54 protein-coding genes and 1 riboswitch (2 of these 55 running past the window's edge) are annotated in these 55,430 nt (G+C 69.7%); of the genes, 30 read left to right on the top strand and 24 right to left on the bottom strand.

All coding sequences use genetic code 11. The features are described from left to right. Positions 1-1,009: the 3' portion of a cation:proton antiporter domain-containing protein gene (locus CDO81_RS20965; protein WP_088485188.1), read on the top strand. Its footprint begins 677 nt before the window's first position; the window shows 1,009 of its 1,686 coding nt (coding positions 678-1,686); the start codon falls outside the window, past its left edge; its stop codon occupies positions 1,007-1,009. Between the two features lie 6 nt (positions 1,010-1,015). On the opposite strand, the gene CDO81_RS20970 is transcribed toward CDO81_RS20965, so the two are convergent. Next, positions 1,016-1,975: a LysR substrate-binding domain-containing protein gene (locus CDO81_RS20970; protein WP_088485189.1), complete on the bottom strand. Its 960-nt coding sequence runs from the start codon at positions 1,973-1,975 to the stop codon at positions 1,016-1,018. 90 nt (positions 1,976-2,065) lie between these two features. On the opposite strand from CDO81_RS20970, the gene CDO81_RS20975 reads away from it, so the two are divergent. Further along, a complete protein-coding gene (locus CDO81_RS20975) occupies positions 2,066-2,362 on the top strand; it encodes a DUF2917 domain-containing protein (RefSeq protein ID WP_088485190.1) in 297 nt (98 codons plus the stop codon). Here the strand turns inward: CDO81_RS20975 and CDO81_RS20980 are convergent. Continuing rightward, positions 2,312-2,755, bottom strand: a complete 444-nt coding sequence (locus CDO81_RS20980; protein WP_088485191.1) for a TfoX/Sxy family protein — start codon at positions 2,753-2,755, stop codon at positions 2,312-2,314. The two genes, CDO81_RS20975 and CDO81_RS20980, sit on opposite strands and share 51 nt — an antisense overlap. Before the next feature lie 25 nt (positions 2,756-2,780). Here CDO81_RS20980 and CDO81_RS20985 point away from each other — a divergent pair, with 25 nt between their 5' ends. Next, entirely contained in the window at positions 2,781-3,350 is a 570-nt protein-coding gene (locus CDO81_RS20985) for a 5-formyltetrahydrofolate cyclo-ligase (RefSeq protein ID WP_088485289.1), read from the top strand. Between the two features lie 64 nt (positions 3,351-3,414). On the opposite strand, the gene CDO81_RS20990 is transcribed toward CDO81_RS20985, so the two are convergent. Together CDO81_RS20990 and bla are read right to left on the bottom strand one after the other, a co-directional pair. Continuing rightward, on the bottom strand, positions 3,415-4,476 hold the full coding sequence (locus tag CDO81_RS20990) for a hypothetical protein (RefSeq protein WP_144397340.1): 1,062 nt from the start codon (positions 4,474-4,476) through the stop codon (positions 3,415-3,417). A 58-nt stretch (positions 4,477-4,534) separates the two neighbouring features. After that, positions 4,535-5,428, bottom strand: a complete 894-nt coding sequence (gene bla / locus CDO81_RS20995) for a class A beta-lactamase (protein ID WP_088485193.1) — start codon at positions 5,426-5,428, stop codon at positions 4,535-4,537. 105 nt (positions 5,429-5,533) lie between these two features. Here bla and CDO81_RS21000 point away from each other — a divergent pair, with 105 nt between their 5' ends. From CDO81_RS21000 to CDO81_RS21015, 4 genes are all read left to right on the top strand, one after another. After that, complete coding sequence (locus CDO81_RS21000) at positions 5,534-6,415, top strand: LysR substrate-binding domain-containing protein (RefSeq protein ID WP_088485290.1); 882 nt, start codon at positions 5,534-5,536, stop codon at positions 6,413-6,415. Between the two features lie 82 nt (positions 6,416-6,497). Beyond that, positions 6,498-6,728 carry a DUF1161 domain-containing protein gene (locus CDO81_RS21005; RefSeq protein WP_088485194.1) on the top strand — a complete coding sequence of 77 codons (231 nt, stop codon included), beginning with the start codon at positions 6,498-6,500 and terminating at the stop codon, positions 6,726-6,728. Between the two features lie 10 nt (positions 6,729-6,738). Further along, positions 6,739-8,055, top strand: a complete 1,317-nt coding sequence (gene pepQ, locus CDO81_RS21010) for a Xaa-Pro dipeptidase (RefSeq protein ID WP_088485195.1) — start codon at positions 6,739-6,741, stop codon at positions 8,053-8,055. A gap of 8 nt (positions 8,056-8,063) precedes the next feature. Continuing rightward, complete coding sequence (locus CDO81_RS21015; protein WP_144397341.1) at positions 8,064-9,092, top strand: hypothetical protein; 1,029 nt, start codon at positions 8,064-8,066, stop codon at positions 9,090-9,092. Here the strand turns inward: CDO81_RS21015 and CDO81_RS21020 are convergent. Beyond that, the gene (locus CDO81_RS21020; RefSeq protein WP_206602140.1) at positions 9,079-11,358 is read right to left on the bottom strand and encodes a WD40/YVTN/BNR-like repeat-containing protein; all 2,280 of its coding nucleotides are present in this window, start codon (positions 11,356-11,358) and stop codon (positions 9,079-9,081) included. The genes CDO81_RS21015 and CDO81_RS21020 overlap by 14 nt on opposite strands. A gap of 123 nt (positions 11,359-11,481) precedes the next feature. On the opposite strand from CDO81_RS21020, the gene CDO81_RS21025 reads away from it, so the two are divergent. The 3 genes from CDO81_RS21025 (at position 11,482) to CDO81_RS21035 (ending at position 12,477) form a co-directional block, all read left to right on the top strand. Next, entirely contained in the window at positions 11,482-11,712 is a 231-nt protein-coding gene (locus CDO81_RS21025) for an addiction module protein (protein ID WP_088485197.1), read from the top strand. Further along, positions 11,709-12,002 (top strand): type II toxin-antitoxin system RelE/ParE family toxin, encoded by a 294-nt coding sequence (locus tag CDO81_RS21030; RefSeq protein ID WP_088485198.1) that lies wholly within the window; start codon positions 11,709-11,711, stop codon positions 12,000-12,002. Before CDO81_RS21025 ends, CDO81_RS21030 begins: the two co-directional genes overlap by 4 nt. A 106-nt stretch (positions 12,003-12,108) precedes the next feature. Beyond that, positions 12,109-12,477, top strand: a complete 369-nt coding sequence (locus CDO81_RS21035) for a DUF1428 domain-containing protein (protein WP_088485199.1) — start codon at positions 12,109-12,111, stop codon at positions 12,475-12,477. Between the two features lie 33 nt (positions 12,478-12,510). Here the strand turns inward: CDO81_RS21035 and CDO81_RS21040 are convergent, their stop codons facing one another. The 8 genes from CDO81_RS21040 to CDO81_RS21075 all read right to left on the bottom strand — a co-directional run bounded on the left by CDO81_RS21040 (position 12,511) and on the right by CDO81_RS21075 (position 21,078). Beyond that, positions 12,511-12,981: a low molecular weight protein-tyrosine-phosphatase gene (locus CDO81_RS21040; RefSeq protein ID WP_241517084.1), complete on the bottom strand. Its 471-nt coding sequence runs from the start codon at positions 12,979-12,981 to the stop codon at positions 12,511-12,513. 143 nt (positions 12,982-13,124) lie between these two features. Then, positions 13,125-15,425, bottom strand: coding sequence for a TonB-dependent receptor plug domain-containing protein (locus CDO81_RS21045; protein ID WP_088485200.1), 2,301 nt, complete (start codon positions 15,423-15,425; stop codon positions 13,125-13,127). A gap of 238 nt (positions 15,426-15,663) precedes the next feature. Beyond that, positions 15,664-16,278: an OmpW/AlkL family protein gene (locus CDO81_RS21050; RefSeq protein ID WP_088485201.1), complete on the bottom strand. Its 615-nt coding sequence runs from the start codon at positions 16,276-16,278 to the stop codon at positions 15,664-15,666. Between the two features lie 130 nt (positions 16,279-16,408). Beyond that, positions 16,409-17,248 (bottom strand): methylenetetrahydrofolate reductase [NAD(P)H], encoded by an 840-nt coding sequence (metF, locus tag CDO81_RS21055; protein WP_088485202.1) that lies wholly within the window; start codon positions 17,246-17,248, stop codon positions 16,409-16,411. After that, positions 17,245-17,991, bottom strand: a complete 747-nt coding sequence (locus tag CDO81_RS21060; protein ID WP_088485203.1) for a TlyA family RNA methyltransferase — start codon at positions 17,989-17,991, stop codon at positions 17,245-17,247. Before CDO81_RS21060 ends, metF begins: the two co-directional genes overlap by 4 nt. A gap of 7 nt (positions 17,992-17,998) precedes the next feature. Continuing rightward, positions 17,999-19,420, bottom strand: a complete 1,422-nt coding sequence (ahcY, locus tag CDO81_RS21065; RefSeq protein ID WP_088485204.1) for an adenosylhomocysteinase — start codon at positions 19,418-19,420, stop codon at positions 17,999-18,001. A gap of 72 nt (positions 19,421-19,492) precedes the next feature. Then, positions 19,493-19,572, bottom strand: a riboswitch (S-adenosyl-L-homocysteine riboswitch). Between the two features lie 46 nt (positions 19,573-19,618). Next, complete coding sequence (gene ppk2, locus CDO81_RS21070; protein WP_420893056.1) at positions 19,619-20,797, bottom strand: polyphosphate kinase 2; 1,179 nt, start codon at positions 20,795-20,797, stop codon at positions 19,619-19,621. Between the two features lie 65 nt (positions 20,798-20,862). Next, positions 20,863-21,078 carry a DUF3563 family protein gene (locus tag CDO81_RS21075; protein WP_158218373.1) on the bottom strand — a complete coding sequence of 72 codons (216 nt, stop codon included), beginning with the start codon at positions 21,076-21,078 and terminating at the stop codon, positions 20,863-20,865. Positions 21,079-21,273: 195 nt separating this feature from the next. On the opposite strand from CDO81_RS21075, the gene CDO81_RS21080 reads away from it, so the two are divergent. Further along, entirely contained in the window at positions 21,274-22,275 is a 1,002-nt protein-coding gene (locus CDO81_RS21080; RefSeq protein WP_241517086.1) for an aldo/keto reductase, read from the top strand. Here the strand turns inward: CDO81_RS21080 and CDO81_RS21085 are convergent. Genes CDO81_RS21085 through CDO81_RS21095 form a run of 3 tightly spaced genes read right to left on the bottom strand, consistent with a single transcriptional unit; the run spans position 22,265 to position 25,623 of the window. Beyond that, complete coding sequence (locus tag CDO81_RS21085; RefSeq protein ID WP_088485207.1) at positions 22,265-23,362, bottom strand: DNA glycosylase AlkZ-like family protein; 1,098 nt, start codon at positions 23,360-23,362, stop codon at positions 22,265-22,267. The two genes, CDO81_RS21080 and CDO81_RS21085, sit on opposite strands and share 11 nt — an antisense overlap. Beyond that, a complete protein-coding gene (locus CDO81_RS21090) occupies positions 23,346-25,118 on the bottom strand; it encodes a diguanylate cyclase domain-containing protein (RefSeq protein ID WP_088485208.1) in 1,773 nt (590 codons plus the stop codon). Before CDO81_RS21090 ends, CDO81_RS21085 begins: the two co-directional genes overlap by 17 nt. 10 nt (positions 25,119-25,128) lie before the next feature. Further along, positions 25,129-25,623, bottom strand: coding sequence for a hypothetical protein (locus CDO81_RS21095; RefSeq protein WP_088485209.1), 495 nt, complete (start codon positions 25,621-25,623; stop codon positions 25,129-25,131). A gap of 114 nt (positions 25,624-25,737) precedes the next feature. Between CDO81_RS21095 and yajC the strand changes: the two genes are divergently transcribed. From yajC to CDO81_RS21115, 4 genes are all read left to right on the top strand, one after another. After that, positions 25,738-26,058 (top strand): preprotein translocase subunit YajC, encoded by a 321-nt coding sequence (gene yajC, locus CDO81_RS21100; protein WP_088485210.1) that lies wholly within the window; start codon positions 25,738-25,740, stop codon positions 26,056-26,058. A 90-nt stretch (positions 26,059-26,148) separates the two neighbouring features. Beyond that, positions 26,149-28,032 carry a protein translocase subunit SecD gene (gene secD / locus CDO81_RS21105; protein ID WP_088485211.1) on the top strand — a complete coding sequence of 628 codons (1,884 nt, stop codon included), beginning with the start codon at positions 26,149-26,151 and terminating at the stop codon, positions 28,030-28,032. Positions 28,033-28,041: 9 nt separating this feature from the next. Continuing rightward, positions 28,042-29,076: a protein translocase subunit SecF gene (gene secF, locus CDO81_RS21110; protein ID WP_088485212.1), complete on the top strand. Its 1,035-nt coding sequence runs from the start codon at positions 28,042-28,044 to the stop codon at positions 29,074-29,076. Positions 29,077-29,120: 44 nt separating this feature from the next. Continuing rightward, positions 29,121-31,592 carry a DUF1631 family protein gene (locus tag CDO81_RS21115; protein WP_088485213.1) on the top strand — a complete coding sequence of 824 codons (2,472 nt, stop codon included), beginning with the start codon at positions 29,121-29,123 and terminating at the stop codon, positions 31,590-31,592. A 44-nt stretch (positions 31,593-31,636) separates the two neighbouring features. On the opposite strand, the gene CDO81_RS21120 is transcribed toward CDO81_RS21115, so the two are convergent. From CDO81_RS21120 to CDO81_RS21130, 3 genes are all read right to left on the bottom strand, one after another. Beyond that, positions 31,637-32,089: a Smg family protein gene (locus CDO81_RS21120; protein ID WP_088485214.1), complete on the bottom strand. Its 453-nt coding sequence runs from the start codon at positions 32,087-32,089 to the stop codon at positions 31,637-31,639. An 86-nt stretch (positions 32,090-32,175) separates the two neighbouring features. Next, the gene (gene dprA / locus CDO81_RS21125) at positions 32,176-33,279 is read right to left on the bottom strand and encodes a DNA-processing protein DprA (protein WP_241517087.1); all 1,104 of its coding nucleotides are present in this window, start codon (positions 33,277-33,279) and stop codon (positions 32,176-32,178) included. Further along, on the bottom strand, positions 33,276-34,439 hold the full coding sequence (locus CDO81_RS21130) for a LysM peptidoglycan-binding domain-containing protein (RefSeq protein ID WP_088485215.1): 1,164 nt from the start codon (positions 34,437-34,439) through the stop codon (positions 33,276-33,278). The genes dprA and CDO81_RS21130 overlap by 4 nt, the downstream gene beginning before the upstream one ends. Positions 34,440-34,566: 127 nt before the next feature. Between CDO81_RS21130 and def the strand changes: the two genes are divergently transcribed. The 10 genes from def to CDO81_RS21180 all read left to right on the top strand — a co-directional run bounded on the left by def (position 34,567) and on the right by CDO81_RS21180 (position 44,591). Beyond that, positions 34,567-35,103 carry a peptide deformylase gene (gene def, locus CDO81_RS21135; protein WP_088485216.1) on the top strand — a complete coding sequence of 179 codons (537 nt, stop codon included), beginning with the start codon at positions 34,567-34,569 and terminating at the stop codon, positions 35,101-35,103. A 17-nt stretch (positions 35,104-35,120) separates the two neighbouring features. After that, positions 35,121-36,053, top strand: coding sequence for a methionyl-tRNA formyltransferase (gene fmt, locus CDO81_RS21140; RefSeq protein ID WP_088485217.1), 933 nt, complete (start codon positions 35,121-35,123; stop codon positions 36,051-36,053). A gap of 58 nt (positions 36,054-36,111) precedes the next feature. After that, the gene (gene htpX / locus CDO81_RS21145) at positions 36,112-36,957 is read left to right on the top strand and encodes a zinc metalloprotease HtpX (protein ID WP_088485218.1); all 846 of its coding nucleotides are present in this window, start codon (positions 36,112-36,114) and stop codon (positions 36,955-36,957) included. A 36-nt stretch (positions 36,958-36,993) separates the two neighbouring features. Beyond that, a complete protein-coding gene (locus CDO81_RS21150; protein ID WP_193466525.1) occupies positions 36,994-37,401 on the top strand; it encodes a hypothetical protein in 408 nt (135 codons plus the stop codon). Between the two features lie 115 nt (positions 37,402-37,516). Continuing rightward, positions 37,517-38,269, top strand: a complete 753-nt coding sequence (locus CDO81_RS21155) for a head GIN domain-containing protein (protein ID WP_158218374.1) — start codon at positions 37,517-37,519, stop codon at positions 38,267-38,269. 27 nt (positions 38,270-38,296) lie between these two features. Then, positions 38,297-39,031: an AzlC family ABC transporter permease gene (locus tag CDO81_RS21160; protein ID WP_088485220.1), complete on the top strand. Its 735-nt coding sequence runs from the start codon at positions 38,297-38,299 to the stop codon at positions 39,029-39,031. Further along, entirely contained in the window at positions 39,028-39,357 is a 330-nt protein-coding gene (locus CDO81_RS21165; protein WP_088485221.1) for an AzlD domain-containing protein, read from the top strand. The genes CDO81_RS21160 and CDO81_RS21165 overlap by 4 nt, the downstream gene beginning before the upstream one ends. Positions 39,358-39,425: 68 nt before the next feature. Further along, the gene (locus tag CDO81_RS21170; protein ID WP_088485222.1) at positions 39,426-40,619 is read left to right on the top strand and encodes a phosphoglycerate kinase; all 1,194 of its coding nucleotides are present in this window, start codon (positions 39,426-39,428) and stop codon (positions 40,617-40,619) included. Positions 40,620-40,782: 163 nt separating this feature from the next. Next, positions 40,783-43,101, top strand: a complete 2,319-nt coding sequence (locus tag CDO81_RS21175; RefSeq protein WP_088485223.1) for an NADP-dependent malic enzyme — start codon at positions 40,783-40,785, stop codon at positions 43,099-43,101. A gap of 89 nt (positions 43,102-43,190) precedes the next feature. After that, positions 43,191-44,591, top strand: a complete 1,401-nt coding sequence (locus CDO81_RS21180; RefSeq protein WP_088485224.1) for a M20/M25/M40 family metallo-hydrolase — start codon at positions 43,191-43,193, stop codon at positions 44,589-44,591. On the opposite strand, the gene CDO81_RS21185 is transcribed toward CDO81_RS21180, so the two are convergent. Continuing rightward, the gene (locus tag CDO81_RS21185; RefSeq protein WP_088485225.1) at positions 44,569-45,507 is read right to left on the bottom strand and encodes a DMT family transporter; all 939 of its coding nucleotides are present in this window, start codon (positions 45,505-45,507) and stop codon (positions 44,569-44,571) included. The genes CDO81_RS21180 and CDO81_RS21185 overlap by 23 nt on opposite strands. A 98-nt stretch (positions 45,508-45,605) precedes the next feature. Between CDO81_RS21185 and CDO81_RS21190 the strand changes: the two genes are divergently transcribed. The 4 genes from CDO81_RS21190 (at position 45,606) to CDO81_RS21205 (ending at position 49,431) form a co-directional block, all read left to right on the top strand. Further along, the gene (locus tag CDO81_RS21190; protein ID WP_088485226.1) at positions 45,606-46,088 is read left to right on the top strand and encodes a GNAT family N-acetyltransferase; all 483 of its coding nucleotides are present in this window, start codon (positions 45,606-45,608) and stop codon (positions 46,086-46,088) included. 67 nt (positions 46,089-46,155) lie between these two features. Further along, on the top strand, positions 46,156-47,586 hold the full coding sequence (gene pyk, locus CDO81_RS21195; RefSeq protein ID WP_088485227.1) for a pyruvate kinase: 1,431 nt from the start codon (positions 46,156-46,158) through the stop codon (positions 47,584-47,586). 100 nt (positions 47,587-47,686) lie between these two features. Next, positions 47,687-48,643, top strand: coding sequence for a glycosyltransferase family 2 protein (locus CDO81_RS21200; protein WP_088485228.1), 957 nt, complete (start codon positions 47,687-47,689; stop codon positions 48,641-48,643). Beyond that, positions 48,640-49,431: a ChbG/HpnK family deacetylase gene (locus CDO81_RS21205; RefSeq protein ID WP_088485229.1), complete on the top strand. Its 792-nt coding sequence runs from the start codon at positions 48,640-48,642 to the stop codon at positions 49,429-49,431. Before CDO81_RS21200 ends, CDO81_RS21205 begins: the two co-directional genes overlap by 4 nt. A 13-nt stretch (positions 49,432-49,444) precedes the next feature. Here the strand turns inward: CDO81_RS21205 and CDO81_RS21210 are convergent, their stop codons facing one another. From CDO81_RS21210 to CDO81_RS21220, 3 genes are all read right to left on the bottom strand, one after another. Next, positions 49,445-50,890, bottom strand: coding sequence for an ArnT family glycosyltransferase (locus CDO81_RS21210; protein ID WP_088485230.1), 1,446 nt, complete (start codon positions 50,888-50,890; stop codon positions 49,445-49,447). 68 nt (positions 50,891-50,958) lie between these two features. Then, entirely contained in the window at positions 50,959-51,990 is a 1,032-nt protein-coding gene (locus CDO81_RS21215) for an MBL fold metallo-hydrolase (RefSeq protein WP_088485231.1), read from the bottom strand. After that, positions 51,987-52,472 carry a group I truncated hemoglobin gene (locus CDO81_RS21220; protein WP_241517088.1) on the bottom strand — a complete coding sequence of 162 codons (486 nt, stop codon included), beginning with the start codon at positions 52,470-52,472 and terminating at the stop codon, positions 51,987-51,989. Before CDO81_RS21220 ends, CDO81_RS21215 begins: the two co-directional genes overlap by 4 nt. A gap of 167 nt (positions 52,473-52,639) precedes the next feature. On the opposite strand from CDO81_RS21220, the gene CDO81_RS21225 reads away from it, so the two are divergent. Beyond that, on the top strand, positions 52,640-53,401 hold the full coding sequence (locus CDO81_RS21225; protein WP_088485233.1) for a substrate-binding periplasmic protein: 762 nt from the start codon (positions 52,640-52,642) through the stop codon (positions 53,399-53,401). Between the two features lie 33 nt (positions 53,402-53,434). Here CDO81_RS21225 and cphA read toward each other — a convergent pair whose 3' ends face one another. Beyond that, a protein-coding gene (cphA, locus tag CDO81_RS21230; RefSeq protein ID WP_088485234.1) for a cyanophycin synthetase crosses the window boundary here: on the bottom strand, positions 53,435-55,430 show its 3' portion. It continues 566 nt past the right edge of the window; the window shows 1,996 of its 2,562 coding nt (coding positions 567-2,562); its start codon lies beyond the right edge, outside the window; its stop codon occupies positions 53,435-53,437.

Raw genomic sequence — 55,430 nt, forward strand, 5'->3', positions numbered from 1 at the left:
GCTGGCGACGGTCGCGGCAGCGGTGGGCCTGGCGGTGGGCGCGGCGGCGCTGTTTGGCGTCAGCGTGGCGCTGGGCGCCTTCTTCGCGGGGCTGGTGCTGCGTGAGTCGGCCTTCAGCGAGCGCGCCGCGCATGAGAGCCTGCCGCTGCGGGACGCCTTTGCGGTGCTGTTCTTCGTGGCTGTGGGCATGCTGTTCGACCCCATGGTGCTGGTGCGTGAGCCGCTGGCGGTGCTGGCCACCGTGGCCGTCATCCTGGTGGGCAAGACGGTGGCGGCCGGCGCCCTGGTGCTGCTGCTGCGCTACCCGCTGTCCACTGCGCTGACGGTCGCGGTGAGCCTCGCGCAGATCGGTGAATTCAGCTTCATCCTGCTGGGCCTGGGGCAGAGCCTGGGCCTGGTGCCGCCCGAGGCCACCAGCCTGGTGGTGGCCGGGGCCATCGTGTCGATTGCACTGAATCCGCTGCTCTTCTCGGGCGTGGAGCCGCTGCGGCGCTGGGTGCTGGCTCGCTCGGCCTGGGCGCGCCGGCTGGAGGCGCGCGACGACCCGCTGGCCGAGCTGCCGGCCGACACGCCCAGCAGCTCGCTCGCCGGCCAGATCGTGCTGGTGGGCTACGGCACGCTGGGCACCGCGCTGCATGAGCAACTCGGCGCGCGCCCGGTGGTCGTCATCGACCGGGACCGCGATGTGGTGGAAGCCCTGCGCAGCCACGGCCAGGCGGCCGTGCTGGGCGATGCGGCTGAGGCCATGACGCTTGTGCAGGCCCACATTGCCCAGGCCGCGTGGCTGGTGGTCGCCCTGGCCGATGTGCGCGGCGTGCCGGCGCTGCTGGACCTGGCGCGCCAGCTCAACCCCGCGCTGCGCTGCGCGGTGCTGGCGCATACCGACGAAGAAGAGCAATGGCTGGCCGAGTCCGGCGTGAGTCATGTGCTGCGCTCGCAGCGGGCGCTGGCCGAGGCGCTGGCGCGCGTGGTGGCTGAGCCCCGGCCGCAGGCGGCGCCGGCGCACTGACCCGCGTCAGACGCTGGCCAGCTGCTCTCGCGTGCGCGCAGCCTGCTCGCGCACCCAGTCGGCAAAGGCCTGCACCTCCGGCCGGGCTGACGCGGCCGGGGCCGGGATGAGCCAGTAGGCATAGGGGCTGGTCAGGCGGCCGGCGGGGCCGAAGGGCTCCAGCAGTTCGGCCCGCTGCAGATGCTCATGCACCAGCGGCAGCCGCGCCAGCGCCACGCCCTGGCCGGCGAGGGCGGCCTGGATCTGCTGGTAGGTGAAGTTGAAGTACATCCAGCGCAGCGGCTGCAGGTCGGGCTCGCGCTGCCGCGTCAGCCAGTGCCGCCATGACAGGAACTCGGCACTCGGGCGCGGGTCGTCTTCCTCGGTCAGCGCGTGGGCGGCCAGGTCGGCCGGGCGGCGCAGCTCGGGCAGGCGGCCATTGCGCGCGGACTCGGCATACCAGGGGCTGACCACGGGCGACACCGTCTCCTCGAACATCAGCTCGGCCGGCGAGGACAGGCCCGTGCCGGAGATGTAGCGCAGCGCCAGGTCGTGCTCGCCGTCTTCCAGGTCGACCAGGCCGTCCTGGGCCGACACGCGGATGTCGATGTCGGGATGGTGCTTCTGGAAATCGCACAGCCGCGGGATGAGCCACAGCGAAGCGAACGAGGCGAAGGTGGTCACGTTCACCACGCGCCGGCCGCGGGTGCGGCGGATCTGGCGCACGGTCTGGTCGAGCTTGGACAGCACCGCGACCGCTGTCGGCAACAGCACCGCGCCGTCCACCGACAACTCCACCTTGCGGGTGCCGCGCAGGAACAGGGTGCAGCCGATCTCCTCCTCCAGCGACTGGATCTGCCGGCTGATGGCCGACTGGGTGAGGCTCAGCTCCTCGGCCGCGGCGCGGAAGGACAGCAGCCGCGCGACCGCCTCGAAGGCGCGCAGCGGGCCGATGGACAAGGGGCGCTGGCGGATCGGCTGATTCATGCGCGGATGGTATCAATCAGCGCCGCGGAGTCATTGGACCGCCGTGGGGCCACTCAGCAGAATCCCTGACATCAACGCAGGAGCAAGATCATGAGCGATGCGCAATCCACATGGCATCTGGACGGGGGCCGGGCCCTGACCCTGGCGGCAGGTGCTGAGGCGCGCCGGCTGGCGGTGGCGCGCGGCCGGGTCTGGCTGACGCTGTCGGGCACCCCCGAGCAACCCGCCGAGGACTGCTGGCTGGAAGCTGGTCAGGCCGTGGCGCTGGCCCCGGGGCAGACCGCGGTGCTGGAAGGCTGGCCAGCAGCCGACTTTGAAGTGCTGGTGCCGCCGACCTCAGCCCCGGCGCGTGGTGGGCTTCTGGGTCGCCGGCTTCTTGGCCGCTGATTTCTTCCCTGGCGACGTTCTCGCGGCCGACTTTCGCGCCGCCGATGCGGCCGCCTTCGCCGCCTTGGCGTTGGCGGCCCGCAGCGCGGCCTCCATGGCCAGCCGGGCCCAGGGCAGCATCAAGGGCGGCGACTCCAGCGCGTCCTCGGGTGGGCGGCGGTAGTGGGTCACCACCGTCTCACCGTCCTTCGGAAAGGTGAAGTGGGCGCAACCGGCGTCGTCGAACCGGTGGCGGTTGACGTCATCCGACTTCAGGAACAACTGGCCGTCGTCGATGATGGCCACGAAAAGGCCGTCGACATACAGGCCCTGGCCGCCGAACATGCGGCGCACCCGCACCGGGCCGAGCGGCATCAGCATTTCCACGCAGAGGTCGGTGAAGGGGTCGGCCATGCGCGCAAATGTAAGCTCGCGCTTCATGGACGCCAACGACCGCGCCGCGCTGCGGCACAAGCTGATCGAACAACGCCTGGCCCTGCCCGACCGCCTGGCGCGCGCGGCCGACCTGCAGGAGGTGCTGCGGGTGTGGCTGCTGCGGCGCAAGGAGCTCACCATTGGCGCCTACTGGCCCATCAAGGGCGAGTTTGACCCGCTGCCAGCGCTGTACCGCTGGAGCGAGAGTCATCCCGATCGCCGCATCGGCCTGCCAGTGGTCGACAAGGTGCACCGCACGCTGCGCTTTCATGTCTGGTACCCCGGCTGCCCGATGGAGGAAGACGCCTTCCACATCCCCAAGCCCAAGGACACCGAGGAGTTCCGTCCCCAGTTGATGCTCGTGCCCTGTCTGGGCTTCGGGCCCTGCGGCCTGCGGTTGGGCTACGGCGGCGGCTTCATGGACAAGACCCTGGCCGAGATGCAGCCCCGCCCGGCGGCTGTGGGCATCGGTTATGCGCACGGCTTCCTGCCGCTGCTCAAGCCCAGCGCGCTGGACGTGCCGCTGGACGCGATGCTGACGGAGGAAGGCGTGGTGTGGGACCGGGAGGGGTGAGCGCCGTCACCCGGTCTGTTGGCCAGGCAGCGTGCTGCGCCGCCGGAAGCAACCCCCAGCCCTTCTAGAACGCCCCACGCTCGGGCGCGCCATGCCACTGTTGTGGGTCTGGCGCCCAGCGGGCGTCGGGCGGCCGCTCCAGCAGGGCAGCCGCCAGGTCTTCGAGCGGCACCCCGAGGTGCTCCCGGGCGGCGGCGCTGCCGCCATCGGCCATGTCGGCCGCGAGCACGAACGAGCAGAAGCGCGCCCAGTCGGCGGCGAGCTGTGAGACCAGGATGCGCGCGAGGTCATAAGACAGCTCATTGCCCTCGTCCGCCCGCAGGAAGGACTTGCCCGACCAGAAGGCCTGGATCTCGGCGGCGCCCCAGAACTGCTGGTGCCGGGCGTGCATCTGTTGTGGGCTGGGCCGGTTACCAAAGGTATTGGGTGGTGGCGGGCACAGGCGCTGCTCGGTGTTGACGGCCAGGCCCTCGTTCAGCCAGGCGGGCAAGGGTAGGTGGCTCAGGCAACTGTGCGTCAGCTCGTGGGCGATGACGGGCTCGACCGCGCGCAGGTCGGCCTTGACGGTGGCAAAGTGCGCGCAGCCCGCGTTGATGAAGACGCCTCCGCTGCCGGCGAACTCGCCGGCGCCCGGGTAGTAGTGCGCCAGGTAGCGGTAATAGGTGGCGTCGTCGTCGAAGACGATGAGGATCTCCTGCTCATGCGCCTGCGCGGGGCGCGCCAGGCCGTCGAGCACGCGCACGATGCGCTGGTGGGTCTTGTCGACGAAGTGGACCGTGGCTGCGGCGACACGCTCGTCAAGGCTGGACAGGAGCACGATCTGGCCTTTCTGAACCACGTGGTAGCCCGGGCCGAGCGTGGCGCCGAGGTGCTCTAGCCAGGCGAGTTCACACGCTGCCCAGGCCTGTGCCTGGGCGCCCTGTGCAGCGATGCCGCTAGCCCACGCTTGCGCGGCCTCCCAATCCAGCACCGGCAGGCCGTTCGCGTCGACCAGGTTTGCGACGATGTCGAAATCAGCGACGCCCGCAGCGGCCACCCGTGTTGTGGGGGCGGCGCTGGGCTGCCTCACGGGGGCGGTGCCTGTGTCAGGCTGCCGTGTCACGAGCGAACGGAGGAGCTTCAGCATGCGGCGGTGCGTCAAGTCGGGCGTCGGCCGGACTATGGCAGCTCGCAGCCGGCGCCTCTCAGCCCCGCCAGGCCGCCGCGATGCGACCGACCTCCGCCAGCACCTTCTGGCCGGCTTCGAAAGGCTGGCGGCGGTCTGCTTTCGGCGCTTCGTAGAACGCCGCGACGACGAGCGGTGCGCGCCCAGGTGGCCAGCAGACCGCCACGTCATTGACCTTGGGCGGCAGCGGCTCGTCCCAGAACGTGCCCGTCTTGTCGCCGGCGCGCCAGCCCTTGGGCAGGCCCGCGCGCAGGCGGTGGCGGCCGGTTTCGGTCTTCTCCATCCAGCTGACGAGGAGGGCCCGCGAGGCCGGCTTCAGCACGTCGCCCAGCGTGATGCGCTGCACCAGGGCGGCCAGGGCAGCGGGCGTGGAGGTGTCGCGCGCGTCGCCCGGCGGCATCTGGTTCATCTCGGGCTCGTAGCGGTCCAGGCGCGTCGTGGCATCGCCGATCTCGCGCAGCCGGGTGGTCAGTCCGGCCGGGCCGTCGATGAGCTTGAGCAGCAGGTTGGCCGCGGGGTTGTCGCTGGTGACCTGCGCCGCCTCGGCCAGCTCAGCCACGGTCATGTGGCCGCGGGCCAGGTGCTGGCTCGTGACCGGGGCGTGATTGAGCATGTCGGCCTTGCCGAAGGGCACCGCCTGGTCGAGCGGCAACCGGCCGAGGTCGGACTCGCGCAGGATCATGGCGGCCAGCGGCAGCTTGAACACCGAGCACAGGGCGAAGCGCTCGTCCAGCCGCAGGCCCGTCTGGGCGCCGGTGCCGGTGTCCAGGATGGCCACGCCCAGCCGGCCGCCGGCGCGGCGTTCCAGGGCGCGCAGGGCCGGCAGCTCAGGCTCGGCCGGGCGGGCGAAGGCGGGCAATGTCAGCGCGGCCGTGGCGGCAGCCAGCGCTTGGCGGCGGGTGAGTTGGCTCATAGATCTTCTCGGGTGAGTGGCAGATGGCGCGCATTCTTCGGGCGCGCTTCCCTGGGCACAATGGATGGTTTCTGAGGTCAGCTCTTAGTTTTGTTTGGGGTCATCGTGTCGTTGAACGGGGTGTCGTTGAACGGGTTGCGCGCCTTCGAAGCGGCGGCCCGGCACTTGAACCTGAGCCGCGCGGCCGAGGAGCTGTGCGTGACGCAGGCGGCCGTGAGCCACCAGGTCAAGGCGCTGGAGGCGCAGCTTGGTCGCCCGCTCTTTCGCCGGCATGCGCGCGGCCTGCTGCTGACCGACGAAGGCGAGGCGCTCGCGCCGGTGGTGGCCCAGGCCTTCGAGCGCATGGGCGCCGCGTTGGTGGCCTTGCGTGAGGGCGGGCCGGCCGAGGTGCTGACGGTCGGCGTGGTGGGCACCTTCGCGCTGGGCTTTCTGCTGGAGCGGCTGGCGGACTTCCGCGCCGGCCACCCGCGCATCGAGCTGCGCGTGCAGACCCACAACAACAAGGTCGACCTAGCCGCCGAGGGCCTGGACCTGGCCATCCGCTTCGGCGATGGCGCCTGGCGCAGTGTCGAGGCCGAGCCCTTGCTGGCGGCGCCGCTCGCACCCCTTTGCGACCCGGCGATGGCGGCGCGCCTGGCGGTGCCCGAAGACCTCGCGCGCGTGCCCCTGCTGCGCTCCTACCGCGCAGGCGACTGGCCCGCCTGGCTGGCCCTGGCGGGCGCGCCGCGCGTGGTGGCGCGCGGTCCGATGTTCGACGCGTCGACGCTGATGGTGCAGGCCGCTTTGCGCGGTGAAGGCGTGGCGCTGGCGCCGCCTTGTATGTTCACGCGCGAGCTGCGCGCTGGCCGCCTGGTGCAGCCGTTTGCGCAGACGTTGGATGCCGGCAGCTACTGGCTCACGCGGCAGCTTTCGCGCGAGCCCACGATGGCGATGCGGGCCTTTGCGGATTGGCTGCGTGCCGAGTGCGGCGCGATGGCGATCGATTGACGCGGCCAGGGTGCGGCGCGGCGGCGGCGGCCCGCACCTGCCCGAGAATGAGCGCCTCTGAACGCCACAAGCGAGCCACGCCATGCCTACCCGCGCCCTCCTGCTGCTGTCCACCACCCTCCTGCTGACCCAGGCCGCCCACGCCGCCCCCAAGCCCTGCGACGAACTCAAGGCCGAGATCGCCGCCAAGCTCGACGAGAAGGGCGTGAAGGGCTACGAGATCACCGCGGTCGACACCGACAAGGTCGGCGACGCCAAGGTCATCGGCAGCTGCGACGGTGGCAGCAAGAAGCTCACCTACGTGCGCAAGTGAGGCCTCGGCCATGAGCCTGTATCTGGACCACCTCGCCACGCTGCAGCGCCAGGCCGAAGCCGCGCTGGAACGCGCCGGGCATGACGCGCTGGTGATTGCCGCCGGCATCGAGAAGTACGCCTTCCTCGACGACCGGCCTTATCTCTTCCAGGCCAACCCGCACTTCAAGCACTGGCTGCCGCTGACCAACCACCCGCATTCGTGGATGGCAGTTCGCCCGGGGCACAAGCCGCGGGTCGTCTACTACCAGCCGCACGACTACTGGCATGTGCCGCCCGAGGCGCCGAGTGGCGAGTGGGTGGCGGCGGTCGAGCTGGTGGTCATCCGCGAGCCCGAGCAGGCCGCCCGAGCGCTGGCTGACCTCGTCACGCCGCGCACCGCCCTCCTCGGCGAGGCCGATGCGGCGCTGCCGGGGCTGGTGCCCAACAACCCCGAGCGGCTGCTCAACCTGCTGCACTGGGCGCGTGGCGTGAAGACGCCCTACGAACTGGAACAGATGCGCGCCGCCCAGCGCCGCGCGGTGCCGGGCCACCTGGCCGCACGCGCGGCCTTCCTGCAAGGTGAGAGCGAGGCCGGCATCCACCGCGCCTACCTGCTGGCCACCGGCCACACCGACCGCGACCTGCCCTACACCAACATCATTGGCCTGAATGAGCATGCCGCGGTGCTGCACTACCAGTACCAGGACGCCAGCCCGCCAGCGCAGGCGCGCAGCTTCCTGATCGATGCTGGCGCCCAGGTGAACGGTTATGCCAGCGACATCACCCGCACCTGGGCGGCACCCGGGCATGAGGAGTTCGCCGCGCTGATCGCCGCCATGGAGCGCGAGCAGCTCGCCCTGGTGGACGAAGTGCGCGAAGGTGTGGACTACCGCGACATCCACCTCAGCACGCACCGCCGCGTGGCCCGCGTGCTGCGCGAGGCCGGCATCGTGCGCATGAGCGACGAGGCCATGGTGGCCGAAGGCGTCACCAAGCCCTTCTTCCCACACGGCATCGGCCATCTGCTGGGCCTGCAGGTGCACGACGTGGGCGGCTTCATGGCCAGCGAGGAAGGCGGCGTTGCGGCCAAGCCCGAGGGCCACCGCTATCTGCGCCTGACGCGCCCCCTGCAGGCCGGCATGGTGGTCACCATCGAACCGGGCCTGTACTTCATCCCGATGCTGCTGGACGAACTGCGCGCGACCCCGCATGCGGCCCAGGTCGACTGGGCGGCCGTCGAGCGGCTGTCGCGCTACGGCGGCATCCGCATCGAAGACGACGTGGCCTGCCGGGCGAGGGGTGAGGCGCCGGAGAACTTGACGCGGGATGCGTTTGCGGCGGCATGAGGCGAGCGGTGCTGTGGGCGCTGTTGGCGTTGCCTTCGTGGCACGCCGGGGCGACGGACTCCACCTTGGGTCGTGTCGAGGTTCAAGGCGAATCGGCGGTCGCGCGCGAGAAGAAGACGCTGGCGCAGCTCTTCAAGGCCGAGGCCCTGTTCGAGAAGCATCGTGCGCTGGCGCCCCTGGCAACGCTCAAGTTCAAGGTCTATGCACGAACCCAAGCCGACACAGCGCCGAGTCTGGATCTGGGGCTGATGGCGCCGGGTGGTCGCCAGTCGTTGCAGCTGGACGCGCAGGACCGTTTCGTGATCGACCCTGCCTGGCGCCAGCTCGACGATGCGACCGAGGTGCGCAGCCGCCTCGCCGATGGCCGCGTGACTTGGCGCCCGGATATCCGCACGCCTGGCTTGCCTGAGGGAGAGCGGCGCCTTGGGGATTTGCGATTGCAGTGCCGTGTCGCATTCAACAGCGGTGTGGCCAGGGGCGGGCTTGTGTTCGGCTTCCTCCCTAGCCTGTCAGATGGATGCGGTCACGCAGCCTGGAGTTCGAGCAACTTCGCCGATCAGCCGGTGTTCGCGGTCACGCTGGTGCATGGTGAGCGGCGCCTCACGCTCAGCGGCCGTTTGCTCCACGGCCTGCGCGACCGCGACGGCGAGCGCTTCGACTGGGGCTATTCGCTGCGGGAGCGCATGTTTCGCTTGCCGATGGGCGATGCTCAGTGGCCGGATGACACGCGCGTGCTGTTCGAGTCGATGGACGACCCTCCCAGTCCACAGGAAGAGTCGCTGCTGGCGAGTGGCGACCCCTGGACCCGCCCTGCACTGTCGCCGGGGATGTCACCGGCCGACGTGACCGCGCTCCTGGGCCCGGCGGTCGATGATTTGCGCTTCGAGTCGGGCCGACGTGTGCAGCGCAGGATGCATGAAGTCAAGACCCCGGAAGGGCGGTTGGCGCTGGAGTGGGTCAGTCTGTTCGATGCGGATGATCGCCTGGTGAAATCGCAATTGCGACGCGATCAAGGACCCATGTTCAATCGACCTTGACGGGGCGTTGCGACTGCGGGTCTCCATACAACACGCCCCGCCCATGCGTCCCCACATAGACCCGCCCAAACACCTTGGGGTCGCCGCTGACCTGCAGGATCAAGCCCCACTGGTGCGCGTCGTCGTTGATGCGCTGCCAGCTCCCGCCCGCGTCGGTCGAGCGGAAGAGGCCATAACGGCCTGACACCGTGCCCACGAGGTAGAGCGCCGGGTCTGCCGCGCCCGGCGCGGCGCGGCCAAAGCCGAAGGCGTGGATCTCGCTGACCCCGGGCAGGCGCTGGAAGCCGGCGCCACCTGCGGCCGTGCGGCGGTACAGGCCGTGGAAGGCGGCCACCCAGAGCTCGCCGTGGCGGCCGGGCGTGGCGTAGAGGCGGTCCTGGCCGCCGCGGTCGTCGCCGCGGTTGCTGCGGTTGTGGCTGCCGGCCTGCAGGTCGCGCACCGGGCCATCGGGCAGGGTCAGGGGCTCGGCGGTGAAGTGCAGGCCGCCGTCGGTGCTGCTGAACAGCTGGCCGTCAAACAGCGCCATCGCGTGGAAGCGCTGCGGCTCGGCCGGGTCGGCAATCACACGGGTGCCGGCGGGCAGGCCGGTTACGGCCTGCCAGGTGTCGCCGCGGTCGTGGGTGACGTGGGGTGTGCCGCCCTTGGGTGTCCACACCCAGGCGCGGCCGTCGGCCGACACGGCGATGAAGCCGTCGCCGGGCAGCGGGCCCGGTGGCACCGTCGCGGGCTCGCGCCAGCTGGTGCCGCCGTCCAGCGAGTAGCCGAGGTTCTTGCCGCCGTCGCGCGCGTGGCCGATGCGCACGATCACCTCGGGCGCGAGCGCCGCGCCCGTCACGTCATGCGTGTTGCCGAAGAAGGGCGGCTTGGGGTTGCCGGCGGCAGGGTGGTCGAGGTCGGTGTGGACGAAACCGGAGTAGTCGCCGATGGCCGTCACGAGCGGCACGCCCTTCGTGGGGCTGTGCAGGGCCAGGGCCACGGTCTCTTCGATGCCGCCGGACATCACGCGCCAGTGCGTGGGTTGGCCGCGGTCGGCGGCAGTGAGGTCGAGCGTCTCCCAGCCGCCGTAGCCGGTGGTGAAGAGGGCGTGGTCGGGGTTGGCGGGGTTGATCTTGACGTCGTAGAGCCAGTGCAGATGCGTGTCGGCCACATAGGGCGCTGCCGAGGCGTCGAAGCGGGCGGTGGTGAAGAGCGCTGCCCAGGTGGCGCCGCCGTCGGTGCTGCGGAAGAGCTCGTCGCCCCGCGCGCGCCCGGCGGTGCTGGCCAGCAGCCGGCGGGGTTGCGTGGGGTCAACCACTACGGTGGCATAACCGAAGGGTTGGGCGGCACTGGGGCGCGCGGGGGTGATGTCGGTCCAGGTGCGGGTGGCCGGGTCCAGGCGCCAGACCGAGCCATCGGTCATGCGGTGCGGCCCGGGCTCGCTGGCGTAGGCGATGTAGAGCTGGCCATCGCTCGCGAGCGCCGCGCGCATCGGGCGGTGGCGCTCCGGGCCGCCGGGCAGGGGCTGCCAGCTGGCACCGGCATCCAGACTGCGCCACAGGCTCGGGCGGCCGATGACGGAGACGCCGGCGTAGATCGTGCGGCTGGGCTGGCCGCGCGTGCCGCTGCTCGGGTCGAACAGCAGGAAGTTGATCGTCGCCTTGCCGTCGCTGCCACCCCAACTGGGCGGCGGGCCGTCGCTCGCCTCGCGGCGCCAGGCCGCGTCGGGGAAGCTGTCCACGCGCTGGAAGGTTCGCGCCGCGTCGGTGCTGCGCCACAGGCCGGCGGTGCGGCTGGCGAGGTAGAGCACGCGGCCGTCGTTGGGGTCCACGGCCAGCCGTTCGCCGTTGCCCCGGCCGCCTTCGTTGCCGCCGAGCTTGAAGGGCAGGTCGGTGCGCTGCCAGCTGCGTCCGCGGTCGCGGGAGCGCAGCACGGCGCCGTTGGGCACCGTGGCGGCCGTGTAGGTGCCACAGGCCAGGTAGATGGCGTCGGGGTTGTTCGGGTCGACCGCGAGGCTCTCCACGCCCATCAGGTTGACGTCGGCCAGCGGCAGGTGGTCCAGCAGCGGCTGCCAGGGGCCGGTCGCGGTGTCTCGGCGGTAGGCGCCGCCCATGTCGGTGCGGGCATAGGCCAGGCCCGGCACCGTCGGGTGGAAGGCGATGCCGTCGACAAAGCCGCCGCCGACGATGGCGACTGACTTGAAGGTGTAGGGCAGGTCGGTCGGCGGCGCAGCCAAGGCGCTCGCACCGGCCAGGGCGAGGGCGCCCAGCCAGGGGGTGATGCGGGTCATGTCTCCGGATGTTCTTGTGGACAGCGCTGGACATCGTAGTTTGTTCAGCGGGCGAACAAATAGAGTCTGACCCGTGGTGGCGGGGGCTTCAGTAGACTCAAGGCTCGCAAAGGAGGTGATGTCATGTCAGACACTGCGGCTGATCTGGTCCGACGTGGCAAACAGCTGTCCGTCGAAGACCGGGAAATGCTGGTCGATGCGCTTCTTGAGTCGCTCAATGAGCCCGCCGCCGCCGAACTTGATGAGGCTTGGGCCGCCGAGATTGAGCGGCGCCTCGCGGCCTACGACCGCGGCGAAGCGACGGCACTGCCGGCAGCTGAGGTTTTTGCGCGCGCGAGATCGCTGGCTCGGTGAGAGACATCGAGTTCCTGCCCCAGGCGCAGGCGGAGTTGCTGCATGAGGTCAGCTACTACTCGTCCCTGAGGTCGGGTGCCGGCGTCAGGTTCCAGGCGGCTGTGGAATCGGCGCTGGATCGCGTCGCGAGGCATCCCTTGGGTGGCGCGCCATCGCCCACCGGCACGCGAAGCGTCTTGGTCAAGGGCTTCCCTTTCAGCATCGTCTATCGCTTCAGTGAGCCGCAGGTGCTGGTGGTGGCCATCGCTCCGCACAAGCGACTGCCGGGTTATTGGCTGAGCCGGGTTTGATGCCAAGCACATCGCACGGCACCCGGCCATCGATGTCGATAGCGCTCCTGCTCGTTCGTCGACACGATGCAAGGCGCCCGATGGCGCCGCTACCTGGAGTGAAGACATGTCCTACATCGACGGTTTCGTGATCGCGGTTCCCACCGCCAACCGGCAGCAGTTCATCGACCATGCGCGCCATTTCGACGCGATGTTTCTGGAGCTCGGTGCTCTGCGCGTGGTCGAGGGCTGGGGCGACGACGTGCCCGACGGCAAGCTCACTGACTTCCGCCGCGCCGTGCAGGCCACGGCCGACGAGACGGTGGCGTTCTCCTGGGTCGAGTGGCCCGACAAGGCCACGCGCGACGCGGCCATGAAGAAGATGCGAGAAGACCCCCGCATGGACCCCGCCACGCCGGGTAATCCGCCGATTCCGTTCGACGGCAAGCGGATGATCTTCGGCGGCTTCGAGACGGTCGTTGACGTGAAACCCTGAGGCGGGACGATCGGCGGGCCCCGCGGGCCGGCGTCAGCGGCGCAGCGTGGCGATCAGCCCGTCACACGCAGCCTCCACCAGGTCCAGCACTTCCTCGAACCCGGCGTCACCGCCGTAGTACGGGTCGGGCACATGGCGCTTGCCGGTCTGCGGCGCGTAGTCCAGCAGCAGTTTCAGCCGATGGCGCGCGCCCGGCGGGCAAAGCTTCGCGGCGCGGCTGAGGTTGTCGGCGTCCATGCCCAGCACGAGGTCGAAGCGCGTGAAGTCGTCCGCCACCAGCTGGCGGGCGCGCTGGGCGCTGAGGTCGTAGCCACGGCGCAGCGCATGGGCCTGGCTGCGCTCGTCGGGCGGTTCGCCCACGTGGTAGGCGTGGGTGCCGGCAGAGTCCACCTCGACCTGACTCGCCAGCCCGGCGGCGGCCAGCTTGGCGCGCATGACGCCTTCGGCCGTGGGGCTGCGGCAGATGTTGCCCATGCAGAAGAACAGGATGCGGCGGTAGGTCATGACAACGGTCTTCGGAGTTCACGGGTCGAGCGCCGGGCCGCTCCCAAGCCGGCCCGTCCTGGCGATGTGCGCGCCAGTCGATCTGGCGTGCATCGCCGTCCCCTCGGGGGACCGCTCAGCGTACCCGCTGGGCGAGGGGCTTGTCAGAACCTCAGGTCGGCACGCAGCGACACCACGCGGAAGGTCTTGTTGCGTGACCAGCTGTCGGTCACGAGGGTGTGGCCCGTCACGGGGTCGAGCGTGACCGCCTCGGAGGTGACCTGTGCGTCGCGCGGCACGAGGTTGGCGAAGGACAGCCGCCAGTTGATGCCGTCGCGCACCGAGCCGCTGCTCCACGACAGGTAGGCATCGAACTGGCGGCGGGCGGTCTCGTCGCGGCGCAGGTTTTCGGTCTGCTGCACGCGCGTCGGCGGCACGTAGTTGACGTTGAAGCCACTGCCGAAGTTCTGGCCCAGGGCCTTCCAGCGGTGGTCCAGGCCAAAGTTCAGGCTGCCGCGGGGTTGCTGGTCCAGCCGGGCGTTTGGGCCCGGGATGCCCTTGACCTGGCTGTCGAACACCGCGATGTTGAAGCGCAGCAGCAGCGACTGCCACTCGGGTGGGGCGTCTTCCCAGACTTCGTCGAGCCGCGCCTTCACCTCGAATTCCACGCCCATGGTGCGGGCGCCTTGCATGTTGCGCGGGCGGCTGACCCAGCGCGGCGAGCTGTCCCAGGGCACGGTCTCGAGTTCGAGCTGGCTGCGGATCAGGCTCTTGATGTCGCGCACGAAGGCGCTGCCCGAGACGATGCCGCCGGTGGGCAGCCAGTGCTCCAGGCTCAGGTCCACGCCGGTGGCGAGTTCGGGCTTGAGGTCGGGGTTGCCGGCGCGGTCGGCGTAGGTGGGCAGGTTGGGGCCGCTGGGGTAGGTGGTGTTGATGGTGGGCCGCGCGATCAGGTCGTTCAGGTTGGGTGAGCGGTAGCTGCGGGTGAGGCTCAGGCGCACCTGGTCTTTCGGGAAGGCCTCGGGCTTCCAGAGCAGATGAAAAAGCGGCGAGGTGACCTGGGAGATGTTGCGTGTGTCGGGCATCAGGCCGCTGCCGTCGGCCCGGGTCTCGATGCGTTCGTAGCGGATGCCGGCGTACACCGACCACTGCTTGCTCGGGCTCCACTCGTCCTGGGTGTAGGCGGCCAAGCGCTGGCTGCGCGAGCCCAGGGTGTCGCCAAACTTCTGCAGCGCGAGCGACTCGACGCCGTCCACCAGCGTGCGGCGCACCTGGGTGCGGCGGCTCTGCTCGCCTTCGGTACCGGTCACCCACTGGTGCTCCTTGGCCGTCTTGAGGCTCCACTTGGCGGCCAGGCTGGTCTGGTCTTCGTCGGTGACGTTGTGATCGTCCTGCACCCGCTGCAGGTCGACGCCGATGTCCTTGAGCGTCTCGCGCCGCTGGCTGTTGCTGGTGTTCTTGAAGCCGCCATGGCCCAGGCGCAGCTCCCAGCTCTCACCGGGCTCGGGGCGCCAGTTGGCCGAGACGTTCAGCCGCAGGTTGTGCATGCGCCCGTCAGAGTTGCCCTGGACGTCGCGGAATCGGGTGAAGCCGGTGGCATTGTTCTGGCTGCTGCCCTCGCTTTGGGACAGCGCGAAGAAGGGCGAGAGGTTGATGCTCAGCGTCTCGCTGGCCTTCCAACGCAGGCGTGCGTTGCCGTTCAAGCTGGCGCTGCGGCCCTCGCTGGTGCCCAGCTGCACGGTCTCGTTGAGCACCTGCGCCGTGTCGGTGTCGACCACGCGGTTGCGCGAGTCGATGTTGTTGAAGCGCCGGTGCAGGCCGCCGTTGGTGGAGAAGGCGCCAACGAAGGCATCGCCGTTCGGCCCGCCCCATTTGAGGTTGCGCGTCCAGCTGAAGTCGGCCTGCGGCTCGCCGCGGTCCTGGCCGAGTGTGAGGCGCAGCTCGTGGTTGGCCTTGACCAGCGGCTCGCGCAGGATGATGTTGATGGTGCCGGCAATCGCCCGCGCACCGGTCTCGGCCGTGGGGGCGCGGTAGATCTCGATGCGCTCGATCTGGTCGGGCGGCAGCTCCTCCACCGCAAAGCCGGCGGGCGCGCGCTCGCCGTCGACCAGGATCTGCGTGAACCCGCCGCCCAGGCCGCGCATGCGGATGTCGCCACCGCGGCCGGGGCGGCCGCCGATCGTGACGCCCGGCAGGCGGCGCAGCACGTCGCCCAGCACGGTGTCGCCATAACGATCGAGGTCTTCACGCTCGATGACGATCTTGCTGGCGGTGCTGTTGCGCCGCCGGCTGTTGGCGGTCGGGCCACTGCTGACCTCGACGCGGTCCAGCCGGTTGCCCACCACGCCGCTGGCCGCCGCAGCGGGGGCGCTGGCGGCGGCGGCAGGCTTGGTGGGCGTGGGCAGCTGGGCCGCACTGAGCGCGCAGGCGCAGAGCGCACCCAGCGCAAGGAGGAGGCGGCGCATGGCCGCGCATTCTTGCGGAGGGTGCTGACGCCAGCTCACGTAAAGCGCTCATTTACATGAGCGGCAATGCGTATGGAGTTGTGGGGTTGGACCAAGTGCGGGCCGAGCGCCGGGCCGCTCCCAAGCCGGCCCGCCATGGCGATGTGCTTGCGGCTTGATGCCGCAAGCATCGCCGTCCCCTCGGGGGACCGACCAGGCTCGCGCGCGTTCAGCGAAGCGAGTCTGGGCGAGGGGCACTTCAGAACCGCCAGCCGAGGCCGACGCTGACCAGCGTGGGGTTGACCTTGAACTTGCCGACTTCCGTGCCCTTGGAGTAGACCGTGGTGTCCAGGCCGACCTTCTTCACGTCGAAGTTCAGGTAGGTGCCCTTGGCGATCTCCACGTCCGCGCCGATCTGGAAGGCGGCGCCCCAGCTGTTGCGCTTGATGCTGGGCTGCAGCGCGGTCTGCACGGCGGGCGCGAAGTTCACGCTGGAGAAGTTGGTGTAGTTCAGGCCGGCGCCGACATAGGGGCGCACGGTGCCGGTGGGGTTGAAGTGGTACTGCAGCGTCAGTGTCGGCGGCAGGTGCTTCAGGCTGCCGATCTCGGCGCCGTTGGAGTAGAGCGTGTGCTTTTGCGGGTAGGTCAGGATCAGCTCGGCCGCGATGTTGGGCGTCACGAAGTAGCTGAAGTCGACCTCGGGGAAGGTCTTGTTGTTGACCGACAGGCCCAGGCCCGTGCTGTCCTTGTTGGCCGAGTCCAGGTGCAGGGCGCGCACGCGCACCAGCCACGGGCCTTCATCGGCGAAGGCAGGTTGCAGGGCGAGGGCGGCGGCAGCAACGGCGGCCAGGCGCAGGGCGGTAGCGAACTTCATGGTCAATGACTCCTGGTGAATGGGACGTGTCCCGATGGAGCCATTGCAATCCGGCAGGCGCTTGCCGACTTTGAGGCAACACAAAGTCACCCCGAGGCCGCCCGGCGTCAGCGGGCGGTCTTGTGTTGCATCAAACTTTGGCGCCGAGGCCGAGGCGTTTGCACAACTCCAGCACCAACGGGGCCTGGTTGAGCGTGTAGAAGTGGATGCCCGGCGCGCCGCCGTCGATCAGGCGCTCGCACAGCCGCGCGATGACGTCCAGGCCAAAGGCGCGGATGCTGGCCGCGTCGTCCATGAAGCCTTCCATCTTGAGTTGCACCCAGCGCGGGATGTCGATGCCGTCGCGCTGCGCGAACTGCGCGATGCGCGCGTAGTTGTGGAAGGGCATGATGCCCGGCACGATGGGCTGGGTGACGCCCAGCTTGCGGGCCTCCTCCACGAAGTGGAAGTAGGCATCGGCATTGAAGAAGAACTGCGTGATGGCGCCGTCGGCGCCGGCCTTCATCTTGTCGGCGAAGTGCTGCAGGTCCTTGGCGGCATAACGCTGCTGCGGGTGCACCTCGGGGTAGGCGGCCACCTCGATGTGCCAGTCGGCGCCCTGGGTTTCGCGGATGAAGCTGACGAGCTCAGCCGCGTAGCGGAACTCGCCGGCCGTGGCGGTGCCGCTGGGCAGGTCGCCGCGCAGGGCCACCACGCGGTGGATGTTCTGGGCGCGGTAGGTGCCCAGGATGTCGGCAATGTTCTCGCGGGTGGAACCCACGCAGGACAGGTGCGGCGCGGCCTCGAAGCCGGCAGCGGCGATGTCCATCACGGCCGACAGCGTCTTGTCGCGCGTGGAGCCGCCTGCACCGTAGGTGACGCTGAAGTACTGCGGCGACAGTTCGCCGAGCTGCTGCACGACGGCCTTGAGCTTCTCGACGCCCACGGGCGTGTTCGGCGGGAAGAACTCGAACGAAACAGGTGTGCTCATCGTGAGGCGTACAAAAAGAATTCGCGGTTGCCATCACCGCCGGTGATGGGGCTGTCGAAGTAGTCCAGCACCTTCAGGCCGAGCGCCGTGCAGGCCAGGCGGGTGCGGGCTTCCAGGCGCGGGTAGTCGGCCTCGTCCTTGACCAGGCCCCGCTTGTCCAGCGCCTGCGGACCGAGCTCGAACTGCGGCTTGATCAGCACCAGCAAGTGGCCATGGGCCTCCAGCCAGGGCAGCAGCTCCGGCAGGCTGCCGATCATCGAGATGAAGCTGAGGTCGCCCACGATGAGTGGGAAGCCGCCGGTGGGGGCATGCGGGCGCAGGCTGTCGAGCTCGCGCACATGCGTGCCTTCCAGCGCCGTGACGCGCGCGTTGCGCTTCAGCTGCGCGTGCAGCTGGCCATGCCCGACATCAATGCCCACCACATGGCGCGCGCCGCGCGCCAGCAGGCAGTCGGTGAAGCCCCCGGTGCTCTGGCCCACGTCCAGCACGATGAGGTCGTGCACATCGGCCTCGGTGCGAGCCAGCGCACCCTCCAGCTTGAGCCCGCCGCGGGACACATAGCGCAGCTCCGCGTCGTCGGTGACGCGCAGCTGCGCCGTCTCGGGCAGGTCTTCGCCGGCCTTCTTCAGCGCGGCCCAGCCGGTGGGCGAGGCCCACTCGGCCACGCCGTGCTGGATGAGCCGTTGCGCGGCCGACCGCGTGGGCGCCAAGCCCTGGGCGACGAGGAGCTGGTCGGCGCGCATGCCTCGATCAGTACCGGTAGGTGTCGGGCTTGAACGGACCCGCCTTTGTAACGCCGATGTAGGCCGCCTGCTCTTCGGACAGCTCCGTCAGCTGGGCATTGAGCGTGGACAGCTGCAGGCGCGCGACCTTTTCGTCCAGGTGCTTGGGCAGCACGTAGACCTGGCCGACTTCGTACTGGTCCTTGTGCGCGAACAGCTCGATCTGGGCGATCGTCTGGTTGGCGAAGGACGAGCTCATCACATAGCTCGGGTGGCCCGTGCCGCAGCCCAGGTTCACCAGGCGGCCCTTGGCCAGCATGATGATGCGCTTGCCGTCGGGGAAGACGACATGGTCGACCTGGGGCTTGATCTCTTCCCAGCGGCACTTGGCTTCCAGCGCCGCGACGTCGATTTCGTTGTCGAAGTGGCCGATGTTGCAGACGATGCTGTTTTCCTTCATCGCTGCCATGTGGTCATAGGTGATGACGTTCTTGTTGCCGGTGGCGGTCACAAAGATGTCGGCCTTGTCGGCGGCCCAGTCCATGGTCACCACGCGGTAGCCTTCCATCGCGGCCTGCAGCGCGCAGATGGGGTCGATTTCGGTCACCCACACCTGGGCGGACAGCGCGCGCAGGGCCTGCGCCGAGCCCTTGCCCACGTCCCCGTAGCCGGCCACGACGGCGATCTTGCCGGCCACCATCACGTCGGTGGCGCGCTTGATGCCGTCCACCAGGCTTTCGCGGCAGCCGTAGAGGTTGTCGAACTTGCTCTTGGTGACGGAGTCGTTCACGTTGATGGCGCGGAACAGCAGCGTGCCCTTGGCGGCCATCTCCTTCAGGCGGTGCACGCCGGTCGTGGTCTCTTCGGTCACGCCGATGATCTCGGCGCTCTTGCGGGTGTACCAGGTCGGGTCTTCCGACACCTTCTTCTTGATGGCGGCGAACAGGATGCGCTCTTCCTCGCTGCCCGGGTTGGCCAGCACGGAGAGGTCCTTCTCGGCCTTCTGGCCCAGGTGCATCAGCAGCGTCGCGTCGCCGCCGTCATCCAGGATCATGTTGGGGCCTTCGCCCGCGGTGCCGGCAGCGCCGAACTCGAAGATGCGGTGCGTGTAGTCCCAGTAGTCCTCCAGCGTCTCGCCCTTGTAGGCGAACACCGGGGTGCCGACCGCGGCGAGGGCGGCGGCGGCGTGGTCCTGCGTCGAGAAGATGTTGCACGAGGCCCAGCGCACGTCCGCGCCGAGCGCCTGCAGCGTCTCGACCAGCACGGCGGTCTGGATGGTCATGTGCAGCGAGCCGGCGACGCGGGCGCCCTTGAGCGGCTGGCTGGCGGCGTATTCCTTGCGAATGGCCATGAGCGCCGGCATCTCGTGCTCGGCGATCTTGATTTCCTTGCGGCCCCAGTCGGCCAGCGACAGGTCCTTGACGATATGGGCGGGGAGGTTGGCGGTCATGTCGGCTCCTTCAGGTGATGAAGCCGCTGACGGGGGCAAAGGGGGATTTCAGACACACCCCGACCCAAGGTCAGCGGGTGAGCGCGGTTGCAGGGGGTAACGCTCCGAGCCTGGCCTCAAAAGGTGCTGAGGTTGCAACGCTCCTCGGAGGCTGCGGATTCTAGCCAGCCTCCGGCCCGCCGTGGGTGGCCGTGTGGATTACCCGGCGCCACCGGGTGCCAACAAATCGTCACCCGCGACCGACACCAGCGCTGGCCGGCCGACGATCAACGGGTCCACCGGCCCCACCCGCTCCAGGCGCCGGGCGGCGTAGGGCAGGCGGTTGAGCACGAAACGCATCGCGTTCAGCCGCGCGCGCTTCTTGCAGTCGCTCTTGATGACGGTCCAGGGCGCATCGGAGGTGTCGCAGTGCAGGAACATCGCCTCCTTGGCGCGGGTGTAGTCGTCCCATTTGTCGAGGGACGCCATGTCGATGGGGCTCAACTTCCACTGCTTGAGTGGGTGCAGCTTGCGCTCCTTGAAGCGGCGGCGCTGCTCGGCCTGGCTGACCGAGAACCAGAACTTGAACAGGTGGATGCCCGAGCGCACCAGTTGGCGCTCGAACTCGGGCGTCTGGCGCAGGAACTCCTGGTACTCGCTCTCGCTGCAAAACCCCATGACCCGCTCGACGCCGGCGCGGTTGTACCAGCTGCGGTCGAACAGCACGATTTCGCCGGCCGTGGGCAGGTGGTTCACGTAGCGCTGGAAGTACCACTGGCCGCGCTCGACCTCGCTGGGTTTCTCCAGCGCCACCACGCGCGCGCCGCGGGGGTTGAGATGCTCCATGAAGCGCTTGATGGTGCCGCCCTTGCCCGCGGCATCCCGCCCCTCGAACAGGATGACCACCCGCGCGCCGGTTTCCTTCACCCAGGCCTGGAGCTTGAGCAGCTCGACCTGCAGCCGGTACTTCTCCTTCTCGTAGCGGCGGCGCGAGAGCAGGTTCTTGTAGGGATAGGCGCCCTGGCGCCAGCCGGGGCTGAGTTCGGTGTCAGCGTCGGCGTCCTGCCCGGGTGTCACCGCCTCCTCGTGCTGGCGCAGCGCGCGGCGCAGGTGGCGGCGCTCGTCGGGCGAACTGCCGGCCAGCAGCGTGCCGAGCTCTTCGGCCAGGGCCTCAGGCCCCCCTTCGCCCTGTTGATGGCGGCGCAGCAGTTCGGCCAGGGTTTCGCTGCCCATCACGTCGTGGCGGGTGGCGGCGCGGTTGACGCGGTGTTTTTCCAGGCTGTCGGCGTCCAGGCGCGGCGCGGTGTCCCCCGCGGCCACACGGCGGGCGTTGGCGCGCCGAGGGGCGGCGCGGGCCGTGTCGGGGTTGCGGGCGCGGCTGGGGCTGGGCATGGGCATCACTCCTGGCATGACAGAACGATGACGATACTGCGCGCGCCGGTGGCCGTCTTGCTTGATTCGTATCAAGGCGGCAGCGGTCCGAAGCGGTCCGGGCGGCCGCGTTCGAGTCGTTTCAGGCGACGTTCCAGGTCGGCGAGGTCGGCGGCCTTGTTCAGCCAGGCGGTATCGGAGTCCGCCGCTGCGCCCCGCGGGGCCGGCCGGGCCTGGCGTCGCACCAGCCAGGCGGCCAGGTGCAAAAGCTTCACCACGAGGGGCAGGGGCAGAGCGGGGCGGGTCATGCGCATCTCCATCGGCAACAGTCGACTCACGATAGGCAGGCGCGCCCGGTGCGTGAAGGCACAAGCCCGGGCGGCCTCACGCAGGCTGTGTCAGTGACGGCGGGGGCACAACCGCGGCATGAATCCTTGTCACCGGCCGGGCATGCGCTTGTGACTAAGCTTCAGCCCTTCGTTCACAGCCCCGAGGTCCCGCCCATGTCCCACGTGCATCTGCCCCGTCGCCGTCTCGGCACCTCCGGCCCCGAGGTCTCCGCCCTCGGCCTGGGCTGCATGGGCATGTCCGACTTCTATGGCCCCGCGGACGATGCCCAGTCGCTGGCGGTGCTGCATCACGCGCTCGACACGGGTATCAACTTCCTCGACACCGCCGACATGTACGGCATCGGTGCCAACGAGCGCCTGCTTGCGCGGCTGCTGGCCGCGCGCCCGGGCGAGGTGGTGCTGGCGACCAAGTTCGGCCATGTGCGCGCGCCCGACGGCACGGTGCTGCGCATCGACGGCAGCCCGGCCTATGTGCGCGAAGCCTGCGACGCGAGCCTGCAGCGCCTGGGCGTGGAGCGCATCGACCTGTACTACCAGCACCGCGTGGACAAGACCGTGCCCATCGAGGAGACGGTCGGCGCCATGGCCGAGCTGGTGAAGGCCGGCAAGGTGGCCCACCTGGGGCTGTCCGAGGCGTCAGCGGCCACCATCCGCCGGGCGCATGCCGTGCATCCGATCGCGGCCGTGCAGACCGAGTATTCGATGTGGAGCCGGGACGTGGAGGCCGAGATCCTGCCCACCTGCCGTGAGCTCGGCATCGCGCTGGTGCCTTACAGCCCGCTTGGGCGCGGCTTCCTGACCGGCGCGATCCGCTCCGCCGATCAGCTCGCGCCCGACGACCGCCGCCGGGTTCATCCGCGCTTTCAGGACGGCAACCTCGACCACAACCTCGCCTTGGCGGATGCCTTGAAGGCGCTGGCCGACGAATGGAGCTACACGCCCGCTCAGCTGGCCCTGGCCTGGCTGCTGGACCAGGGACCGGACATCGTGCCCATCCCGGGTACCCGCAGCACGGCCCGGCTCGAAGAGAACACGCTGGCCGCCGGCATCCATTTCGATGAAGGCCGCCGCGCCCGCCTGGCAGCACTCCTGGCCGAGCACGCGGTGGCGGGCACGCGCTACCCGGCGGCGCAGATGGGGTCGGTCAACGTGTAGGCGGCAGGGCCAGGAAGGTGCGCAGGCGTTCGATCTCGTCGTCCAGCGCCGTGCGGAAGGCGGCCTCCCGGGGCGCCTTGCCGTTCACGTAGCCGCAGTCCACCGCCACCTTGCCGCCCTTCACCGAGGCATTGGCCCAGCCGATGACCTGGTCGCGCCACAGCAGTGGCATGGCGTAGTGGCCGCGCACCCGCTTGGCGGCGGGCGTGTAGGCCTCGAAGCGGTAGGCCCAGCCCCACAGCAGCTCGAAGCGGCGACGGTCCCAGACCACGGGGTCGAAAGGCGCCAGCAGCCTGACCTGCGACGGGATGCGCCAGCCGCGCGCGGGGTCTTCGTCGGCGGGCCAATACCAGTCGACGCCGTCAATGCGCGCATGCGCCAGACGGGCCTTGGCGCGGGCCAGCGTGGCCTTGCGCAGGTGCTGCCATTGGTGCGCGGCGAAGAACAGCATCGCGATCAGCTGGCCGAGGCTCGCGGCGGGCAGGGGGGCGTACTTGCGCACCAGCACGTCGGCCATGGCGTCCATGGCGGTCTGCGGGTCGGGGTGGGCCTGCCAGGGTGCGGCCAGGCGGTAGACCCGCGTGCCGCTGTCGCGCCGCACGACGTCCAGGTGGCCGCGGTAGTGCAGGCCGTCCAGCAGTTCGGTGGTGAGCCGGCTGTTGCCGCCGAACCAGTTCTTGACGGCGCCGTGACCCAAGGCCGCGTCAACGTCTGCCGGGTGGGCCTCGCCCAGGCGCTCGACTTCGGCCAGCACCGCGTGTGCCTGCTTCCAGCGGGCCTTGTCCCACACCCGGCGGGCGGTGCGCGGATGCATCAGCGCCCGCAGCTCGGGCGTGACGAAGCCGTAGTTGATGAAGAAATCTTCCTGCAGCGGCAGCCGCGGGTAGCGGCGTTCCAGGTCGCCGGCCTGGTAGCCCTTGACCCGGTGACGCAGGGTCAGGTCCTGGGCCCGGGCGGGGGCGCGCAGCGGGTCTGCCTGCACGAAGCCGCCGATCTGCTCGACCGCCTTGAGCAGCGTGGTCGGCGTGAACAGGCTGCGGGCGACCGCGTGGCGGCGCAGCGCGGCGAGATCAGGGCAGGGTGGCATCGGGAGGCTCGGGTGAGTCGGTCTGCTGCCGGCGGGCGTACATGTCGGCGTCGGCATGGCGCAGCAGGGTTTCGGTGTCCAGGCCGTCGTCGGGGTAGAGGGCGATGCCGAAGCTGGCGCCGATCACGAAATCTGCCGGCGCGACGCCGGCCAGCGCTGCGAGCGGCTCGCGCAGGGACGCCTCCAGGTGGCGGCGGGCCGCCTCGGCATCGGCGCGGTTTTCAACCGACTCCAGCAGCAGCACGAATTCGTCACCCGCGTAGCGGGCCACCACGTCGCCGATGCGCACGCCCGCGCGCAGCCGCTGCCCCACCTCGCGCAGCACCTCGTCGCCGACGGCGTGGCCGAAGCGCTTGTTGACCTCCTTGATGCGGGCCAGGTCGACGAACATCACCGCAAACGGCCAGTGGTCGCCGCGCCGGCGCTGCTGCAGAACGCGGTCTTCGATGCGGCGCAGGATCGCGCTGCGGTTGGATAGGCCGGTGAGCTGGTCAGTCAGCAGCCGGCGCTGCATGTCGGCAAAGCTGCGGGCCAGGTCGCCGAGCTCGTCCTGGCGGCTGACCTCGGGCGGCTCGTCCAGGATGCCGTCGCCCACGCGGCGCGCGGCATCCGCCAACTCCCGCAATTCGCGGGTGACGACGCCGAGCACCGCCCAGCCCAGCCCGAGCGCAGTCACCACGCCCACGCCGGCCAGCAGCGCGGCCTGGACGAAGTTGCGTTGCACGCCAGCCAGGAAGTCGGCCTGGGGCACGGCGACGATGACCAGCCAGTCCAAGCCCAGGGCCGGTGCGACGTGGGAGAAGCCGAGCTGGATGCGGCGGCCTTCGGCGTCGTCAAAGCGGCTGCTGCGCGGCGCGGTGCCCAGCTCGCCGGGGGCGGCCGCCAGGCGGTTGCGGGCGGCGGCATAGGCGCTGGCGACGAGGGTGTCGGGGCTCTGGGCGGCGTTCAGCCGCTCGCGCTCGCCGCTGGGCAGGCTGCGGATATGGGCGCCGCGCGAGACCGCCACCAGCTGCCCGTCGGCCTCCACCACCATCGCCACCGCATGCTCGGTGAGGGCCAGCCCCTGAAGCAGTGCGTTGAGCTGCTTCAGGGGCAGGTCGGTGGCGGCCACGCCTTCAGGCTCGCCGACGTCATTGCCGATGCGCTTGGTGCGCGTGACGACCAGGTCGGCGGTCTTGAAGTCGATGTAGACCGGCGTCCAGCGCAGGGCGGCCGGGCTCGCCAGGGCGGACTGGTACCAGGGGCGGTCGCGCGGTTCGAAGACCTTGTCCTCGGCAGTCGGCGAGCGCGGCTCGCCGCGGATGCCGCTGAGCCGGTAGAGCGTGCGCGGGCCCTCGGCCGCCGTGCGCAGGCGCAGCTCGGCTTCTTGCTCCGAGAAACGCCACAGGCCGAGAAAGTGCCCGTGCCGGTCGCCGTAATAGACGTAGTTGTTGGGGTCGCGGTGCACCGAGGTGGCCAGCCAGAAGCGGGTGCGCAGGGCATCCAGGTCTTGGGCGATGCTGTCGGGTGCGGGCAGGCCGGTGGGGAAGGCGGCCTCCAGCACGGTGTCGGCCCCGGACAGGTGGCGCTCCAGCGACACCTGGATGCGGCTCACCGCCTCGCCGATGAGCTGGCCCGACAGGCTGTCTACCGTGTCTCGCCCGGCTCGCCACGACAGCGCCCCGACCAGCAGCACGAGGGCCAGGATCAGTGCGACGTAGGGCAGCGTCAGCAGGCGCCGCAACGGCAGGCGTGCGGTCAGGGTCCTCAGTGACATGCGCCTTCCATCAGCGGGACAGGCCCTCAATCTCGGCCTCGGCGACGCCGGCCTCGCGCAGCAGGCTGTGGGCGCGGCGCAGCATGTCGGCGTCGGTGTCGCAGTATTCCAGCCGGTAGCCGCAGTGGTCGTGCACCTGCTTCCACAGCGGCTTCATGATGGCTGCGTCCTCGATCTCGGGGCCCACCTGCCACAGGCAGGCCAGCTCGGCCGGCATCACCTGCCGGCCCAGGCGCAGCAGGTCGTGGTAGACCTCCAGCACCTCCGGCGAGGCCATCAGGCTGCCATGCCACCAGGTCACGCACACATAGGGTGCGGTGGGCTGCCAGCGCTGCAGCAGACGGCCGACGGCGCGCGACATGACGCCCACCATCTCCACGTTGAACGGCCCGCTGGCCTCGTAGCACAGCAGCCGGCCGTGGTGCCAGACCTGCAGCTCACCATGCGCCATGAAGCGCCCCTGGGGGAGCTGGCCGACGTTGATGCGGGCGGGGCTGGCGTCCATGGGTGCAGCATAGCGGCGGCCGGGCGCTCTGGCGTGGGACATAGAATCCGCGGTTGCTTGCGCCTGCCGCGGGCGCATCGATCCTTTCCGAGTATTTCCCCCGAGGAACGCAACGTGTTTATCTCCAACGCCTTCGCGCAGACCGGCGCCGCCGCCAGCCCTGAGAACAGTCTGCTGGGCATGCTGCCCCTGGTGCTGATGTTCGTGGTGCTCTATTTCGTGATGATCCGGCCGCAGATGAAGCGCCAGAAGGAGCACAAGGCCATGATCGAGGCGGTCCAGAAGGGCGACGAGGTCGTCACCGCCGGTGGCCTGGTCGGCAAGATCGCCAAGCTGGGCGACAGCTTCATCCACCTGGAAGTCGGCAACGGCGTGGAAGTGCAGCTGCAGCGCAGCGCCATCACCCAGGTTCTCCCTAAGGGCAGCTTGAAGTAAACGGCCCTGCGCCCATTTCCGTCAGCCAGCCCGCCCTGCAACCCGCGCGGCGGCTGACGACGCCCTCCCGGCGCCAACAAGGACCTTCCCATGAACCGCTACCCGCTCTGGAAGTACGCGATCCTGCTCGTCGCGTTGCTGATCGGCGCCCTCTACACCCTGCCCAACCTGTTCGGCGAAGCGCCGGCGGTGCAGGTGTCCAGCGCCAAGGTGACCGTCAAGGTCGATGCGTCGATGACGCAGCGCATCGAGGCCGCCTTGCAGCAGGCCGGCGTCAAGGCCGACTTCGTCCAGTTCGACGGCAACTCGGTCAAGGCCCGCTTCAGCGACACCGACACCCAGCTCAAGGCCAAGGACGCGATCAGCAAGGCGCTCAACCCGGACGCGGCCGACCCGACCTACATCGTGGCCCTGAACCTGCTGTCGCGCTCGCCCCAGTGGCTCACCGCCCTGCACGCCAACCCGATGTACCTGGGCCTGGACCTGCGCGGCGGCGTGCACTTCCTGATGCAGGTCGACATGAAGGCGGCCCTCACGAAGAAGGCCGAGGCCCTGACCGGCGACGCGCGCACGATGCTGCGCGACAAGAACATCCGCCACGCCGGCATCACGCGTGAAGCGAACACCGTGCTGATCGCCTTCCGCGACGCCGATCAGCGCACGGCTGCGCTCAATCTGCTGACGACCCAGCTGCCCGACGTCGTCTGGACGCCCCAGGGCGAAGGCAGCGAGCTGCGCCTGGCCGGCAACCTGAACCCCAAGGCTCAGGTTGCGGTGCAGGAAGCGGCCCTCAAGCAGAACATCACCACGCTGCACAACCGCGTGAACGAACTCGGCGTGGCCGAACCCGTCATCCAGCAGCAGGGCCTGGACCGGGTCGTGGTGCAGCTGCCGGGCGTGCAGGACACCGCCAAGGCCAAGGACATCATCGGCCGCACCGCCACGCTCGAGCTGCGCATGGTGGACGACACCACCGAGGCGCTGGAGGCACTCAAGGGCAATGGCCCGGTGCCCTTCGGCACCGAGCGGTTCATGGACCGCGGCTTCGGCCCCATCATCGTCAAGCGCCAGGTGGTGCTGACGGGTGATGCCCTGGTCGACGCCCAGACCGGCTTCGACGAGAACCACCAACCGTCGGTCGACCTGACGCTGGATGCCAAGGGCGCCCGCGTGATGAAGGACCTGTCGCGCGAGAACATCGGCAAGCGCATGGCCATCATCCTGTTCGAGAAGGGCAAGGGCGAGGTCGTCACCGCGCCGGTCATCCGTAGCGAACTCAGTGGCGGCCGGATCAAGATCTCGGGCGCCATGACCACGCAGGAAGCCAACGACACGGCCCTGCTGCTGCGCGCCGGCTCGCTGGCCGCGCCGATGGAGATCATCGAAGAGAAGACCATCGGCCCGAGCCTGGGCAAGGAAAACATCGAGAAGGGCATCGCCTCGGTCACTTGGGGCTTTGTCGCCGTGGCCGCCTTCATGTGCGTGTACTACCTGCTGTTCGGCGTGTTCTCGTCGCTGGCGCTGGGCTTCAACCTGCTGCTGCTGGTGGCGGCGCTGTCGATGATGCAGGCCACGCTGTCGCTGCCGGGCATCGCGGCCATTGCGCTGGTGCTGGGCATGGCCATTGACTCCAACGTGCTGATCAACGAGCGCGTGCGGGAAGAGCTGCGCGGCGGCGCCTCGCCCCAGCAGGCCATCCACCTCGGCTACGAGCGGGCCTTCGCCACCATCCTGGACTCCAACGTGACCACGCTGATCGCGGGCATCGCGCTGCTGGTCTTCGGCTCCGGCCCGATCAAGGGCTTCGCGGTCGTGCACTGCCTGGGCATCCTGACCTCGATGTTCTCGTCGATCGTGTTCTCGCGCGGCCTCGTGAACCTCTGGTATGGCCGCCAGAAGAAGCTCAAGAGCGTGTCCATCGGCCAGATCTGGAAACCCGAGCCCGAGACCACCGACGTGGCGGCCAAGGCCTAAGGAAAGCACATGGAACTCTTTCGCATCAAGCGCGACCTGCCGCTGATGAAGCATGCGTTGATCTTCAACGCGATCTCCTTCATCACCTTCGCGGCCGCCGTGTTCTTCCTGGTGACCCGCGGCCTGCATTTCTCCATCGAGTTCACGGGCGGTACGGTCATCGAGGTGGCTTATCCGCAGGCCGCCGACATTGACAAGACCCGCCAGGCCGTCGAGAAGATGGGCTACGGCGAGGTGCAGGTGCAGAACTTCGGCTCCTCGCGCGACGTCATGATCCGCCTGCCGGTGCGTGCCGGCGAGAAGCAGACCGAGGTGGTCGACAAGGTCTTTGCAGAAATCTGCAAGGCCGACGCGGGCAGCGTCACCAAGCTGCAGACCGTCACGCCCCAGGGCGAGCAGGTCAGCAAGCAGATCTGCAAGACCGCCGACGGCGCCGAGCCGGTGGCGCTGTCGCGCTCCGAGGTGGTCGGCCCGGCCGTGGGCGCCGAGCTGGCGCTGGATGCCGCCAAGGCCCTGGCCATGACGGTGGTGGGCATCATGATCTACCTGGCGATCCGCTTCGAATGGAAGTTCGCGGTGGCCGGCATCATCGCCAACCTGCACGACGTGGTCATCATCCTGGGCTTCTTTGCCTTCTTCCAGTGGGAGTTCTCGCTAGCGGTGCTGGCGGCCATCCTGGCGGTGCTGGGCTACTCGGTGAACGAATCGGTCGTGATCTTCGACCGGGTGCGCGAGGCCTTCCGCAAGTACCGCAAGATGAACACTCAGGAGGTGATCGACCACGCGATCACGTCCACGATGAGCCGCACCATCATCACCCACGGCTCCACGCAGCTGATGGTGGTGTCCATGCTGCTGTTCGGCGGCCCGACGCTGCACTATTTCGCGGTCGCGCTGACCATCGGCATCCTGTTCGGCATCTACTCGTCGGTGTTCGTGGCGGCCGCCATTGCGATGTGGCTCGGCGTCAAGCGCGAGGACCTCGTGAAAGTCGCCGTGACCCGGGACGACCCCAACGACCCGAACTCCGGGGCGGTCGTGTAGAGTGAAGCGGACTTCGCAACGACGCTGATCGCCCCACACGCTCCATGACCGCCGCCCGCAACCAGGCTCTGGCCACCCAGGCAAGGCGCGTCTACCTCGAAGCCCTGGTCCGCGGCATGACGCCGCTGGTGGCGGCCGTGGGGCAGGGCGCGAGCAACCTGCTGGTGCAGGGTGCGCCTCACGCCGTCATGATGGCGCGCCGGGATGCGGTGCAGGCCTGGCAGAAGTCGGGCCCGAACTGGCAGATGGCGGTGGTGGCCGCGCTGCGTCACGCCGCCGTCCATGGCGTCTCCGACAACGCGCGCGAGCACGACACCGGCACGCCGGCGCCGACGTCCAAGATGAGCCTGGTGGATGACTCCACCATCGAGCGCGAGATCACCAGCTCCCGTCTGGCCCTGGTCATGATGGACCGCGCCACCTGGGAGTTCACCGATCTGCGTACCCGCATGCAGGCGTTGGAGGGCCAGGACGACCTGGAGCCCCTGGACCTGCTGCGCGCCCACGTGGTGGCCCGCCTGGCGCTGGACGCCTGGAACCGGGTCGGCCTGGACGCCAACATCTGGCAGCTGCTGCACCACGAGCTGCACGAGGAATTCGCCCAGCTCATCAGCGAGGCCTACCACGAGACCAACCGCTGGCTGATCGCCCAGAAGGTGCTGCCCGAGGTGGACCTGCGCCCGTTCATCCGCCGCACGGCCCAGACGGCCCGGGACATCGCTGCTGCCGCTGCGGCAGGGGCGCCGGTGCCGGCCACGCCTGCCGTCGCAGCCCCCGCGCCCGTGGCGCCGGGCCCGGGCCTGGCCCCCTCGTCAGGCGCCCCGCCCGCTGGGAATGGTGCGCCCGTGCGCAGCAAGGCCAGCAGCCAGGCCGACGAAGTCATGGCCCAGCTGCAGCGCGTGCTGGCACGTCACGTGCCGGGCTTTCCGGTCACCAAGAGCCAGGTGCCCGCCCGCCCGGGCGCTGGCCGCCCCAGCCTGGCGGATGTCGCGCCTGGCGCCCCGTCCGCCGCGCTGGCCTCGGCGGGGCCTGACAGCGCCTCGGGCGCCGCGCGGCCTGCGCTGGCAGATGCACCACCGGCGGTGGCGGCTTCGCCCCGTCTGCTGGGCGCGATCAAGCATGCGCAGGAGTCACTTCAGCGCCGCCCCACCGGTGGGGCTGAATCCAGCGGTGCTGCAGCGAGTGCCCCGCGCGCACTGGAGGAGATCGGCGCCCGCAACCAGGCCTTCAAGCAGGTCCTCAAGCAGGCGGCCAACAACCCTGCCGAGCGCGCGACCATCGAGATCGTCGCGATGATGTTCCAGAGCATCCTGACCGAGGAGCGCATCCCGGCCACGGTGCGCGTGTGGTTTGCCCGGCTGCAGATGCCGGTGCTGCGCGTGGCGGTCAGCGAACCCGACTTCTTTGCAGCCGCCGACCATCCGGCCCGCCGCCTCATCGACCGCATGGGCGCCTGTGTGATGGGCTTCAACACCGCGCAGAGCGGCAGCCCGGGTTCCGAGCGGGCCAGCAACGATGCGCTGGAGCGCGAGATCAAGCGGGTCGTGCAGGTGGTCGAGGCCTACCCTGACACTGGCCGCCGGGTGTTCTCGACGGTGCTGACCGAGTTCGAGAAGTTCCTCGACCACTATTTCGAGAACGAGAACCAGGCCTCCAAGCGCGGCGTGTCCCTTGCCCAGCAGGTGGAGCAGCGCGAGACGCTGGCCATCCAGTACACCATCGAGCTGCGCAAGATGCTGTCAGAAGTGCCGGTGCAGGATGGCGTGCGCGACTTCCTGTTCCACGTCTGGGCCGATGTGCTCGCCGTCACCGCGGTGCGCGCCGGCGCCCAGGCCGACGTCACCAAGACGATGAAGCGGGCCGCGGCCGACCTGATCTGGTCAGCCAGCTCCAAGGCCTCGCGCGAGGAGCGCGCCGAAGTGATCCGCCGCCTGCCGCCGCTGCTCAAGACCCTGCGCGACGGCATGAGCCACGCCGGCCTGCCGACCGACAAGCAGGATGAGCACGTACGCCAGCTGAACAACGCGCTCGCGGCCGCCTTCACGGCCAAGACCGCGGCCATCCCGCGCGAGCGGCTGGACGAACTGATGGATCAGCTCGAGACCTTGGAGGCCATGCTGCCCGAAGACATCGAGGGCGACAGCCATGTCGACGAAATGCTGGTGCGCGACCTGTCCGGCCACGAGTCCGAGGGCATGGAGGTCGTGGCCGAAGGCGGCTCGGCCCCGACGCCGGCCATGGTGGCCTGGGCCCGCGAGCTGCAGGTCGGCGGCTGGTTCATGCTCGACTACCGCGGCCGCAACGAGCAGGTGCAGCTCGCGTGGCGCGGCTTGCGCAAGCAGCTGGCGCTGTTCGTCACGCCCAAGGGCCGTGGCGTGCTGTTCTCGCTGAACCGCATGGCAGCCTTCCTGCAGGCGGGCCTGCTGCTGCCGGCCCAGGATGAAGCCCTGACCGTGCAGGCCACGCGCAAGGCGCTGGCCAAGCTGGATGCTGACCCGGATCAGCTCCTGAAATGACAAACGGCGCCTGAGGCGCCGTTCTTCGTCAGTGCCACCAAGGCTCAGTGGATCAGCCGGTCTTCCGGGGCGACGAAGAGTTCGTCGAGGATGAGGGCATCCGGCTCCTCGCCCAGGCACCAGAACACCATCAGCACGATGATCTTCAGGTCTTCGAGATCCATCGGCGCGCCCGGGATGGCCATGGCACGGTCGATGACCATCTCGCGCATCGGGCCGGGCAGCACGCCGGCCGATTCGAGGAAGCTGATGAAGCCGATGGACGGCTCGCCCAGGTGCTCGATCTCGGCCGCCGAGTACACCCGCATCGCGTGGGCGCTCTGCTCCCCCTGGTAGGACTCGCCGGCCGCAGCCAGTCCGTCGAGCCAGTTCAGGGCCTCCTGGATCTCGTCGTTCTCGAAGCCCACCGCCGTCAGCTTGCGCGCGAGCTGCGCATGGTCGGGGCAGGCGTCCGGACGCCAGTAGGTCTCGTAGAGATAAACCAGGACATCGAACATCGTGAGGGGATGATAGCCGAGGGTTTGAAGCGCCCCAGACGCGAATAACCCCTCGGATCGGGCTCTGATATCCGGGGTTAAGCTCGCTATCCCGCCACGCGCCGCTGAAACAGCTGGCCCGCCAACCGGGCGACCTGGCCGTCCAGTTCCAGCTCCAGCAGGGCCGCCTGCAGCTCGGCCGCCGGCCAGCCGCAGCGGGCCATCAGGGCGTCCAGGCTGACCGGATCGAACCCCATGGCGTCCAGCAGCGCCTGCTGCTCGTGAGGTGTTTCTTCCAGGGTGTCCGGCGTTTCAGGTGACCGCGCGGCGCCCAGGGGCGGCAGTTCCTCCAGCACGTCTTGCGCCGACTCGACCAATTTGGCGCCCTGGCGAATCAGCGCATGGCAGCCGCGCGCCTGCGGTGAATGGATGGAGCCAGGGATGGCAAACACCTCCCGCCCGGCCTCCACCGCCAGCCTGGCCGTGATCAGCGACCCTGACTGCAGGGCCGCTTCCACCACGAGGCAGCCCTGGCTCAGGCCCGCGATGATGCGGTTGCGCCGCGGGAAATTGGCCTGCATCACGGGTGTCCCCAGCGAGTATTCACTCACCAGCAAGCCACCGCCCGCCAGCACGCGAGCCGCCAGCTTCTCATTGCGCTTGGGGTAGACGATATCCAGCCCCGTGCCCACGACGGCGACCGTGGCGCCGCCGGCGTCCAGGGCGCCTTCATGCGCGGCGGCGTCCACGCCGAGGGCCAGGCCAGAGACGATGGTGTAACCGGCCCGCGCAAGCGCTTGGGCGAACGCGCGGGCGTTGTCCTCGCCCTGCGGCGTCGGGCTGCGGCTGCCGACGATGGCCAGCGACGGGCTGGCGAGCAGCTCGCGCTTGCCCTGCAGCCACAACAGCAGTGGCGGATCAGCCGTGGCCAGCAGCCGGGCAGGGTAATCGGCATCGCCCAGCATCATCAGGTCGTGCCCGGGCTCGGCAAGCCAGACCTCGGTACGCGCGATCAGCTCGGGCAGATGCTCCGGCGGCTGGCTGAAGGCCTGGCGCTGCTTGGGCGGCAGCGCTTGGTCGAGCGCTGCGGCAGGCAGTTCGAACACGGCTGGGGCGCTGCCAGCCATGGCGAGCAGCCGCCGGGCGGCGCCGGGGCCGACGCATTCGGTCAGCCGCAGCCAGGCGGCCAGTTCGGCCGTGTCGAACTTCAAGGCTGCGTGAAGCGGTCGCCGACGGTGACGGGGTCCTTGACGGAGATGATGAGGGCGTAGGACACGCGCTCATAGACCTCGAACACGAACAGCACGCCGTGGCGTTCGTCCGGCAGCTTGATGGGCTCGACGCGCTCGCCGGTCTTGTCGACCGTGCGCTCGCCGTCACGCCACAGGGCCAGCACATGGCCACGCTCGAGCTTGTCGCGCTTGCCGCGGTTCAACACGACGATCTGGTTCTGGCCGGCGTTCAGCGCCTCACCATAGACCGCCGCGATTTGACCCGCGACCGGCTGATCCGGCGCGTGGGGCATGTAGCGATCCAGGTCGCGTGCCGGGGCGGGAGCCAGGCGATCACCCACGCCGACTTCCAGCCGGGCGAGGTTGACCTTGATCGTGGCGGGGATGGTTTCGGGCTTGCCGTCCGGGCCCGGCCGGGTGTCGGCCGCGCGCGTGAGCTCGGCGGTGCCGACGTAGGGTGCTTCGTAGCCCAGGATTTCCTTGGTGGTCGGGTCGCGCAGCTCGCGGGCGGTGCGGAAGATCCGGAAATCGACGTTGTTGCCAAAGTCGCCCCGGGCATAGGCCTTGCCGCCCTGACCCAGCACCACATGCCCTTCTTCCGTCGCGACGATGCGCGGTGCGGTGGCGAGTTGGTCGGTGTCGAAGACGACCGCTTCGGTCAGGAAGGGCTGGATGAGGTTGAGCGGAATGCTGGCGATGGGGCTGGCGTCCAGCGAGGCGATGCGCATGCGCGGGCTCAGCTTGACGGCACCACCCGCCCCGCCGCTGCCCACGCCCTGCGCGAGCTCCAGCCGGGCGCGGTCGCCGCTCTTGACCAGCAGCAGCACCTGGCCCGGGTAGATCAGGTGCGGGTTGCGGATCTGGTCGCGGTTCATGCCCCAGAGTTCGGGCCAGCGCCAGGGGCTCTTCAGGAAGATCTGGGAGATGTCCCACAGGGTGTCGCCCGCCTTCACGATGTGTTGGTCGGGGGCGTTGGGCGCCAGCTCGGACAGCGGCACACCGGCGGCGGCGACCTGATCGGCCACACGGCGCTGTTCGGGCGTGATGGGCAACTGGCTGGTCTGGGCCCAGGCCGAAGCCGTAGCGAGGGCCAGGCAGGCCGCAAGGACGGAAAAGTGGGCAGGACGGGCAGCGGGCATCGGGAGCGGTCTCCGAAGGGATTGCCGGATCGGCGAAAATCCGGGTGATTCTGCCCGCATTCAACCGGGCTGGACCGCGCTTGCGAGTGCTTACAAAGCGCCTGGCGTGGCCCGAGCCCCACATTCCATGGCACAACTGCACATCCTTCGCTTCCCCGACCCGCGCCTTCACACCGTCGCCAAGCCCGTGGCGGCGGTTGACGAGCGCATCCGCCGACTCGTCGACGACATGCTCGAGACCATGTACGCCGCCGATGGCGTCGGGCTTGCCGCCACGCAGGTGGACGTGCATGAGCGCGTCATCGTCATCGACACCTCGCAGGAGCGAGACACCCCCCGGGTGCTGATCAACCCCGAGCTGGTCAAGGTCAGCGAGCGCATGGTCGAGGGTGAGGAAGGGTGTCTGTCCGTCCCCCAGATCTATGACAAGGTGCCGCGCCACGCCGAGGTCACGGTGCGCGCCACCAATCGCGATGGCGAGGTCTACGAGTTCGACGCCGACGGCCTGCTGGCCGTGTGCGTGCAGCACGAGATGGACCACCTGATGGGCAAGGTGTTCGTCGAGTACCTGAGCCCGCTCAAGCGCGATCGCATCAAGACCAAGATGGTCAAGAAGACACGCGAGGAAGAGGCCGAGGCCAAGAAGCGCCAGCAGCGCTTCTGACCTGGCATGGCCCGCGCATGAGAGTCGTCTTCGCCGGCACGCCGGAATTCGCTGCGGTCGCCCTGGATGCCATCCTGGCGGCCGGTTTCAAGGTGCCGCTGGTGCTCACCCAGCCCGACCGCCCCGCCGGGCGCGGCATGAAGCTGCAGGCCTCGGCCGTCAAGCAGCGGGCGCTGGCCGCCGGCATCCCGGTCGCCCAGCCGCAAGGCCTCAAGCTCGACGGCAAGTACGCCGCCGATGCCGCGGCGGCCCGCGAGGCCCTGCAGGCGGCGCAGGCCGACGTCATGGTGGTGGCCGCCTATGGCCTCATCCTGCCGCAATGGGTGCTCGACACCCCGCCACGCGGCTGCCTGAACATCCATGCCTCCCTGCTGCCGCGCTGGCGGGGGGCGGCGCCCATCCATCGCGCCATCGAGGCGGGCGACACCGAGACCGGCATCACGATCATGCAGATGGATGCCGGCCTGGACACCGGCGACATGCTGCTCGTGGGCCGCGAAACGATCCGGCCCGACGACACCACCGCCGTGCTGCACGACCGCCTGGCGGCGCTGGGCGGGCAGCTCATCGTCGAGACCCTGCAGGCGCCGGCCCTGGCCCGCACGCCGCAGCCTGCCGAGGGCGTCACCTACGCCCACAAGATAGAGAAGGCCGAAAGCAGCATCGACTGGCGCCAGCCTGCCGCTGAGATCGAGCGGCGGCTGCGCGCCTTCGACCCCTTCCCCGGCGGTGTGGCCACGCTCGCGGGTGAGGCCGTCAAGGTCTGGCGCGCCGAATGTGTCGCCGGGCAAGGCGCGCCGGGCGAGGTGATCGCACCCGGCCCGGTGGTCGCCTGCGGCGAGGGCGCCCTGCGCCTGACCGAGCTGCAGCGTGCTGGCGGCAAGCGCGGGCCGGCGGCCGCCTTCCTGCAAGCCCGGCCGATCGCGGTGGGCGAGCGCTTCGACGCTTGAAAACCACGCGCCGTGGCACCATCTGCCACGCCGTCAACACCACCCGAGGCCTGCTGCGATGTTCAACCTGATGAAGACCGCCATCCTGATGGCCGCCATCACGGCGCTGTTCATGGGCGTGGGCGCGTTGATCGGCGGCCAGACCGGCATGCTGATCGCGCTGCTGGTCGCCGTCGGCATGAACTTCTTCAGCTATTGGTTCTCCGCGGACATGGTGCTGAAGATGTACAACGCCCGCGAGGTCGACGCGAGCTCGGCGCCGCAGTTCTACGGCATGGTCGCCGAGTTGGCCCAGCGCGCCGGCCTGCCCATGCCCAAGGTCTACCTGATCGATGAAGACGCGCCCAATGCCTTCGCCACCGGGCGCAATCCGGAGCATGCGGCGGTGGCGGCCACCACCGGCATCCTGCGTGTGCTGTCCGAGCGCGAGCTGCGCGGCGTCATGGCGCACGAGCTGGCCCACGTCGCCCACCGCGACATCCTGATCAGCACCGTCAGCGCGACCATGGCCGGTGCCATCTCGATGCTGGCCAACTTCGCCGCCTTCTTCGGTGGGCGCGACGAGCATGGTCGCCCGACCAACCCGATCGCCGGCATCGCCGTCGCGCTGCTGGCGCCGCTGGCAGCCAGCCTGATCCAGATGGCGATCAGCCGTGCGCGCGAGTTCGAGGCCGACCGTGGCGGTGCCGAGATCTCCGGCGACCCGGCGGCCCTGGCTTCGGCGCTCGACAAGATCCACCGCTACGCCCAGGGCATCCCGATGGCGCCGGCCGAGGCTCACCCCGAGACGGCGCAGATGATGATCATGAACCCGCTGTCCGGCGGCGGGCTGCGCGGCCTGTTCTCGACCCACCCGGCCACCGAGGAGCGCATCGCGCGCCTGATGGCCATGGTGCGGCGCTGATTCAAGTTCGCGCCGGTGCGGCCGATACTTCAGTCGATGAAGCGCCTTCTTCTTGCCCTGCCCCTGCTCGCAGCCCTGTCGGCCTGCGAGCAGCTGGGCATTGACGACCCGGCCAAGGTCGCCGCCGCCAAGGAGGCCGACGGCAAGGCCATCGGCAGTGCCTGCCGGCATGCCATGCGCGCCATCGAAGACTGCTACGTGCTGAACCCCAAGGCCCAGAAGGCCGCCGTCTACGCCGGCTGGCGCGAGATGGACGAGTACATGCGCGAGAACAAGCTCGAAGGCATCGCCCCGGTCGTGCCGCGGCCGGGTGCCAAGCCCAAGACCGACGAAGAAGAGGCCGCCGCACCGGCCAAGACCTCCGAGAAGGCGGGCGACAAGGCCGCAGAGAAAGTGGCCGAGAAGGTCGCCGACAAGTCCGGCGCCGCGGCCAAGGCCCACTGACCGGCGCGGCCAGCCGCATTTCAGCCCCCCGATTTCGCGCATCGTCGCGCCAGGTTCGACGCCGGCCGCCCGGCAAGACACCATGGCAACCATCGCAACCCAGATGGAGCCCGCCATGAACACCACCCGCCGCCTCTTCGCCCTCGGTCTCGTCGCTGCCACCGTGGCCAGCGGCACCGCGCAGGCCTGGAGCTGGAGCAACGAGCGCGTCTCGGGCAATGGCGACATCGCCACCGAAGCCCGCGACACGGGCAGCTTCGACGGCGTCTCGGTCTCCGGCAGCTTCAACGTCATCGTGCGCCAGGGCAGTGCGACGAAGGTCGAGGTCAAGGCCGACCGCAACCTGCTGCCGCTGATCGAGACCCGCGTGGTCGATGGCGGCAAGGGCCGCACCCTGCAGATCGAGCCCAAGAAGGGCTACAACCTCAGCGCGTCGACCACGCCGAGCTTCGTCATCGAGCTGCCCAGCCTTCGCGCGGTCGCCGTGGCGGGTTCGGGCAACATCAAGGTCGAGGCCATGAAGACCGGCGGCGTGGAGGCGGCGATCGCTGGCTCGGGCGACATCCGCTTCGCCAACCTGGAAGCCGAGAAGCTGGCCATGAAGGTCAGCGGCAGCGGTGACATCGTGGCCGTGGGCCGCTGTGGCTACGCCAGCGTCTCGATCGCCGGCAGCGGTGACGTGAAGGCCGCGGAGCTGCTGGCCGACGAGGTCAAGGTCAGCATCGCCGGCAGCGGTGACGCCCAGGTCAATGCCAGCAAGAAGCTCAACGTCTCCATCGCCGGCTCGGGCGATGTGAAGTACGCCGGCTCGCCCGAGATCTCCTCCTCCATCGCTGGCAGCGGCAAAGTCCGCCGGCTTGGCCAGTAAGACCCCCATCCCGCCGACAATGGCGGGATGCAGTGGATTGAGAAACTGCGCGCGCTGGCGGCCGATGCCGATTTCCGCCAGGGTGCGCGCGACATGGCTTCGCCCTCGCTCGGGCTGGCCGCCTGGGGGCTGGTGGCTGGGGTGACGATGGTCAAGGGCGGCCTCAGCATCCCGCAGGCCATGGGGATGTCGCTGCTGGTCTTCGCGGGCAGCGCGCAGCTGTCGGCCGTGCCCCTGATCGCCGCCGGTGCGCCGCTGTGGGTGCTGCTGGCCACGGCCTTCTGCGTGAACCTGCGCTTCGTCATCTTCAGCGCGCAGTGGCGCCACTATTTCGGCCACCTGCCGCGGCTGCAGCGGCTCATGACGACCTACTTCGCGGCTGACCTGAACTTCGCCTACTTCGTGAAGCGCTACCCGGATGCCGCCCCCTCGGCCGGCCAGCAGCGCTACTTCTGGGGCGGTGTGGCGGTCAACTGGCCGATGTGGCAGGTCTGCTCGTTCACCGGCATCCTGCTGGCCGAGCGCATTCCGCCGCACTGGGGCATCGGCTTCGCGGGCGTGCTGGCTCTGCTGGGCATCTCCTACTCGCTGCTGACCGAGCGTACGCTCTGGTGGGTGGCCGTCACGGCCGGCGCGGTGTCGGTGGCCACCTACTCGCTGCCGCTGAAGCTCAACATCCTGTGCGCCATCGTGGCTGCCGGCGCGGTGGGCTGGTGGCTGGATGCGCGAAAGGCACAACAGCAGCGAAAGGCCCGGGCATGAGCGACGCGATGATCTGGATCGCCCTCGTTGGCCTGGGCCTGATCACGGTCGTGACCCGCGGCTTCTTCATGATCGGCGACCAGCCCCTGCCCATGCCCGACTGGCTGCGCGAGTTGCTCAAGGTCGCGCCGCTGGCTGCGCTGATGGCGGTCGTCGCGCCGGAGATCTTCATGACCCAGGGCCACGCCATCACCACCTGGCAGGACGCCCGCTGGCCGGCGGCGCTCGCGGCAACGGGCTACTACTTCTGGCGCCGCGGCATCCTCGGCACCATCCTGGTGGGCATGGCCGTGATGCTGCCCTTGAAGCTCGGCCTGGGCTGGTAGGCGCCGCACCGGGGTACGTGGCGTAACGGGGCGAGAATCGCGGCAGTTTCCTCAACTGACCCGCGACCATGAACGTCATCCGCTTCTCCGACCTGATCGCCGCCGGCAAGGTGTCCGGCCAACGCGTCTTCATCCGCGCCGACCTGAACGTGCCGCAGGATGACGACGGCAAGATCACCGAGGACACCCGCATCCGCGCCTCCCTGCCGGCCATCAAGATGGCCCTGGACGCAGGCGCCGCCGTCATGGTCACGTCGCACCTGGGCCGCCCGACCGAGGGTGAGTTCAAGCCCGAGGATTCGCTGGCGCCGGTCGCCCAGCGTCTGTCGGAGCTGCTCGGCCGCCCGGTGCCGCTGCAGCGCGACTGGGTCGATGCCGTGTCGGTCGCGCCCGGCCAGGTGGTGCTGCTGGAGAACTGCCGCCTCAACAAGGGCGAGAAGAAGTGCAACGACGAGTTGTCGAAGAAGCTTGCCGCGCTGTGCGACATCTTCGTGCACGACGCCTTCGGCACCGCCCACCGCGCCGAGGCCACGACCTACGGCATCGCCAAGTACGCCAAGGTGGCCTGCGCCGGCCCGCTGCTGGCTGCCGAGATCGACGCCATCACCAAGGCCCTGGCCAACCCGCGCCGCCCGCTGGTGGCCATCGTGGCCGGCTCCAAGGTGTCGACCAAGCTGACCATCCTGCAGAGCCTGGCCGGCAAGGTCGACGGCCTGATCGTCGGCGGCGGCATCGCCAACACCTTCATGCTGGCCTCGGGCCTGAAGATCGGCAAGTCGCTGGCCGAGCCGGACCTGATCGACCAGGCCAAGGCCGTCATCGAGGCCATGAAGGCCCGCGGCGCCGAAGTGCCCATCCCGGAAGACGTCGTCACCGCCAAGACCTTTGCCGCAGGCGCCACGGCCTCGGTCAAGGCCGCGGCCGACGTGGATGACGACGACCTGATCCTGGACATCGGCCCCAAGACCGCCGCCAAGCTGGCCGAGAAGCTCAAGTCCGCCGGCACCATCGTCTGGAACGGCCCGGTCGGCGTGTTCGAGTTCCCGGCCTTCGCGCACGGCACCGAGGCCATCGCCCGCGCCATTGCCGAAAGCGTCGCCTTCAGCATCGCCGGCGGTGGTGACACCCTGGCCGCGATCGCCAAGTACGGCATCGAGAAGGACGTGGGCTACATCTCCACCGGCGGCGGCGCCTTCCTGGAAGTGCTGGAAGGCAAGACCCTGCCGGCCTTCGAGATCCTGGCCAAGCGCGCCCAGGGCTGACCGACGGCTGCCTCGGCCTCGTGCCGGGGCAAGCCTGGCTGGCCGCCTGACGAACGCGGCCTGCCGAATCGGCATGACCGCCTGTGCAAGCGGCATCGCCAGCGGCGTAACCGCGCAGTAACCTCCGGGGCCGACCTCATGCCTCGCTGTGGAGACTGCTGCCATGGAAAAGAACAACGCTCCCTTGTCGCCCGCGGAAGCCGCGCTGCGCGACGCCGCGCTCGACTATCACCGTGCCCCGACGCGCGGCAAGATTTCCGTCACGCCGACCAAGGCCTTGTCCAACCAGCGCGACCTGTCGCTGGCCTACTCGCCGGGCGTGGCCTATCCCTGCCTGGACATCGAGCGTGACCCGTCACTGGCGGCCGAGTTCACCTCGCGCGGCAATCTCGTGGGCGTCATCACCAATGGCACCGCAGTGCTGGGGCTGGGCGACATCGGCCCGCTGGCCGCCAAGCCGGTGATGGAGGGCAAGGGCTGCCTCTTCAAGAAGTTTGCCGGCATCGACGTGTTCGACATCGAGCTGGCCGAGCGCGACCCCGATAAGCTCATCGACATCATCGCGGCCATGGAGCCGACGCTGGGCGGCATCAACCTCGAAGACATCAAGGCGCCGGAGTGCTTCTACATCGAGCGCGAGCTGTCCAAGCGGATGAACATCCCGGTCTTCCACGATGACCAGCACGGCACCGCCATCATCTCCTCGGCCGCGCTGCTCAACGGCCTGGAGCTGGTGGGCAAGGACATCGGCCAGGTGAAGGTGGCCGTGTCGGGCGCAGGTGCGGCCGCCATCGCCTGCCTGGACGTGATGGTCGGCCTGGGCGTGAAGCGCGAGCACATCTTCGTGTGCGACTCGCGCGGCGTGATCCACAGCGAGCGCGAAGACGCCAAGGCCGGCAAGCTGGATGAATCCAAGCAGCGCTACTGCCAGGTCACGCCAGCGCGCACGCTGGCCGACGTGGTCAGCGGTGCCGATGTGTTCCTCGGCTGCTCGGCGGCCGGCGTGCTGACTGCCGACATGGTCAAGGCGATGGCCGCCCAGCCCATCATCCTGGCCCTGGCCAACCCCGAGCCCGAGATCCGCCCCGAGCTCGCCAAGGCTGCGCGGCCTGACTGCATCATCGCGACCGGCCGCAGCGACTACCCCAACCAGGTCAACAACGTCCTGTGCTTCCCCTACATCTTCCGGGGTGCGCTGGACTGCGGCGCCACCAAGATCACCGAGGGCATGAAGCTGGCCTGCGTGCGCGAGATCGCCGCACTCGCCAAGGCCGAGACGAGTGACGAGGTGGCGGCGGCCTACGCCGGCCAGGAACTGGCCTTCGGGCCGGAGTACCTCATCCCCAAACCTTTCGATGCACGGCTCATCCTGCGCATCGCACCCGCCGTGGCCGCCGCGGCGGCAGCCGATGGCGTGGCCACGCGGCCCGTGGTCGACCTGGAGGCCTATCGGCAGTCGCTGGAGCGCTTCGTCTACCAGACGGGCATGTTCATGCGCCCGGTGTTCACGGCCGCCCGCGCCGAGAAGGCCCGCGTCATCTACGCCGAGGGCGAGGACGAGCGGGTGCTGCGCGCGGTGCAGGTGGCGCTGGACGAAGGCCTGTGCCGCCCGACGCTGATCGGCCGCCCGGCCGTGCTGCAGTCACGCATCCAGCGCGCGGGCCTGCGCCTGAAGCTGGGCGAAGACGTGGCCGTCATCGACCCCGAAGACGACCCGCGCTTCCGCCAGTACTGGGAGGCCTACCACGCGCGCATGAAGCGCAACGGCGTGACGCCCGAGATGGCCAAGTCGGCGGTGCGGCGCTCCAACACGGCCATCGGCGCCTTGGCCATCGAGCTGGGCGATGCCGACGCGATGATCTGCGGCATGGTCGGCCGCTTCGATCGCCACCTGGAGCAGGTGCGCGAGCTGGTGGGCCTGGCGCCCGGTGCGCGGCAGTTTGCCGCGATGAATGCGCTGATGCTGGAGCAGATGACGCTCTTCATCGCCGACACCTTCGTCAACGACGACCCCAGTGCCGAGGAGCTGGCCGACATCGCCGCCATGGCCGCCGAAGAGGTGCACCGCTTCGGCCTGCCGCCCAAGCTCGCCTTCGTCAGCCATTCGATGTTCGGCTCCAGCACGCGCCCCTCGGCAATCAAGATGCGCCGCGCTCATGAGCTGTTCGCTGCGGCCCACCCCGAGGTGGAATGCGATGGCGAGATGCATGGCGACGCGGCGCTGTCCGAAAGCGTGCGCCACGCCTTCCTGCCTGACAGCAAGCTCACCGGTGCGGCCAACCTGCTGGTGCTGCCCACGCTGGACGCCGCCAACATCCTGTTCAACGTACTGAAGATCAGCGCCAGTCATGGCGTGACGGTCGGCCCCATCCTGCTGGGCGCAGCCAAGCCCGTGCACATCCTGACGCCGTCGGCGACGGTGCGCCGCATCGTCAACATGACGGCTCTGGCGGTGGCTGATGTGCGCGAGGCGCGCCGGTAGTTTCCCGGCTGGCAGCGCGGGCTTGCCTGCGCAAGCATGCGACTCGCGCTCGCGCGCGATGTCACCGCCGCGGGCAGCAGGGAGGAACCATGAGAACACTTGCCGCCGCGGTGCTGGCCGCGCTGCTGACCGCCCCTGGGCTGCCCGCCCGAGCCCAGGCCGACGATGCGCTGCTCCGGGCCATTTACCAGGAGCTGGTGGAGATCAACACCACGCCTTCGTCGGGCGACTGCACCGTGGCCGTCAAGGCCATGGCGGCGCGGCTCAAGGCCGGTGGGTTCCAGGACGACGAGATCCGCATCGTCGTGCCCCCGGGTGCCGACAAGCATGGCAACCTCGTGGCCCGGCTGCGGGGCAGCGGCGCGCAGCGGCCTTTGCTGCAGTTGGCGCATGTGGACGTGGTCGAGGCCCGGCGCGAGGACTGGACCCGCGATCCCTTCAAGCTGGTCGAGGAAGACGGCTACTTCTACGCCCGCGGCAGCTCTGACGACAAGTCCATGGCGGCCATCTATGTGGCCAACATGATCCGCTTCCGCAAGGAGGGCCTGAAGCCCGCGCGCGACCTCGTGCTCGCCCTCACCTGTGGTGAGGAGACCGTCCCAGGCCCGTACAACGGGGTGGAGTACCTGCTCAGGCACCACCGGGGCTTGATCGACGCGGAGCTGGCCCTCAACGAAGGCGGCGGCGGCGCGCTGACGGCCGAGGGCCAGCCGCTGTTCCACCGCATCCAGGCCGGCGAGAAGGTGTTCCAGAGTTTCCAGCTCGAGGTGACCAACAAGGGCGGTCACAGTTCGGTGCCCGTCCCCGACAACGCCATCTATCGCCTCGCCGATGGCCTGTCGCGCCTGGCACGCTTCAGCTTCCCGCTCAAGCTCTCGCCGGTCACGCGGGCCTATTTTGAGTACCTGGCGCAGACCGAGAAGCCCGCCGTGGCGCAAGACATCCGCGCCATCCTGCGCGACCCGCCGGACCCCGACGCCCAGAACCGGCTCTGGCAGGTCAGCGCGACTTACAACGCCAGCGCGCGCACCACCTGTGTTGCCACTCAACTAGACGCGGGGCATGCCGTCAACGCCCTGCCGCAGCGCGCCAAGGCCTTCGTGAACTGCCGCATCCTGCCTGGCCAGCGCGTGGAGGACGTGCAGGCCACGCTGGAGCGCGTTTTAGCCGACGCGCAGATCAAGGTCACGCGCATGGGTGGGGCCGTCGAGGCACCGATGCCGCCCATGAAAGAGTCGCTGCTCGAGGCCATCAAGGCCGTCAACGAAGAAGTCTGGCCGGGCGTGCCGGTGATCCTCGGGTTGACGCCGGGTGCGTCTGACGGACGATTCCTGAATCAGAGCGGGATCTGGACCTATGGCGTCACAGGGCTCTTCCATCCGCCGGGCGGGTCCAATGCCCACGGGCTCAATGAGCGGCTGCGGGTGCGCTCCCTGTTCGAGGGCGCCGAGTTCCAGTACCGGCTGGTCAGGCGCCTGGCGCAGCCGTGACGGCAGGCTGCGGCTGCGGCCGTGACGGGCTGAACTGGGCCAGGGCCACACCGCCCAGGATCACCCCCGCACCCAGCAGCTTGTGGGCGCTGAACTGCTCGCCGCCCCAGGCCCAGGCGGCCAGGCCTGCGATCAGCGGCATCAGGTAGATGAGCGGTGCGGTGCGTGCCACGCCGCGCCGCTCGTTGGCCCAGCCCCAGGCCAGCCAGCCCAGGAAACCGCCGCCGGCCGTCTGCCACAGCGTGCCGGTCCAGACCCAGCCGGGCAGGGCGGCCCAGTCCAGTGCAGCCAGCGACGGGGCGCTCCACAGCAGCATCGGCAGCGTGCAGACCAAGCTGCCGTAGCCCAGCACCGTCACGCCGCCGTGGTGCTGGATCAGCGGCTTGCTGGCCACCGTGTAATAGCTGAATAGGGCGGCGGCGAGCAGCAGCGTCAGGTCGCCCAGCGAGGCCTGCCAGTCGGCAGAGAGCAGCTTGTCCGACGTGAACAGCAGCGCGCCGGCTGCCGCCGTGGCCACACCGGCGACCTGGCCGCGCGACAGCCGCTCGATGCCGCTCAGGCGCAGGATCAGCAGCGTGAACACCGGCCCGCAGGCCAGCAGCACGCTGGCGCTGAAGGCCGTCGAGCCCTGCATGCCCAGCGCCGACAGCAGCAGGTGCAGGCCCTGGCCGACCAGGGTCAGCCGCACGAGCGGCCAGATCTCCTGCCGGTCCAGCCGCGGCCAGTGCGTGCCGAAGCGCCAGCACAGCAGGGCCACGGCGCAGAAGGGCACGAGCAGGTAGCGCAGGCCGAGAAAGCCGATCGGGCCGACCTGGCCGAACAGTGCCTTCTGCAGCGGGAAGTTGACACCCCAGACGATGACGACGGCCAGGGCCGCGAGCAGGGGCAGATGAGAAGCGGGGGCGCGGTCCGGCATGCAGGGCGGGGGAGGGTTGAGGTCAGAATTGTCCTGCCCTGCCGGCGACCTGCCGGAAGGCATCGTCGATTCGCATCCCACCCTCCGCCTGAAACCCGATGAATCTAGAGCTGCCCAGCCGACTCGCGCCCCTGGACCCTGGCCACGCCGACGCACGCGCCTTGATGGCCCTGTCCGAGGCCTATATGGGCACGCTCTACCCGAGCGAGAGCAATCATTTCGAGCCGCCGGAAGGCCTGCGCGCGCCGCAGGGCGAGTTCTGGGGCTTCTGGGTGGGCGACACCCTCGTGGGCTGTGGCGGCGTGAAGTTCCATGCCCCGCCGGATGGGCCCGCCTACGGTGAAATCAAGCGCCTGTTCGTGCTGGACAGCGCGCGTGGGCGTGGCGCGGCCAAGCAGCTGATGGCGCGCCTCGAAGACGCCCTGCGCGCCCGCGGCACGGGGCTTGCGCGGCTGGAAACCGGCATCCACCAGCCCGAGGCCATTGGCCTGTACCGGCGCCTGGGGTATGCGGAGCGCGGCCCGTTCGGCGCCTACGCGCCCGACCCCTTGAGCCTCTTCATGGAGAAGTCGCTGGGCTGAAACGCGGAGAAACTCCAGCGCGCCTCGGCGGCTCATAATTCCTCGCCCCTACAAGTTGAGACAAGTCATGACCCGCGCCACCAAGATCGTCGCCACCCTCGGCCCCGCTTCCAACACGCCGGAGGTGCTGGAACAGATGATCCGCGCCGGGGTCGACGTGGTGCGACTGAACTTCTCCCACGGCAAGGCGCAGGACCACATCGACCGCGCGACCATGGTGCGCGAGGCCGCAGCCCGTGTCGGCAAGTCGGTGGCCATCATGGCCGACCTGCAGGGCCCCAAGATCCGCGTCGGCAAGTTCGAAGGCGGCAAGATCGAGCTGGTGCCCGGTGCCAGGTTCGTGCTGGATGCCGATCGCACCGAGCTTGGCAACCAGGACATCGCCAGCCTCGACTACAAGGAACTGCCGCGCGACGTGAAGCCCGGCGACACCCTGCTGCTCAACGACGGCCTGCTGGTGCTCACCGTCGAAGCCGTGCGCGGCGCGCAGGTGCACACCATCGTGAAGCTCGGCGGCGAGCTGTCCAACAACAAGGGCATCAACAAGCAGGGCGGCGGCCTGACCGCGCCAGCCCTGACGGGCAAGGACATGGAAGACATCAAGACCGCGATGTCCTTCCAGTGCGAGTACCTGGCGGTGAGCTTCCCCAAGAACGCGACCGACATGGAAATGGCCCGCCAGCTCGCCAATGTGGCCGGCGAGCCCTATCGCCACAAGCCGGCCATGATCGCCAAGATCGAGCGCTACGAGGCCATCCCGCACCTGGAGGCCATCCTGAAGGCGTCCGACGGCATCATGGTCGCCCGCGGCGACCTGGCCGTGGAAGTGGGCAATGCCGCCGTGCCGGCGCTGCAAAAGCGCATGATCAAGATGGCCCGCGAGCTGGACAAGGTGTCCATCACGGCCACGCAGATGATGGAGTCGATGATCGTCAACCCGGTGCCCACGCGCGCCGAGGTCAGCGACGTGGCCAACGCGGTGCTGGACGGCACCGACGCGGTCATGCTGTCGGCCGAGACGGCCGCGGGCAAGTTCCCGATCGAGACCGTCGAGCAGATGGCCAACATCGCGCTGGAGGCCGAGCGGGCGGAGTTCGTCACGCTGGACACCGACTTCGCCGGCCGCCAGTTCGGCCGCATCGACCAGTCCATCGCGATGGGCGCGCTGTTCACGGCCCACCACCTGGGTTGCAAGGCCATCCTGGCGCTGACCGAGTCGGGCTCCACCGCGCTGTGGATGAGCCGCCACCGCATCAACGTGCCGATCTTCGGCCTGACGACGCAGTCGGTCAGCCAGCGCAAGATGGCGCTGTACCGCAATGTCACGCCGCTGCTGATGGCCAAGTTCGACGATCGCGACGCCGCCCTGGCCGCGGCCGAGAAGATCCTGGTCGAGCGCGGCGTGCTGATGCCGGGCGACACTTATGCCATCACCTGCGGCGAGCCGATGGGCTACCCGGGCGGCACCAACATGCTCAAGGTCTGCCGCGTCGCCTGACGCGGGTTGACCGCCGCCGCGGCGGCCGGCTCCCAGGCTTGTCAGGCGTCTGACAGACGCGGGCAAGCAGCCTGTCATTCGGGTTTCCCAGAATGCCAGCATGCCTGCGATCGATCGCCTTCCCGAAGCCAGCCTGGATGTGGTGCTGCCCGCGTTCAACGAGGCGGCCAACCTGCCGGGTCTGTTCGCGCAGCTGCGACAGGCCCTCGCGCCACTGACGCCCCACTGGCGCGTGCTGCTGGTCGACGACGGCAGCACCGATGACACCGGCGCCGTGGCTCTGGCGGCGCGTGACGCCGGCCTGCCGCTGCGCTATGTGCGCCTGTCGCGCAACTTCGGCAAGGAAGCCGCGCTGACCGCGGGCCTGGCACTCGCCGATGCCGACCGCGTGCTGCTGATGGATGCGGATGGCCAGCATGCGCCCGAGCTGGTCACGCAGATGCATGAGGCCTGGCTGCGCGGTGCCGACATGGCCTGCGCCGTGCGCGCCAACCGCGACGAGGAGGGGCCGCTCAAGCGCTGGGGCACACGGCTGTTCTACCGCCTCGTCAACGCCTCCACGCGCCTGACCATCCCGCCGGATGCGGGCGACTTCCGGCTGCTGGACCGTCGTGTGGTGCAGGCGCTCAATGCCCTGCCGGAGCGCAATCGCTTCATGAAGGGCCTGTACGCCTGGGTGGGCTACCGCACCGAGTTCCTTCCTTACACGCCGCGGCCGCGGGCGCATGGCCGCAGCCATTTCTCGCTGCCGCGGCTGCTGAACCTCGCCTTCAACGGCGTGACCGCCTTCACCAACCTGCCGCTGCGCATGAGCAGCCTGCTGGGCGCCGTCGTGGCCTGCTGTGCCCTGGCCTATGGCGTGTTCCTGGTCGTGGAGCACCTGCTGTACGGGCACCCCATTCCCGGCTGGCCGACGGTGGTGGTTGGGATGATGTTCTTCAGCGGCGTGCAGTTGTTGTCCATCGGCCTGCTGGGCGAGTACGTGGGTCGCATCTTTGACGAGGTGAAGCAGCGGCCGCTTTATCTGGTGGCCCAGGACACCGGGCCGGCTTCGTGAGCGCGGCGCGCCGGCTGGCCGTCTGCGCCGATGACTTCGGCCAGGGGCCGGCAGTCGACCGCGGCATCCTGGCGCTGGCCGAGCAGCGGCGCCTGACGGCGGTGAGTTGCCTGGTGACGCCCCGCCGCTGGCCGACGGCGGCGCGGGCGCTGCGCGGCGCCCAGGTCGCCACCGGGCTGCACCTGAATCTCACCGAGGGCGAACCGCTCAGCCCGGCTCTGCGCCGGCACTGGCCGCAGTTTCCGCGGCTGGGCGCGCTGCTCGCGATGGCCGGGCTCGGCCGGCTGCCGCCCGGTCTGGCCGACGAGGTGCAGGCGCAGCTGTCCCGGTTTGCCGAGGTGCGCGGTGCTGCTCCGGATTTCCTCGACGGTCACCAGCATGTGCATGCCCTGCCCGGGGTGCGGCACCTGGTGCTCGCGGCAGCGCGGCCATGGCAGCGGCCGGTGCGCAACACCGGGCGTGTGCTCGGGCCGGGTTTCGGGTTCAAGCGGGCGGTGATCGCCGCGTGCGGCGGGCGGGTCCTGGCCCGGGTCGCGCGGCAGCAGGGCGTGCCGCAGCCCTCAGCCCTGGTGGGGGTGTACGACTTCGACCCGGCAGCGGATTACCGCACGCTGGTGCAGGGCTGGTTGCAGACGGCACCCGATGGCGCGCTGTTGTTCTGCCATCCGGCGCTCGGAGGCTCGGACCCGGGCGACCCCATCGCCGCAGCACGCCAGCGAGAAGCCGCCTATCTCGCGAGCGACCTGTTCGTGCAGGACCTGGCGGCTGCCGGCGTCGTGCTCGGCTGAACGCGGTGGGGCCTCACGGGCAGTTGTCGGGCCGCGGCAGCCGGTAGAGCGAGGCACGCCGGCCGCTGAACACCGCCTGGGCGCCGGGCAGGGCATCGGCCGGCGGCGCGACCAGCCAGATCCGGCCAGAGGCGCAACGCTCGCGGCCCAGGCGCTCGGGCGTCCACAACACCCGCTCGCCGGCCGCAGGGTCGAAGCGGGCGGCGTCCAGCAACTCGCGCTGCCAGTTGTCGCCGCCCTGCCGGCGCACGGCGTCCCAGTCAGCAAGCACGGCCGGCGGATGACTCAGGCCGGCCTGCAGCCGCAGGTCGAAGAAGGGCTCGCCGGTCAGCAGCACGGTGTCGCCGGGCGCCAGGCGGGCGCGCAGCGCGGCGCCCAGATCGGCATGGTCGGGCGCCCCCCAGTGGGCGATGGCCGGCACGGCCAGCGCACACAGCAGGGCTGATGCGGCCCAGACCAGGCGCTCGCCGCGTTGCCCCACCCACGCCCGCGCCAGCAGCAGCGCCCAGGGCAGCAGGGCGGGCAGCACATAGCCCACCAGCTTGGAGCGCGGCAGCGAGAAGAAGGCGACGATGGCCACGATCCACCAGAGCGCAAAGCCACCCTGGCGCAGCGCCCGCACCGCGCGCAGGCTGGCCGGCAGCGTGGCCAGCGGCAGCACCACCAGGAAGAACCACAGCGGCTGCGCGTTGTTGAAGCGTGCCTCGGTGTAGCGGTGGAAGTGCTGCTCGATGATGAAGTAGTCGAAAAAGCCCGGGTAGCGCTGCTGCATCTCCAGCATCCAGGGCAGCGCAATGACGGCGAACACCGCCAGCCCGAGCGGATGCGGCAGGAAACCCAGCGCACGCCAGCGCCGCTGCAGCACGAGCCCGGGCAGCACCACCAGGCCGGGCAGCACGACCCCGATCAGGCCTTTGGACAGCAGCGCCAGGGCCATCGACGCCCAGGCAGCGCACAGCCAGCCGAGGTGAGGCCGTTCACCGCGCAGCGCCTGCCGCGCGCAGACGACGGCCAGCGAGATCCAGCCGGCCACCAGCATGTCGTGGTTGGCGTACTGCGCGCCCAGGTAGAACAGCGGCAGCACCGCCAGCCAGGCCAGCGCCCGCCGGGCCGCGTCCACACCCCCTTGGGCGCGCGCCTCGATCCACAGGGCCAGCCCCAGCAGCCAGCCGCCCAGCAGCGGTGCCGCGCGCAGGGCCAGCGGCGTGGGGCCGAGCCATTGCATCGCCAGCATGTCCACCCAGTACATGAGCGGTGGCTTGTGGAAGTAGGGCATGCCGAAGAGCGTGGGCGTGAGCCACGAGCCGCTGTCGAGCATCTCCCAGGCCACGCCACCGTAGCGGCCCTCGTCGGGCAGGGCGACGGGCCGCAGGCCTGCGAGCGCGAGCAGCCACAGGGCCAAGGCCAGCAGGGGCCAGGCGGGCGGCAGGCGGTGCCGCCAGGTGTCCGGAATTCGCATGGCGCCAGCCTAGCCGCCGGGTATGACGCGGCATGTCGGCAAGCTGGGGCCGAGCTTGCGCTCAGGCGTCAGCGGCCGCGTGTCGCTGCCGGGCTCGGGCGAGAAGGCAGGCGACGCGTGCCGCCAATGGCGAGCGTGAAGAAATCGTCTTCCGCCAGCCTGGCACCGGGCCGTTGCAGCGCGAGTTGGCGTGGGGGCTCGTCCAGGGCTTCGTCGGTCAGCTCGAACGTGCCCCAGTGCACGCCGAGGGAGCGCCGCGCGCCGAGGTCGGCGTGGATCTTCAGGGCCTCTTCCACATTGACGTGCTGCGCTTTCATGAACCAGCGCGGCTCGTACGCGCCGATCGGGATCAGCGCGATGTCGAAGCCGCCGTCGACCTGGCGGTGGGCGAAATGCGCGCGGATGCGGCTGAAGTCGCGCGAGTAGCCGGTGTCACCAGCAAAGAACAGGTGGCAGTCGGGTGCGAACACGGCGAAGCCGCCCCACAAGGTCTTCATGCGGTCGTTCAGGCCGCGGGCCGACCAGTGCTGGGCGGGCACCAGGGCGATGTCCACGCCGGCCAGCGGATGGTGCTGCCACCAATCGAGCTCCACCACGCGGCGCAGGCCCCGCCGGCGGAACCAGTCGGCCAGGCCCAGGGGCACGATGAACAGCGGCCCACCGCCCGGCTGGTCCGCCAGCGCGCGGCAGGAGGGCAGGTCCAGGTGGTCGTAGTGGTTGTGCGACACCAGCACCGCATCGACGGTCGGCAGCTCATGCAGGGCCAGGCCCGGCGGTTGCTCACGCTTCGGGCCGATGAATGACAGGGGTGAGGCGCGCGTCGAGAAGATGGGGTCGGTCAGCAGGGTCAGGCCGCCGAGCTGGGCCAGCACGGTCGCGTGACCGATCCAGGTCACGGCGGGCTGCTGGGCGGCACCGGTGTTGGCGTGGATGAAGTCGAGGTCGGGCTTTTGGCTGGGAATCGGGGCCTGGGGCCGCGGCGGCAGCCCCTGCCGGCTGGCCTGCCAGCGCCAGCGGATGACCTCGGCGAGCGACTTGGCGGGGAAGTCGCCGTCGTTGTTCTGGAAGCGGCCGTCGCGGTGGTGAGCCGGTGGGGTCACTTCGTGATGATGTCGCGGTGGAAGAACGCCATGCGCGCCAGCAGCTGGTTCTGCGTGCCGAAGGGCACGCCCGCGGCGTCCATGGCGAGCTGCAGGCTCTCGACCAAGGCGTTGAAGGCGGCGGCGTCAATGCCGAGGTGGGCATGCGCGTCCTTCATGCCGACCCCGTCGTACACGCAAGGGCCGCCGGCCACGACGCAGAAGTAATCGGCCAGCGTGCGCTTGAGGTACTTGGTGTTGACGCCCTCGAAGTACCGGGCAATGCGCGCGTCCTGCAGCATGCGCTCGTAGAAGTCATCGGTGAAGCGCTGGATGCTGTCGCGCCCGCCGAGCGCCCGGTAGAGCCGGTCATCGGCCGGCAGCGGGGCGGTGCCGGGCTGCACGGTGCGCGGGCCGGACACCGGTGCGGGCTGGGCGAGCGCCTCGGGCGCGGCCAGCGGCAGCATCAGACCCAGGGCCAGGGCAAGGGCGGTGAATGACACGGTCGGCTTCATCTCGTGGCAAGGGCGACAGGGTCGCGCGAGTCTAGGCTTGCGCCGGATCGCGCGGGCCGGCGGCCGGCGTCGAAAGCGTGCGCTGGTCACAGTCTGGCGCCGGGTGAGCCGCCTTGCGGGCGTGTCGGGCATGCCAGGCAGGGCATCATCCGGTCATGGTCAGCGCGCGGCGTGTTGGGCGGCGGTGGATGCTGGGCGGCTGCGTGCTGGCCTGGCTGTGCGCTGTCGGCTCCGCCATGGCCCAGTCCACACCGCCGCGGCCGCTGGTGATGCTGGTGGAGACCAGTGCGCTGATGCCGCAGGCCCGCATCCAGGGTGACCGTGTCGTGGAAGGCCTGCACCTGGACCTGGGTCAGGCGCTGGCCAGGCGCCTCGGCCGTGAACTGGTGGCTCGGCCGGTGCCGCGCAAGCGATTGGCCGAGGCGCTGCAGCGCGGCGAGGGGGACCTGCTGTGCGACTACCAAAGTGACTGGCTGCCCGGCGCCTTCGCCTGGAGCCGCCCCTTCCTGCCCGACCAGGCCCTGCTCATCACTGCGGCCTCGGCGCCCGCGCCGGCAACGCTGTCGGCGCTGGCCGGCCAGCCGGTGGGCACGGTGCGGGGCTATGTCTATCCCGAGATGGCCGACACGCTGCGGGCCGGCTTCATGCGCAACGACGCGCCGGACGCGGTGACCAACCTGCAAAAGCTCGCGCTAGGTCGTGTGCAGCATGCGCTCACCGGCCGGCGTGTGCTGGAGTACCAGCAGCGCATCGGCAACTTCAAGCTGGCGCTGCACCCACCGCTGGTGGTGTCGGAGGTGCTGGCCCAGTGTGCCCTGTCGCCCAGCAGCCCAGTGAACCTGACGGCCCTGAATGCGGCCATCCAGGGCCTGATCAGCGACGGCGAGCTGCAGCGGCTGCTGGCGCGCTACCGCTGAACGCCGCGGGCGCGCTGCCAGCGCCGCGCCACGTCAGCCCTCGCTGATGCGCTGGGCGAGGTGGGCCAGGGCTTCCTCCACCTGGTCGACCAGCACCAGGCAGAGGTCGCCCGGTTGCAGGCGGGCGAGCGCCCGGTCGATGGCGAGGAACTCACCGACGATCTCTTCGGTGTAGCTGGTGCGCGAGGCGCCTTGCAGGCCGGCGCGCAGCAGAGCCACCACTTCACCCGCCTCGCGGCCGCGCTGGCAGGCGTCTTCGTACAGGATGACGTCGTCGAAGGCGGCGCCGAGGATCTCGGTCTGGATGCGGATGTCCTCGTCGCGCCGGTCGCCCGCGCCGCTGATGACGACCACCCGGCGCTGTGCCGGCATGGCCGACACGGCGTCCACCAGGGCCTTCATCGCGTCGCCGTTGTGGCCATAGTCGGCAATCACGGTGGCGCCGCGGTAGTCCATCACGTTGAAGCGACCCGGCGCGTTGTCGGCGTCGTTGGCGAAGCTGCCCACGCCGCGGCGGATGGTGTCCCAGTCCAGACCCACGCCCCAGGCCGCGGCCACCGCGGCCATCGCGTTCTCGACCTGGAAGCCGATGACGCCGCCGCGCGTGAGTGGGATGTCGCGCAGCGGGATGCTCTCGCGCCACACGCCTTGCGCCGCCACGATCTGGTCGCCGTCGACATAGACGCAGCGCTTGCCCTGGGCGCGGTGCGTGGCCATCAGCGGATGGTGGCGGTCGGCGGCGAAGTAGATGACCTGACCTGGGCAAACCGCAGCCATCTGCGCGGTCAGCGGGTCGGCGGCGTTCAGCACCGCGTAACCGTTGGGCGCCACGTTCTGCACGATGACGCGCTTGACCAGCACGATGTCTTCCGCGGTGTGCAGGAAGTTCATGCCCAGGTGGTCGCCCGCGCCGATGTTGGTGACCACGGCCACCTGGCAGCGGTCGAAGCCCAGGCCTTCGCGCAGGATGCCGCCGCGGGCCGTCTCCAGCACGGCGGCTTCCACGTCGGGGTGCATCAGCACGTTGCGCGCGCTCTTGGGGCCGGAGCAGTCGCCGCTGTCGATCTGGCGGCCGTCGACATAGACGCCGTCGGTGTTGGTCATGCCCACCTTCAGACCGCAGCTGGCGAACATGTGGGCGATCAGACGGGTGACCGTGGTCTTGCCGTTGGTGCCGGTGACGGCCACGACCGGGATGCGGCCGTCTTCCGCCTTGGTGCCGGTGCCGAACAGGTGGCCGATGATGGCCTCGCCCACGTTGCGGCCCTTGCCAAAGCTGGGGCTGAGGTGCATGCGCAGGCCCGGAGCGGCGTTGACCTCGACGATGCCGCCGTTGATCTCCTCCAGCGGACGCAGCACGCTCTCGGCCACCACGTCCACGCCACACACATGCAGGCCCACGACCTGGGCCGCCGCAATGGCGCGCGCGGCCACCTCGGGGTGCACGTCGTCGGTCACGTCGGTGGCGGTGCCGCCGGTGGACAGGTTGGCGTTGTTGCGCAGGATGACGCGCTGGCCCTTCTCGGGGATGGATTCGGGCGTCAGGCCCTGCTGCGTGAGCCGCGCGACCGCGATGTCGTCGAAGCGGATCTTGGTGAGCGACGTGGCATGGCCATCGCCGCGACGCGGGTCGCTGTTGACCTTGTCGACCAGCTGCTTGACGGTGTGCGTGCCGTCGCCGATGACGTGAGGCGGGTCGCGGCGGGCGGCGGCAATGAGCTTGTCGCCGATGACCAGCAGGCGGTAGTCGCCACCGGGCAGGAACTTCTCGACCATGACCTGGCCAATCTCGTCCGCGGCCTTGTAGGCGATGTCGAAGTGGGCGCGGTCGACCACGTTGACCGTGACGCCCTTGCCCTGGTTGCCGTCCTGCGGCTTCACGACGACCGGCAGGCCGATCTCCTGGGCCACGGCCCAGCCGTCGTCCGGCGAGTCGACCGGGCGGCCGATGGGCACCGGCACGCCGGCCGCCTGCAGCAGGCGCTTGCAGAGGTCTTTGTCTTGCGCGATGGACTCGCTGACCGCGCTG

It is taken from the genome of Roseateles puraquae, from assembly GCF_002205845.1.
GTDB lineage: Bacteria > Pseudomonadota > Gammaproteobacteria > Burkholderiales > Burkholderiaceae_C > Pelomonas > Pelomonas puraquae.

Coding starts and splice junctions, on each gene's coding strand:
- CDO81_RS20980 (WP_088485191.1), bottom strand. CDS start 2,755: ATGGCCGACCCCTTCACCGACCTCTGCGTGGAAATGCTGATGCCGCTC.
- CDO81_RS21060 (WP_088485203.1), bottom strand. CDS start 17,991: ATGCGCGCCGACCAGCTCCTCGTCGCCCAGGGCTTGGCGCCCACGCGG.
- ahcY (WP_088485204.1), bottom strand. CDS start 19,420: ATGACCGCCAACCTCCCCGCCCATATCGTCAAGGACCTGTCGCTGGCC.
- CDO81_RS21080 (WP_241517086.1), top strand. CDS start 21,274: ATGTCCCACGTGCATCTGCCCCGTCGCCGTCTCGGCACCTCCGGCCCC.
- CDO81_RS21185 (WP_088485225.1), bottom strand. CDS start 45,507: ATGCCGGACCGCGCCCCCGCTTCTCATCTGCCCCTGCTCGCGGCCCTG.
- secD (WP_088485211.1), top strand. CDS start 26,149: ATGAACCGCTACCCGCTCTGGAAGTACGCGATCCTGCTCGTCGCGTTG.
- def (WP_088485216.1), top strand. CDS start 34,567: ATGGCACAACTGCACATCCTTCGCTTCCCCGACCCGCGCCTTCACACC.
- metF (WP_088485202.1), bottom strand. CDS start 17,248: ATGAGCACACCTGTTTCGTTCGAGTTCTTCCCGCCGAACACGCCCGTG.
- CDO81_RS21115 (WP_088485213.1), top strand. CDS start 29,121: ATGACCGCCGCCCGCAACCAGGCTCTGGCCACCCAGGCAAGGCGCGTC.
- CDO81_RS21005 (WP_088485194.1), top strand. CDS start 6,498: ATGCCTACCCGCGCCCTCCTGCTGCTGTCCACCACCCTCCTGCTGACC.
- CDO81_RS21175 (WP_088485223.1), top strand. CDS start 40,783: ATGGAAAAGAACAACGCTCCCTTGTCGCCCGCGGAAGCCGCGCTGCGC.
- htpX (WP_088485218.1), top strand. CDS start 36,112: ATGTTCAACCTGATGAAGACCGCCATCCTGATGGCCGCCATCACGGCG.
- CDO81_RS21035 (WP_088485199.1), top strand. CDS start 12,109: ATGTCCTACATCGACGGTTTCGTGATCGCGGTTCCCACCGCCAACCGG.
- CDO81_RS20975 (WP_088485190.1), top strand. CDS start 2,066: ATGAGCGATGCGCAATCCACATGGCATCTGGACGGGGGCCGGGCCCTG.
- CDO81_RS21155 (WP_158218374.1), top strand. CDS start 37,517: ATGAACACCACCCGCCGCCTCTTCGCCCTCGGTCTCGTCGCTGCCACC.
- pyk (WP_088485227.1), top strand. CDS start 46,156: ATGACCCGCGCCACCAAGATCGTCGCCACCCTCGGCCCCGCTTCCAAC.
- CDO81_RS21045 (WP_088485200.1), bottom strand. CDS start 15,425: ATGCGCCGCCTCCTCCTTGCGCTGGGTGCGCTCTGCGCCTGCGCGCTC.
- ppk2 (WP_420893056.1), bottom strand. CDS start 20,797: ATGCCCATGCCCAGCCCCAGCCGCGCCCGCAACCCCGACACGGCCCGC.
- CDO81_RS21200 (WP_088485228.1), top strand. CDS start 47,687: ATGCCTGCGATCGATCGCCTTCCCGAAGCCAGCCTGGATGTGGTGCTG.
- CDO81_RS21040 (WP_241517084.1), bottom strand. CDS start 12,981: ATGACCTACCGCCGCATCCTGTTCTTCTGCATGGGCAACATCTGCCGC.
- secF (WP_088485212.1), top strand. CDS start 28,042: ATGGAACTCTTTCGCATCAAGCGCGACCTGCCGCTGATGAAGCATGCG.
- CDO81_RS21020 (WP_206602140.1), bottom strand. CDS start 11,358: ATGACCCGCATCACCCCCTGGCTGGGCGCCCTCGCCCTGGCCGGTGCG.
- CDO81_RS21180 (WP_088485224.1), top strand. CDS start 43,191: ATGAGAACACTTGCCGCCGCGGTGCTGGCCGCGCTGCTGACCGCCCCT.
- CDO81_RS21165 (WP_088485221.1), top strand. CDS start 39,028: ATGAGCGACGCGATGATCTGGATCGCCCTCGTTGGCCTGGGCCTGATC.
- CDO81_RS21095 (WP_088485209.1), bottom strand. CDS start 25,623: ATGGACGCCAGCCCCGCCCGCATCAACGTCGGCCAGCTCCCCCAGGGG.
- CDO81_RS21160 (WP_088485220.1), top strand. CDS start 38,297: ATGCAGTGGATTGAGAAACTGCGCGCGCTGGCGGCCGATGCCGATTTC.
- CDO81_RS21210 (WP_088485230.1), bottom strand. CDS start 50,890: ATGCGAATTCCGGACACCTGGCGGCACCGCCTGCCGCCCGCCTGGCCC.
- pepQ (WP_088485195.1), top strand. CDS start 6,739: ATGAGCCTGTATCTGGACCACCTCGCCACGCTGCAGCGCCAGGCCGAA.
- CDO81_RS21075 (WP_158218373.1), bottom strand. CDS start 21,078: ATGACCCGCCCCGCTCTGCCCCTGCCCCTCGTGGTGAAGCTTTTGCAC.
- CDO81_RS21050 (WP_088485201.1), bottom strand. CDS start 16,278: ATGAAGTTCGCTACCGCCCTGCGCCTGGCCGCCGTTGCTGCCGCCGCC.
- CDO81_RS21150 (WP_193466525.1), top strand. CDS start 36,994: ATGAAGCGCCTTCTTCTTGCCCTGCCCCTGCTCGCAGCCCTGTCGGCC.
- fmt (WP_088485217.1), top strand. CDS start 35,121: ATGAGAGTCGTCTTCGCCGGCACGCCGGAATTCGCTGCGGTCGCCCTG.
- CDO81_RS20985 (WP_088485289.1), top strand. CDS start 2,781: ATGGACGCCAACGACCGCGCCGCGCTGCGGCACAAGCTGATCGAACAA.
- CDO81_RS21225 (WP_088485233.1), top strand. CDS start 52,640: ATGGTCAGCGCGCGGCGTGTTGGGCGGCGGTGGATGCTGGGCGGCTGC.
- CDO81_RS21085 (WP_088485207.1), bottom strand. CDS start 23,362: ATGCCACCCTGCCCTGATCTCGCCGCGCTGCGCCGCCACGCGGTCGCC.
- CDO81_RS20990 (WP_144397340.1), bottom strand. CDS start 4,476: ATGCTGAAGCTCCTCCGTTCGCTCGTGACACGGCAGCCTGACACAGGC.
- CDO81_RS21090 (WP_088485208.1), bottom strand. CDS start 25,118: ATGTCACTGAGGACCCTGACCGCACGCCTGCCGTTGCGGCGCCTGCTG.
- CDO81_RS21120 (WP_088485214.1), bottom strand. CDS start 32,089: ATGTTCGATGTCCTGGTTTATCTCTACGAGACCTACTGGCGTCCGGAC.
- CDO81_RS21170 (WP_088485222.1), top strand. CDS start 39,426: ATGAACGTCATCCGCTTCTCCGACCTGATCGCCGCCGGCAAGGTGTCC.
- CDO81_RS21130 (WP_088485215.1), bottom strand. CDS start 34,439: ATGCCCGCTGCCCGTCCTGCCCACTTTTCCGTCCTTGCGGCCTGCCTG.
- bla (WP_088485193.1), bottom strand. CDS start 5,428: ATGAGCCAACTCACCCGCCGCCAAGCGCTGGCTGCCGCCACGGCCGCG.
- CDO81_RS21190 (WP_088485226.1), top strand. CDS start 45,606: ATGAATCTAGAGCTGCCCAGCCGACTCGCGCCCCTGGACCCTGGCCAC.
- CDO81_RS20970 (WP_088485189.1), bottom strand. CDS start 1,975: ATGAATCAGCCGATCCGCCAGCGCCCCTTGTCCATCGGCCCGCTGCGC.
- CDO81_RS21025 (WP_088485197.1), top strand. CDS start 11,482: ATGTCAGACACTGCGGCTGATCTGGTCCGACGTGGCAAACAGCTGTCC.